Here is a 57,671-nt window from a genome sequence, read left to right on the forward strand (position 1 = left end):
GCTCTGTAGCTCTGTAGCTCTGTAGCTCTGTAGCTCTGTAGCTCTGTAGCTCTGTAGCTCTGTAGCTCTGTAGCTCTGTAGCTCTTATAAAAACTTAAATAAAAATGATTTCTCCTGATTTTGGATACTCTATGGCTGTTCTCCAGCTTAGGCTTCTGAAGCATAATTTGATTTGAAAATATTTGGATTGATTAAATTTTTAAAAATAGTTCAAGCCTACTTAAAATGATGAAATTTTATTTCACTATTTTTATATACCCTAATACTTAAGATAAAAATAAAAGTTATTTTGTTCTTAAATTTTGAATCCTGTTAAATTAAGAATAGTAATGTATCTTATATTTACTTAAATAATGGTGATATGAGTCACACTTTAACTGTATTAGGTGTCTTTTTAAAAACTATGCCAGTGAATAGATATAAATTACATATCAATTAATTATTTTATAATATTATATTCCAAATGTTTTTATTTTGGTGTATTTTAAAATATATATAAATATCAGCAACTTGTATGTTTTTTTTGGTTTTTGAGGAATATACATCTTTTATTTGCAAATTTAATTTTAAAAAATTTTAACTATTACATTATTTAAAATAATTAATGTGATTTATATCACGTGAAAATTAATAAATTCTTGATAATTTTAAATTAATAATTGTTTTTAAAGAAAAAATATTGTATCAAATAGATATAAACTATTTTATAAATAGGTATATAAAATGAAAAATAATATTTTTAAACTTCTAGTTATGATGGTGCTTTCCACTTCCCCATTATTTTGTTATGCAAATAACACAATAATGATAAGAGGAAATATTGTTGAAGATACGTGTTCAAGAGAACATAGCGAGATAGAATGTACAGAGGTAAATAATTTAAATATTAAACTTGATAGTGAATATTTAAATAAAGATAGTCTTTTTAAATTAGCTCAACATACTGAGAAAATGGATACTAGCATTGAAAGCATAGGTTCCAATCATAAGGTTGTGCTTATCAATTATCACTAACATATAACTAAAGTATTTGGGCTTATTTCAATCATAAGTTTAAATCAAAAGAGCAATTTGACGAGTTCATCACGACTTTTGATGAATTAATAAGAAAATTGCTCTTTTTTCATCAAAAATGCCCATTTGTATATTTTTTCTGTATACATTTATATAATTTATTCTATATAATTGTATTCTAAGAATTTAAGCTTATTTTTTCACATAAATGGTTTAATTTTAGTCTATTTACATCGTGTTCTTATGTAACTAGCTCATCTCTTTAGCTTCTCTTTTTCTGAAACAAAAAAATTATTTATAAACAGCTATATAGGCTGTTTACAGTAGCTTTTAACTACAAAACAATAGTGTGAACCAATTGCTACTATGAAAAAATAATGTGATCTAGTTTGCATTTTGTTTGAAATGTGTTTAGGATTGTTACATTACTTTTCAAGATGTCAAACACTGGAAAAGTAAGGAATTAAACTTTTATCCAGACTTTTGAGAAAACACTATGAAAAAACTTGCTTTGATCGCTGCTCTTTCGGTTGTAGGGATTGCGAATGCTCAAGCTGCTGATGGTACAATTACAATTAATGGTTTAGTTACAGACAAAACTTGTGACATCGTTACCCCTGCTGGTAAAGACTTCACAGTTACTCTTCCAACTGTTTCTAAACAAACTTTAGCTGTTGCTGGGGATGTTGCTGGTCGTACTCCTTTCCAAATCAACTTAGCTAACTGTTCACAAGGTAAAGTAGCTACTTACTTCGAACCTGGTGCAACTGTTGACTTCAATACTGGTCGTTTACTTAACCAAGACGCTACTGGTGCTAAAAACGTTAACGTTCAACTTTTAGGTAGCAACAACAATTTCATCCCAGTACTTGCTGCGGGTGCAAACGGTGCTCAAGCTAACTCTCAATGGGTTGACGTAGCTGAAGGCGCAAGTGCTGACCTTAACTACTATGCTGAATACTATGCAACTGGCGCTTCTACTGCTGGTAAAGTAACTACTTCTGTTCAATACACAATTATCTATCAATAATTAATTGATAGCGGGGTTTCTGTGTCCGCATGGAAACCCTGTTTTGTGTAACACTTTCCTGAATCTTTCTTGGTTGAGAACTCGAAAAATGAAATTGAACAGTTATAATTTTTTGTTAGGTTTGGCATTTGCTTCGACAGTAGTCGCACCTGCTACTCAAGCAGAAATTGTAATTCATGGCACCCGTGTAATCTATCCCTCGGATGCTCGCGAAGTTACGCTACAAGTTAGCAATAACGGTTCAAAGCCAGCACTTGTCCAAGCTTGGATTGATGAAGGTGACCCAAAGAGTACACCGGACCAATCAAAAGTTCCTTTTATGATTGCTCCTCCAATTTCTCGTGTTGAAGCAACGAAAAGTCAGACGCTTCGTATTACCGCTTTGCCCAATGCTTTTCAATTAAATCAGAAGCAAGAAACGGTTTTGTGGTTGAATATTTTGGATATCCCACCAAGACCTACTTCAAAAAGTGAAGATACGACACCTGATAACTTCTTACAACTTGCAATTCGTTCACGTATTAAATTCTTCTATCGTCCTTCATCGATTAAAGAAGATGCGAATTTAGCATCAGATAAGCTTCAATGGGTTAAATCTGGTCAAAGTTTAACGGTAAAAAATCCTACCCCTTTTCATATCACGATGACTTCTGTTTACCAAAAGGCAGGTGATAAAAAAGTTGATTTATTACCTCAAGGGCTAATGATTAAGCCTTTTTCTGAAGCGTCAGTTCAACTTAAGAATGGCAACCTTCAAGATATGAGTTTTATTAATGTCAATGACTACGGTGGTCGCGTTGAGCACCCAATAAAACTCCAGTAATCAGATTTATCTTTTTAATAAATTTAAGCACCTATATGTGTAGGCGGACTTAGCTATGCCAAAAAAAAGGCAAGAATCTTATAAATTATTAAAACGCCATATTTGTTACTACTTGGCTTCTGGTGTTGTCACAATGACAATGCCTGTATTCGTGCATGCTGAAGAAACAACTACGAGTGCTCCAGTAGAGGCTGAATTTGATTCTGCTTTTTTAATTGGAGATGCTCAAAAAGTTGATATTTCTCGCTTTAAATATGGTAACCCTGTTTTACCGGGTGAATACAACGTTGATCTATATGTAAATGGTCAATGGTTTGGTAAACGTCGTATGGTCTTTAAAGCATTAGACCCTAATAAAAATGCAGAAACGTGTTTTACAGGTATGAACCTGCTTGAGTACGGCGTTAAACAAGACGTTTTGTCTAAGCACACTACCCTTCAAAAAGAAAATAATAGTTGTTATAAAATTGAAGAGTGGGTTGAAAATGCATTTTATGAATTTGATACCTCTCGTTTACGTGTAGATATTTCTATTCCGCAAGTCGCTTTGCAAAAAAATGCGCAAGGCTATGTTGACCCAAGTGTATGGGATCGCGGTATTAATGCCAGTTTTCTATCTTATAGTGGTAGTGCATATAAGACATTTAATCAGTCTGGTGACCGAAGCGAAACAACAAACGCATTTATGGGTGTTACAGCTGGTTTAAATATTGCTGGTTGGCAATTACGTCATAATGGCCAGTGGCAGTGGCAAGATACACCTGCTGAAAATCAATCTAAATCAGACTATCAAGAAACAAGTACATACTTACAAAGAGCCTTCCCTAAGTACCGTGGTGTTTTAACGCTAGGTGATAGTTTTACCAACGGCGAAGTATTTGATTCTATTGGTTATCGCGGTATCGATTTCTCAAGTGATGACCGCATGCTACCAAATAGTATGTTGGGCTACGCCCCTCGTATTCGTGGTAATGCAAAAACTAATGCAAAAGTTGAAGTTCGTCAACAAGGCCAACTTATCTATCAAACAACTGTTGCACCAGGTAACTTTGAGATTAATGACCTTTACCCTACTGGTTTTGGTGGGGAAATTGAAGTTTCTATTATTGAAGCAAATGGCCAAGTACAAAAATTTTCGGTTCCATATGCTTCAGTTGTACAGATGCTCCGTCCAGGCGTAAACCGTTATTCTTTAACTGTAGGTCAGTTCCGAGATCAGGATATTGACCTTAACCCTTGGATAATTCAAGGTAAATACCAACAAGGTATTAACAACTACCTAACAGGCTATACGGGCATACAAGCTACAGAAAATTATGCTGCTGTATTGTTGGGTGCTGCGTTTGCTACACCAATTGGCGCTGTTGCGTTAGATGTTACCCATTCAGAAGCTGACTTTGAAAAACAGTCTTCACAATCTGGGCAAAGTTTCCGTTTAAGTTATAGTAAGTTAATCTCTCCGACTAACACAAACTTAACTCTTGCTGCATATCGTTACTCAACAGAAAATTTCTATAAATTACGTGATGCACTGCTTATTCGCGATTTAGAAGAAAAAGGTGTAAATACCTATGCTGCTGCGGGCCATCAGCGTAGCGAATTCCAAATTACTTTGAACCAAGGTCTTCCTGAAGGTTGGGGTAACTTCTATGTAGTAGGTTCTTGGGTTGATTATTGGAATCGTAGTGAAAGTACTAAACAGTACCAAATTGGTTATAGCAATAACTACCATGGTTTAACTTATGGTTTATCTGCAATTAACCGTAAGGTTGAGTATGGTTCAAATGATGCGTCGCATGATACTGAATATTTAATGACGCTTTCATTCCCAATTAACTTCAAGAAGAACTCAGTCAACGTCAACGTTACTGCTTCTGAAGACAGTCGTACTGTTGGTGCCAGCGGAATGGTGGGTGATCGCTTTAGTTACGGCGCTTCCGTGTCACATCAAGACTATGCAAATCCATCATTTAACGCAAATGGCCGTTACCGTACTAACTATGCTACTGTTGGTGGTTCTTATAGTATTGCTGACTCTTACCAACAAGCAATGGTTAGCTTAAGTGGTAGTGTGGTTGCACATTCAGATGGTATTTTATTTGGACCTGAGCAAGGTCAAACGATGGTACTTGTGCATGCACCTGATGCAGCTGGAGCAAAAGTTAATAATACCGTTGGTTTAAGTGTGAATAAGGCTGGTTATGCGGTTATTCCATATGTAACGCCTTACCGCCTTAATGACATTACTCTTGACCCACAAGAGATGTCGAGCCAAGTAGAACTTGAAGAAACAAGTCAACGTATCGCACCTTTTGCTGGCGCAATTGCTAAAGTAGATTTTGCGACTAAAACTGGTTATGCGGTTTACATTAATAGTAAAACTGCTGATGGCAACAGTTTGCCATTTGCAGCTCAAGTCTTTAACCAAAAAGATGAAGCTGTAGGTATTGTTGCACAAGGTAGTATGATTTACTTACGTACCCCACTTGCTCAAGATCGTCTCTATGTAAAATGGGGCGATGAAAGCAATGAGCGTTGTTCGGTTGAGTACAACATCAGTAATCAGTTGCAAAATAAGCAACAAAGCATGGTAATGACTGAGGCTGTCTGCAAATGAAAAAATTACTCTTAAATAGTGGTGCTTTAGTTGTATTAGGTTTTTGTATTAATACAGGGGCCGAAGCAGCATGTACAACTAGCCTCGGTTTCAGAACGATTGATGTTGCGATGCAAGTTGGACGAGTTGTAGTTCGACCGAGTGACCCTGTAGGTAAAGTTTTGGTTAAATCACTTTTTGAGATCAGACCAGATCCTTATACTACATATACCTGTAGCACCTCGGATATGTTGACGGCAAAGTTATTACAAAGTTATCCACTTAGCATACTTGGTGATAGCATCTATTCAACTAATATTTCAGGAATAGGTATCCGACTCTATCGAGAAGCGTTTAATGCTGGAAATTTTTCTGGCTATTACCCTTATACTCGTCGTGTCCCATCAACCAACTTTCGTCTTGCAGAAGGCTATTTTGTTGTAGAAATTGTAAAAACAGCTGAAAATACTGGATCTGGAACTTTAGTCCCTGGTGTTTATAGTAGTTATTATGCTGGAAACCGAAGTGATCGTCCTTTTTTAACCAGTACGGTAAATGCTAATGCAATTACTATTGCCTCTTCATCTTGTGAATGGCGTGGCGCTATTAACAAGCAGGTACAGCTACCAACAGTTACAAAAGCTGGGTTTAAAGGTGTTGGTTCAACTCAAGGAGACCAATCCTTTGAACTCAATATTCTATGTAATGGTGGTATAAATCCAACTGGTTATGAAGAGAAAAACCTCATCAGCTTGAGTTTTGATTATCAACAAGATGGCACTAATACCCAAGTTTTAAAAAATCTTGAACCAAATGCAACTAAAGCAAATGGTGTTGGGGTTCAACTTGTATGGAATTATCAAAATAAGAATCAAGTTATTGGCCTAGGTAATAAACTAGAACTGGGAACTGTGAAATCAAATCAAACCATTCAATATGATGTTCCTTTAACAGCTCGTTACTATCAAACTGCAGCAAATGTTACGCCTGGTAAGGTCCGTGCTATGGCTACTGTAACGATTCAATATGATTAATCATATTGAATCGTTATTAAGTGGAATAAAATTCAAAATCATAAATATTAATAATAAATTTTACTTTATCACTACTTTCTAAAAACTTAATACTTAACTTAATAGGAATATTTATGAAAAAAATAGGTATAGTTGCTGTTAGTGCAATTACATTATGCTGGGCCATGTATGAAGTATCTTCTGATAATACCAATACAGTAACGCATAGCGAGTCAAGCCAAAAAGTAGCATCTAAAAAATTTTCATCAACTGCAAAGGATGAAAAATTAACGTCTCAAACCCTTTTGGCAAAAACAAATTCCCTTAATTCTGCCCCAGTCTGCCAATACAATTTTGATGTGACTCAGGAAGATCTCGATCTATGGAATAATGAACATCCTGATTTTCCTATGAAAATATTCCCATTGATAACTGGTCAAAAATTTGGTTTTAAAGTAGAACCTACGCCAGAAAGTCAGTATGGCTACGTAGATTATGTAGCTACAAGTAAAGTAGATAGTCTGAATTCGGTTAATGAAATTGGTGATTTAACAATACCTCACACAGGTATTATTGCATTTGAAATGGAACTTAAAATTCCAACATCAACTCTTGGGAGTTCATCACTTGGAAATTCTACTTATTACTCCTCTAGCATTGGATTTAGTGGCGTAACAAATAATGGTTATACAATTAGATCCAACTATTGGTTTGATATGGGGGGGTATGATCCAGATTTTGGCGAGAATCCTGCTAGATTAAACTATTATGTAGCTTATCGACTTAGTGATAATAGTGGGCCTAACAATCCATATTATAAAGGTCAAAACATGACAAATAATTCAAATGAACACCAAAGATTAGGGATGTATATTAATCAGAATACTAAGCAGGTTGGCTTTATTGTAAATGGTGTTGATCAGGGGTATCAATCTACTTTACCTGCTCCACTAGAGAATATACGTTTTTCTGTCTCAAGTAGTATAGGAATATATTCTAATCAATTATTTGGACAAGAGTTGTCTAATGAACTCATTACTGACCGTAATGCATTACAGTTTAACTATCCTCAGGGCACAACAGATATGTGTGGTAATGCTATTTAAGATATAAAACTATAAGTGGTAAAAAAGGGCTGAATCACAGCCCTTTTTTTTATTTCGTTTAGAAATGAATGACTGTACGGATTGATTTACCTTCATGCATTAAATCAAAAGCAGTATTAATGTCTTGTAAAGGCATAGTATGAGTCACAAAAGGTTCAAGCTGAATCTCACCTTTCATCGCATCTTCGACCATTTTAGGAAGTTGTGAGCGCCCTTTTACTCCACCAAACGCAGTACCTAACCATTTACGGCCTGTAACTAACTGGAATGGACGAGTCGAAATTTCTTGACCTGCACCGGCAACACCAATAATAACGGATTGTCCCCAACCACGATGTGCACACTCTAGAGCCGAACGCATAACATTGACGTTACCAATACATTCAAATGAATGATCTACGCCCCAACCTGTCATTTCTACAATGACTTGCTGAATTGGTTTATCGTAATCTTTAGGATTTAAGAAATCTGTAGCACCAAACTGCTTAGCAAGTTCAAACTTATCTGGGTTTGTATCTACGACAATAATGCGTCCTGCTTTTGCTTGACGTGCACCTTGTACAACTGCTAAACCAATACCGCCTAGACCAAATACGGCAACCGAATCACCTTCTTGAACTTTTGCTGTGTTGTGCACGGCGCCAATACCGGTAGTCACACCACATCCAAGTAAACAAACTTGTTCGTGATTGGCTTCAGGATTGATTTTAGCTAAAGAGACTTCTGCAACTACCGTATATTCACTAAAGGTTGAACACCCCATGTAGTGATAAATCGGTTCACCATTATATGAAAAACGTGTGGTTCCATCCGGCATTACACCTTTACCTTGAGTCGCACGTACTGCAACGCACAAGTTAGTTTTCCCGGATTTACAGAATAAGCATTCTTTACATTCAGCCGTATAAAGCGGAATCACGTGATCACCCGGTTGAACACTTGTTACGCCCTCACCCACTTCAACTACAACACCTGCTCCTTCATGTCCCAAGATGGCAGGGAAAACACCTTCTGGGTCATCGCCAGATAATGTAAAAGCATCGGTATGACAAACGCCTGTATGGGTAATTTTTATTAAAACTTCACCCGCTTGAGGTGGTGCAACATCAACTTCAACAATTTCTAAAGGTTTTCCTGGGGCAAAGGCGACAGCTGCACGAGATTTCATCTTTGGGTTTCCTTTAAATCATTCGGTATTTATAGTCGAGCAAAATAGATTATGTAACAGTAATACAAGAGCTTAATTTTGCTTAAATTAAAATTGGCTTTCATGACAATCCATCACAGCATAGCCAGTCATGTACCTCTAAGCAAGCCTACATTTAAAAAAGAAGAAAACCCCTTACTTAAAGAGGTTTCTTATTAAATCACTTATCTTATAAATGGTTTATGTTTACTTAGAGGTAAATATCCGGTGGATATGGTGTGTTATCACTAATTGGCGAGTAAAGTGTATTTTCAACGAAGAAGCCATTTGGGGCTTGGGTCGTATCAATTGTAATTGAATCGAACATGACTTGCGGATAGGCCCAAATAAACTGCTTCATGAGGCCAAGAGATACGTTATTTTTCATATCGCCAAAAATCCTCTGCCAAATTGGCGTCCGATAAGGTTTGTTTTTATCGAATCCATAGATATAGGCAATAGACGCATCTGGCACAAATCCAGATAAATAAGCAACTTTATTTGCCGGATAACCTAAATCTTGAGTTGGTATCTGAGAAACAGCTTGATGAGCTAAATCTAATTTAGCTTCTAAAAGCCAGTCATAGGCTTCAGTCATGATGTAATCAAAATTTGGATAGGAGTAGTGCTGGCTTGGATAGTTGATATAGGTTGCTAGGGTTTGTATTGGAGAACGAATGGATGGGAAAAATATTAAAGGACACACTTGAGCATTTGCATATTTAGCTTTAATGGCTGCTCGAATATTTTGACAGGTCTGTCCTAACTTATTTCTTAACCAAGTTTTAAACTCATCATACGGCGTACCTGTTTTATTCATAGCCTCATAGATTGTGCCTAGGTCTGGCGCATATAGTCCTGTATCGGCATTAAAGGCTAATTTTGTTGGATAGTCATACACACAAGGTAGATTCGTGTCCGTGTTATACCACCACCAAGGTTCACCAATTTGCATGTTAACATTACAGCCGCCAGCAACCATTGTATCTGCGAACTCAATAAAAACTTTGTGCAAATAAGCCAAAGCATTTTGATCACTTAAGCTAAAAAAATAACTCGGTGGTTGGTAGCCTGTTTTACCTAAATTGCTATTCCAGTCACGCTGTGCCCAAAATTCATTTGCTGCAAGTGAATACATTTCAAAGCTGACCCCAAAGATGGGCTGCATACTGGCGTTATGTAAAGCCTGAGCATATTTCTCATGCCATTTACGAGTACATGAGTTAACGACCGCCTCACCTGTCACCATCGTATCTGGTATTTGCCATTTATTAATGTCAGTTTTCCAAGTCATTTCAGGATAATGCGACATTCCACAATAATGGTTCACCAAACCTTTATATCCCAAAGCTACCATATTGTTGACTAGGCGCTGGGGGTTTAAATCATAGTGGTCATCATAACTTGTACAGATGCCATAATTGTGCTGAGGGACAACTACACGACTCAAATTTAACTTTGCATTTGTTCCAGTCACAACTGAATTGGTCACACGAATGTAGCCATCTTTTGGCTGGCTTAAAGGTGTGGCGGATTGGCTATTGTAGTCACTGGTAAATCCCGAAAATGAAATTCGCTGAATATTGGTTACCGGAAAGCTATCTGTAGCAGAAAAACCTGCTTTTACTGTGTCCCAGTTAATACGGATATGTGCTGTTCGCGATGAAGGATTATTTGCGTAATTAAATAGAACAATATATGCAATTTTATCTATACCATTATCTTTATAGTACACCGTTAAAGTCGGTGTTAAACTCGGATTATTTAGCACTGGCATAGAAGCCGATAGTTCAATATCGAAATCCCAAACCACCCCTGCATAGCTATACTTGGTTTCATACGCTAAAAATTTATGGTCTTTAGTGTCAGAAGAATCCCAACTAATTCCTACCAAGTCATTTGCCATACGTGATCTAAAAGATGCCTCAAATCCATTCCCATAATTTGTAATGGCAAAAGACATGGTTTGCGGACCGTCTATTCTCCAGTAAATAGGACTAAACCGATCAATAAGTGTATTTTGAGTGATTGGATGAGGTGATGAATTAGAATTATTTTGCACATTTTGTCGATTAGTTATCATGTCTACATTCTCTTAATGCATTAAGAGGTTTTATCTTAAATAATAATTTTTATTGCATTGTTCAGATAAGTAACAATGGAGTTTAATTTATTTACAGTGATTATTTTTTATAAAGTTCAAAATGATTTTAAACAAGAAAACTTAATATTACCTAAAATATTTTTTGTACCGAGGAGATAACAAATGGCAAATTTTATACAGCCTATAAACTTTAAGGTTTTGTATGTATTTACTCCTCTTGTATTTGTATTAACAGGTTGCAGTGAAAATTTACACTCTCAAACACCCTTATCAGTGAAGACTTCTTCAGAGAATATTGCTTATCCAGAGATTGATCCGATTTTAGGAGAAAAGTTACAACCGAATGAGGAACTCATCGCCCACAATATAGCCCAAGTGATTGAAAAGGCGATCCGTGAACAATATAGGGATGGAAATGCTTTACGTGATGCACATCCTAAAGCGCATGGATGTGTGCGAGCTGAATTTCATGTCTCAAAAAATATACCCACTCAATTGGCCAAAGGGATGTTTATTCCAGATCAAACTTATCAAGCATGGATTCGCTTTTCAAATGCCTCAAATGATGCCTCTAATGCGGACATTAATAAAGATGCGCGTGGTATAGCAATAAAAATTTTAGGTGTATCTGGACAAAAAATTTTAGAAAGTGAAAAGCAAGCAACCACACAAGATTTTATTATGATTAATCATCCGGTCTTCTTTGCCAATGATGCTAAACGATATCTTTCTTTCATGAATGATGTGAATAGCCACAATATCATCAGAAAACTTCATATTCCGATTGCCCTAGGTTTTAAAGGAACCATGAATGCACTCGGAGCACGTAATTCGCAAATCGCCAACCCATTATATGCACGGTATTGGTCTATGGTTCCCTATCAGCTAGGGCTGGGTAATGATCGAAAAGCAGTTAAATATTCAGTTCGTGCCTGTTCAATGCCACCAAACAATCTACCTAAAAATCCTAACCATAATTATTTAAGAGAAGCTTTAAAGAACACTCTACAAAGTACAGATGCTTGTATGGAATTTTTTATTCAGCCACGGACCTCAAGCCAAATGTTAGTAGAAGATTCAATGACAGAGTGGGATGAGAAAGCAGCTCCTTTTTATCAAGTGGCAACTATCCATATCCCAAAGCAAGACTTTGATACAGCTGAACAAAATAAGTTTTGTGAAAATCTATCTTTTACGCCGTGGCACGCCTTACCAGAACATAGACCATTAGGTGCAATAAATAGAATGCGTAAAGTCATTTATGAAAATATCAGCAGAGTTCGGCATGATATGAATTCAGCACCTAGACAAGAACCTTAAATACATTATCCATTAATGCCCTTGCTTGTATCTATAGTGATGCGATCAATGAAATCTGCCAACCATAAAATAAACTCATCTTCATTTTTATGTCGTGGAATCAAGCTCATGTCTAATCTAATGGGTAATTCATTTTTAACGCTAATTACAGTGCCTTCAAAATTCACAAAGTTATATAAAAATTTTAATTCTGTACCTGCAATAGCTTTTTTGATTTCTAGAATAAGATTGTTTAAGTTCTTTAGATGATTGTTTGAATATTTATTTTTAATATTTTTATTAATTTTTTCTGCTAAAAGTAAATATTTTGGCATTTCTACCTCCTTATTAATTATTTATAAGTATAAGTTCAAAGTTATAAAAATAAGTTTTTAATTTTTATTAAATTGTTTCTAGTTTTTTAATTTTAATTCATAAGTTGTGCCTAGTATAACTATTTATTTTTTTAAAATGTGATTTAGTTTGTTTTTTATTCTGATTAAATTAGTAGGTTTTTAATATTGACTAAAATACTCGGATTTTAAATTTATATTAAATAGGCTCAATATATTTAATCTATTAAGCCTATTTAATTTTTAATATTTACTTAAGACTAAAAAATACTTTTTAAAATCTTAAGTAAGTTTCTGGAAAATTTTCATTTTATGAATTTTTCCACATTTCCTGCATTCTCTAATTTCATTATGAGTAATATCAAATTCATATTCCCAGACATGAATACAGAAAATTTGTCTAAGATTGTGGAGCATAGACACCTCCTTATAAAAAACCGACTCAGCAGTAAGTTCTTTATCAATGTACTTAGCTTATTTTGATGAGTTTTCCTCTTTAGCTTTATCCTCCTTGTGTTTACAGCAATAACCGAAAACAGCACCAGCGCCAAAGAAAAACATAGCTTTAAACATACTTATCTCCAAAAGATAGTTAAGTAAATTTAAAACTAACATTGAAGGATGTATCTGTTTTTAGGCCAATGAGTCTGTTTCTGTGCATTATGCAAACTTTTGTGAAAAGATATAACAATATATTTTTTAGTAACAAGACAAACAAAATTAAAAAACCGCCCCAGTAGGCGGTTGCTGAATTTACAGCGACATATAGAAGTGTAGTGGACGATCACTTCTATATTTTTTATGTACTTATTTTTCTTCTTTTATAATTTTATTAAAATCATCTGATTTGAAATAATTGATAATCATTTCTCCATCATCTCGAGACGAAGTAGAAGTTGATACTTTAGATAGTTCGTCATAATTAAACTTAAAGTCTGGAGGTATAAATTTTGAGATTGGTGGAAGCTTTGTCTCTCCTCCTGTTGTAATTCTTTCAATAAAACCTGCGAGCCAAAGTATATATTCATCTTTATTTTTATATTTCGGCATAAGGCTCATGTCTAACTTTATGGCACACTCCTCTAAAGGCTTAGTTAGGCATTCCTCAAAATCTATAAAATTATATTTAAGTTTAAATTTGGTGCCTTTAATTTCATTACGAATTGCACCTACTAGTTGATTTAAGTTTTCTGCCGAGCTTTCTGAAAATAAATTTTTGTCCTCAATCTTTTTATACACATTCTCAGCGATGATTAAATATTGTGGCATCTCTATTTTCTCCCTTTTATTGTTAAGCTACTCACTCAGCCTTTTAAGGAAGTATGATAGATATCATGTTTTCTAATGTAATTGTTGTGCTGCCAATTGTAATTAATGTGTTTTTGTGAAACTTGCAAGCATAACCATCCGAAAAAAATAAATTTAATGCAAACTAAGTCTCATTTTTTGGATAGGAATTTACTTTAATCAAAAAGTATTTTTAGTTCATTTAAAGTGGGAAGTTGATTATAGGACTCATCAGCCGCTATTGTGTTTGCCCAATTGGTTTTTGAAACCATACAAAAATTAAGTTTCTTTAGCACAACAATATCTTGATCTAACAACCCTAATGGAATCCACATAAAGTCGGTACTGCCCACTAAGTTTGGTACTGGCGATCCGCATTTGCTGCAAAATGAAGAAGTGAAGCCGGTTTCTTTTTTATAGGTGCGGACAAGTTCTAAACCTGATAACCATTCAAATCTATTCTTACTCACTAACGTTGCTGCGTTTGATCCCGTTCCGGTTTGTTTACGGCAGAGACTACAGTGGCAATGATAAACCGTGTTTATTTCATTGCGAATAGAAAATTTGACTTCATTGCATAGACAAGAACCCACATGGCTCATCTCGAGTATCCTTTTTAAAATAATGTTGAATATAGCATTAGGCTTAAAAAGGGTTAAATTTAACTTTATATTTTTAAATAGATATGTTTTCGTAGAATTACCTATAAATATAAGAAATTGCTAGAGTTGAGACTTGGCAGAGTGTATTTATAACGTTTAATATGAATTTTGACATATAAATTGAATATAAAAATGCTGTGATGGATTTATCTTGGATGCGACTTAAAAGCTTACATGATTAATCAATTGTATCAGCAATATAGCCGTATGGCATTAAATGCTTGGGGCTTTACAAATACACCTTCGTATAACGGTACATACGACCCTGATGAGAATGATACAGTGACGAATAGCTTTAATTGGTTGAATGATGAGCAAGCTACGGAAAAAACTAAACAAGGTTTAACTGCTTTTGTCGCATTAGATGATGCCTTTATCAGTATCGCTTCTCGTATGTACCTCATTAGAAATGCAAAAGAAAAGATCGATTTACAATACTATATCTGGACCAATGATTTTGTTGGAAACTTAATGCTGCATGAGTTGCTAACGGCGGCAGATCGTGGCGTAAAAATCCGTTTACTCATCGATGATCAAAACGGAATAAAGCTCGATGGTGTTCTCCGGAGTCTTCTGCACCACCCTAACTTTGAAATTCGATTATTTAACCCATATAAATTTAGATATTTAAGAATCTTGGACTATATTTTTCGGTTCAAAAAAGTAAACCATCGCATGCATAATAAGTTAATTATTGCAGATGATATGATTGCTGTAACAGGCGGTAGAAATATCAGCAGTGAATATTTTGATGCAAGTAGTAAGTTTCAATTTACAGATTTAGATATTTTATTTTATGGCCATACAGTACAGCATGCTCAAGTCGTATTTAATGATTTTTGGCAAAATGATTTAAGTCAAAATGCTACCGAGCTCATAGGTACATGTGCTGTCCACCACTTGCAAACACTCAGGCAGCACTATCATGATCTACTTCACGAAAGTGAAAATCATATTCAAACTGAAGATAAGCTTTCCGATGCACAAACTTATTTAAAAGAGCTCCTACAAAATTATCCAATTCAATGGTCAAAAGCATATTTCGTTGCAGATTCACCTAAAAAAATCTTAGGGTTAGCCTCTAAGGAAGAGATGCTTTATGGGCAAGTCATAAAGATTATGGGTGAACCAGAGCAGCATATCGAATTAGCTTCTGCTTATTTTGTGCCGACTCAGCAAGGAACTTATTATTTAAAACAGCTAAAAGTACAAGGGGTTAAAGTCAGGGTTTTAACCAATTCTTTTGCTGCAAATGATGTAGCGATTGTGCATGCTTTTTATAGTCAATATCGAGTTGAAATGCTCAAAAATGGCGTAGAGCTATTTGAGTTTAAGCCATTTTTAGAACGTAGACGCCGAACATGGTATGAAGTAGTGACTGGAAGTGTAATCCCTGCAAAAGGTAAAAATAAATCGAGCTTACATGCCAAATTTTTTGACGTAGACGGTAAAGTTTTTATTGGTTCATTTAATTTTGATCCACGTTCAACTTACTTAAATACTGAGGTTGGTCTTGTGATTGAGTCGAGTCAATTACAAGCTCAAGTCTCAGTCATGCTTGATCAACATTTACCTCAAGTCGCCTACCAGCTTAAGTTAAATAATGAAGGAAAGATTATTTGGTTAGATTATCAGTCGGATGGAAAAATTATTGAATATGACAAAGACCCAGATACGAGTCTTTTTCAACGTACCATGGTTAAAGCAGTTTCATATTTACCAATTGAATGGATGATGTAAAAGCGTTTTAGCTTTAATTATAAAATCCCAATTTCTTTAAAGAATTTTCGATAAGCCTCTGCTTTCTTTTCTAGTGCCAATGGATAAGCTCTAGAAGACGATGGTAGACGGTATAAATTAATGTTACGTCCTGCAAAGTAAGTCGAGGTAGACATTCCTATAAGCGGTTTTTCAGTGTGTTCCGGTAAAACAGAGATTAAGGTATCAGTCGCTTTATCGCCAGTGGTCATAATGGTGTGACATAAAGGAATCTGCTGAAGCAAAACAGCAAGGTCTGTAGGCGTTACGATTTCAAGAAACTTATCTGCAGCATTCCCCTTCAACCTTTTAATTTGGTAAGCCGTATCAAAGATTGCAATGCCAGTTTCAATCAAGAAGTTACGGATACGTTCTTCATTAAAATTTTTTTGGCTATCACTTAAAAAGTAAGTTTTGTCTTGGAAAAAGATCAAACCAAAAATACGCCACATGTCATTTTGGAAATTTGGATAGTAAAAGTCCATCTTCCATTTATTACGTGGTGGTGGAAAACTGCCTAACATGAGTAAACGGGCATTTTCAGGTAAAAATGGTTCAAGTGGATGTGTTTCTATCTCAATTATCATAAAAAATCAGTAGTTACTTAAAAATCTTATAAATAAATTAACCTATTTTCTAGTTAATCACGAGTCATGAAATGCAATTTCTCTTCATTAAAGCGTTAAAGGATGTCACAAAAGTAAGCATTGTTGAAGAATACTTATTTTAAAAATATTTTTTTCTTAAGTAAGTGCATTGAGGCGAAACATATTTATACTTCACCTCAATCACTTAGAAATATCAAAAATATACTAACAGAAAAACTATTAAGAATTAAGGACTTTAAAAACTTTACCTGTTCTTGGATGAGCAAAAGTATTATCTTGGTCTAAATTGATGACTTTATCCGAAATCACAATTTTAGAAAGTGGTAACCAATTCTGCTCTTGTTCAGCTTGGACAAAGTTTTTTTCATAAATATTTTCATAAATTTGTTCAACAACGATTTCCATTCCACACATACTTTTAGCATTCACTTCTTTTAAAATATGGCGCTTTGACATTGTAGTCTCCATTTTTTTATTATCCGCATCGCTCATAATAAAGACTCCACTGATACAATATGTAAATTTTAATAATGAAAGTGTTTTTTTTGTTTTAATCATATTTTCGTAATAATTAAATGAATAGTTGAGTAATTATTTAATTTAAAGATTATTTTTAAGTTAAACTATGATAAGTAAATATTGCTGATAAATTTTTAATTTTAATAAAAATTGAAGGGTTCATTAACTGAACCCTTTTTTATTTAATTCTAAACTTGTACTGCGTTATCAAGCGAACTATCGTCTTTATTGTTAGCAGTATCTTTACTCATCATTGTGTCAGTATCGCTATCTGTGTTAAAGCTCTTACTGTTTTTTTGCTTCTTCTTGTACATACACATGCCAATCGCAATACCTGTTCCCAACACTATAATTGATTTCAACATTTTGCACCTCTTTGATTAACGGAGTAACTTTTGAGCAATTAGCTTAAATTAATAGCACAAAATTTGTTATTTAAAGGCTTTCATTTGCTCCGCTTTTGTAAGGTGTTTATTTTTTATGTTAATTGAATAGTAAAATATTCTGAAAAAATAAATTTTGATACAAAGCAAAAAGCCTATTCTAAAAAAGAACAGGCTTTTTACTGTATTTCAGGATTAAGCAGTATTATGAATTGCTTTAAGCAATCTTATTATCTTTAAATACAATACAACTGTATTTAATGCTGAACTTTTAGTCAAGATGGAATTGAGGGATTTTACTAATAATTAGTAATTATTGCGATGAATGTCACTTTATTTGCTTAAGATAAGAAAAAACCCACTTCTACTTCTCATGAAGAAATGGGTGATGTGAAAACCACAAAAGACCTGAAATACCAAATGTTCTTACATTCAGTAAGGTTAAGTTTAGTGAATATACCGAATGGTTGACAATTAAACTATTTGTATTTTTTTTAGTCATTTCGGCCAATAAAAACAGTGAATGATTTTACAGATTAATTCTGTTTAGTCATTCATTTCATTATTGTCCAAAAATTCTATGAAGTACCCGCATCCAATTATTCATACATATATTTTTAATTAGCATTTTAGAGTAACCACGCTGTTGCATACCTTCAATTAAACGATGTAGGCCAGTTACATCTTCAAGTTCAGTACCAATAAGTGCACCATCAAAATCCGATCCAAAACCTACGTGTTCTTCGCCTAAATGATCCATTAAATATTCTAGATGTTCCAAAATTACATCTATGGATGTATCCGCATTGCGTTGCCCATCCGACCGTAAAAAAGCGACATCGAAGTTTACCCCAACCATACCTTTACTTTCCCGAATTGCTTTGAGCTGTGGGTCAGTTAAATTACGTGCTTGAGGACATAAAGTATGTGCATTAGAGTGCGTTGCTACAATTGGCTGCTGCAATATATCTACAGTATTCCAAAAAGCTTTCTCATTCATATGAGAAACATCAATCACCATTTTTTTATCTGCGCAGCGTTTTATAAAATCTTTGCCATCACTCGTGAGACCTGCTCCTGTGTCGGGTGAGTGAGGAAACTTAGCATTTAAACCATGCCCAAAACGACTAGGTCTATTCCAGAGTGGGCCAATACTACGCAGGCCTCTTTCATAAAATACATCGAGTAAATCAGGGTTATGTTGTAAAGCCTCTGCACCTTCCATATGCAACATAATTGCTAGCTTTTGCTCTGCTAGGCAATCCTGAATACTTTGAACTGATGTGCAAATTTTAATATTTTTAGAATGCTGAGCGAGTTGCTGAGCTAAATCGAGTTGTTCCAAGCAAATTTGTTCAATTTGCTGTTGGGTAAAATCAGAAGCATTTTGATCAAATAGTTTATTGGCATGATGCTGTTGAACATAGCTATATGGAGGTAAAAAAATCGCAAATATTCCCCCCATAAAACCAGCTTGTTGACAGCGTTTTAGATCAAGGTGACCCTCTAGGCGTTCATGAATAAAAGCATGTACAGGATCTGAATGATCACTTAGCCATAAACGTGTTAGAGCATCATTATGCCCATCGAAAACTGGAATATGGCTAGGCTTCATAAGTATTCCTATTACTTGCTATATGTCTGTAATCGTGTGGACTGGAATATTTTGTGTGGCGCTTAAAGACTTAGAGTTTCGACTATTACGGAAAACTAACTGTTGTAGAGGTGCAGCCAACTGACTTTCTGCGCGTGCTTGTTCAATCATTTGATGATACGGCGATTTTCCGCATACAGGATCGGCATTAGCCGCGTCTCCAGTCAACATATAGGCCTGACATCGACATCCACCAAAATCACGATCTTTATCTGGGCAACTACGGCACCCTTCTGGCATCCACGCATCGCCACGGAAATGATTAAACCCCGTTGATTTGTACCAGATATCTGACAATTTATGTTCACGTACGTTTGGAAAGGAAATTGGTAATTGTCGTGCTGCATGGCAAGGCAGTGCCATACCATCTGGAGCAACTGTAAAAAAGATTTTACCCCAGCCATTCATACAGGCTTTTGGTCGTTCTTCATAATAATCAGGCACTACAAAAATGAGTTTGCAAGGATGATTTTGCGCTTTTAATTTTTCTCGATATTCATTGGTAATCCGTTCCGCACGGGTCAGTTGCTCTTGGGTTGGTAATAAACCTTGGCGGTTTAAAAAAGCCCAACCGTAAAACTGACAAATTGCTAACTCAACTGTATCTGCATTAAGTTCTAGGCAAAGTTCAATGATTTGTTCTATCTGGTCAATGTTATGTCGATGAATAACAAAGTTAAGCACCATTGGGTAATCATACTTCTTAACTAGTCGGCACATTTCATACTTTTGTTCAAAAGCATGCTTTGAACCTGCTAAGGCATCATTTACCACTGGGTCACTCGCTTGGAAGCTCACTTGAATGTGATCTAAGCCCGCTTGCTTTAAATCAGCAATGCGTTGTTCGGTAAGGCCCATACCCGAGGTAATTAAGTTGGTATAAAAGCCTTGTTGATGAGCATGTGCAACGAGTTGTTCTAAGTCCTGACGTACCAGCGGTTCACCGCCAGAAAAACCAAGTTGAACAGCACCCATCTGACGTGCTTGATCAAAAACATCGAACCACTCTTGGGTGGTCAGTTCATTTTTATGCTGAGCGTAGTCTAATGGGTTTGAGCAATATGGGCATTGTAGCGGACAACGATACGTGAGTTCCGCTAATAACCATAAAGGTAGGCCAACACCTTCTGTCATACTAAATCAATCCAGTGTTGTTGCTTTGCGACTAGCATGTAATCCACTACATCCTGATCAATTTCAGCAATATCACCAAATTTTTGCTTTAACTGAGCAATAATTGCAGAAACATTTTGCTGCCCATCAATATATTGTCCGATTGCCCCTGCACTTTCGTTTAACTTGATCATGCCTTCAGGATATAAAATCACAAAACCATTTTGAGCTGGCTCGAACTGAAAACGGTAACCTTGTCGCCATGTCGGCACAAGGTTTAAATCAAACTGCTCTTTATTCATTTAAATAGTCCTTTGTGCCAAACCCGTTTACTTGTCACACTGTGATACGGTGCTTCATTGTGAACATATGCCAAAGTTAAAGCATCTAAAATGCTCCATAAAATATCCAGCTTAAACTGCAATATTTCAAGCATTCGTTCTTGTTGCTCAAAAGTTGTAAATGAATCAAGCGTAATTGTTAAACCATGTTCAACATCACGGCGCGCCTGACTTAAACGAGAACGGAAATATTCATAGCCTTTATCATCAATCCATGGGTAGTGCTGTGGCCATGAATCAAGACGTGATTGATGAATTTGTGGGGCAAAAAGTTCAGTTAACGAGCTGCTTGCTGCCTCACGCCATGAGGCACGGCGTGCGAAATTTACATAGGCATCTACTGCAAAACGGACACCAGGTAATACCAGTTCTTCAGAAATAACTTGTTCACGACTCAAGCCCACAGCTTCGGCTAAGCATAACCATGCTTCTCGACCACCGCCATCAGGATATTCACCATCTTGATCGATCATGCGTTGAATCCATTCTTGACGGACTCGTTGGTCAGGGCAATTTGCCATAATGGCCGCATCTTTAAGCGGAATATTAATTTGATAGTAATATCGGTTTGCCACCCAAGCTTGAATTTGCTGTTGAGTTGCTCGGCCTTCATACATCATCACGTGAAATGGATGATAGATATGATAATACTGGCCTTTTTCGATAATGGCTTGTTTGAATTGTTCAGTCGTTAAAGCTTCAGGTGTTTGAGTCATGTTTCACCTTAGAGTTCAATCTGCATGCCATCATAGGCAACCTCTACACCATTTGCTTTAAGCTCAGCAAACTGGCTAGAGTTTTCATTTAAAATTGGATTGGTGTTGTTAATATGAATCAGCACTTTTTTAGGTGTGGTTAGCTGATTTAAATAAGACAGTGAACCACCTTCGCCACTAATATATAAATGCCCCATTTCACGGCCAGTTTTTGTTCCGACGCCTGTCTGTTGCATTTCATCATCTGTCCAAAGCGTACCATCAATCATGACGCAGTCTGAACTCTGCATAATCTGCATGATTTGATCGTCAATTTTTCCAAGACCCGGCGCATAGAACAACTGCTTTTGTGTTTTATGATCTTTGATAATTAAAGCAATATTGTCGCCGTCATGTGGGTCATGTCGATGCGGTGAATATGGTGGTGCAGCACTTTTAATAATTAAAGGTAAAAATTCTAAATTTTCGAAACCATCAACTTTAAAGGCTTGCTTAGGATTAATCTCATGGTATTGAAAACCACCATTCCAGTGTTTGAGCATATTAAAAACAGGAAAGCCGCTCGTTAAATCTTGGTGAACCATTTCTGTACACCATACATTCATTGGGCAACCTTCACGTAAGGTTAAAAGCCCAGTGGTATGGTCTAGCTGACTGTCCATTAAAATTACGCTCGTTATTCCTGTATCACGCAATTTACGTGCTGGTTGAGCTGCTTTAAATTCGAAAAGTTGCTGCCGAATATCAGGTGATGCATTTAATAAAACCCAGTCTGTCCCGTTTTCAGAAACAGCAATTGATGATTGAGTACGGGCTTTGGCTTGGATTGTACCTGTGCGCACACCATGACAATTCGGGCAATTACAATTCCACTGCGGGAACCCGCCTCCAGCAGCTGAACCTAAAACATAAATATACATAAAATTAATATCTTATTAGAAAGAGATAAGCCCTAGAGCAAGACTAGGGCTTATAACATATTTGGATGAAACTGATTAACGTGCTTCGAAGTACATTGTAACTTCAAAACCAATGCGTAAATCAGTAAAAGCTGGTTTAGTCCATTGCATAAATTATCTCCGGTTCATATTAATCTTGTGAAATGAATCACTTGATTAAGATTTTAAGGCAATTAAAAATTTATTTTAAATAATAAAAGTAGTTTTGTAGATAATCTCTAGACAATATATTGTTCGATAATTGTGTTTTTTGTCCAAATTTTAGCAATCTTATTATTTTGGGAAAATTATTTTATTAATATTTATAGTTTTTTTAAAGAAATTATATTTAATTTTATTAACTATAAAGATTATCTCAATATTTATTATATCTTTGATAATTATGTGAAAATTTTAATGGAAAAATTATGTATTTAATATTTAACATATTTTTTAAATAATGCTATTTTTTATTAAGTATGCTAATTGTCCAAATTTTATTCTCTTTTAGGTTATATTCATTTTTCATCAAATATTCATACTAAAAACGTATTTTTTATGCGTCTTAATTGATCAAATGATAAAAAATGAAAAATTTAACAACACTATTTAAAGTAACAGCACTTTCTCTAGCAATAGCTGTATTGGCGGGATGTAATGACGATGATGATAACGACACAGCACTACCTGCCCAAAGAAGCAATCAGACTGTAAATATTTTAGCTTTTAATGACTTTCACGGAAATCTTGAACCCCCAAAGCGTTATGTTGAGGCACCAAATTCAAATGATGCTACTCAAATTGTTCGTATTCCTGTGGGTGGGGTAAGTTACTTTGCCGATGCCATTAAAAAACTTAAAGCAGAAAATCCAAATAATGCAGTAGTTTCGGCAGGCGATTTAATTAGTGCTTCACCTCTAACCTCTTCTTTATTTTTAGATGAACCGACCATTGAAGTCATGAATGATATTCAAATTGACTTTAATGCTGTAGGTAACCATGAATTTGACCGTGGTACAGATGAATTACGCCGTTTAAAGAACGGCGGATGTCAGCAATATACCAGCACTGCCCCATGCCAAATTAATAAAAACTTTAGTGGTGCAAAATTTGATTTCCTTGCTGCCAACGTAGCAATGAAAAGTGATGCCAGCAAAACAATCTTTCCTACTTATAAAGTCAAAACTTATGGTGGAATTCCAGTCGCGTTTATTGGTTTAACCCTTAAAGCGACCCCAAGTATTGTTTCTGCTGCTGGTATTAAAGACGTTGAATTCCGTGATGAAGCAGATACGGTAAACGCTTTGATTCCTGAGTTACGAAAACAAGGAATTGAAGCCATTGTCGTAGTTGTGCATGAGGGCGCGGCGCCAAGTACGAAGTTTAATGAAAAAACATGTGATGGCTTAAGCGGCCCAATTTTAGGAATTTTAGATAAGCTTAATCCGGCAGTTGATATTGTTGTTTCAGGCCATACACACCAATCTTATATTTGTGACTATTCTACAAAAAATCCGGCGAAACCGTTCTTACTTACTTCGGCTGGACAGTATGGCACACTCATTACTGACATCAAGGTTGAGCTAGATGGTAAAACTGGGGATGTGATTAAAAAGGATGCTAAACAAGTTCCTATACAAAGTGAAGCCTATACGTCTGGTACAACCACTGTAAGCCTTACAGACCTCTATCAAAAATTTAATAAAACCCCAAGCATTGAAGCTATTTTAGATAAGTACCGCCAAGCGGTGACCACTATTTCAAGCCGTGTGGTTGGAACTGCAACAGCAGTAGTAAGTCGTACTCAAGTTGAAAGTGGGGAAAGTCCGCTCGGTATTATGATTGCCGATGCTCAACAAGCGGCTGCATTAAAGGCAAGTAACCAAGGCTCTGATTTTACCTTAATGAATCCAGGTGGTGTACGTGCTGATCTGCTCATCAATAGCAGTAACCAGATTACCTTTGGTGATGTTTTTGCAGTTCAACCTTTTGGTAACTCTATTGTGACTTTGAGCTTAACTGGCAAACAGATTAGAGATGTAATTGAGCAGCAATGGTCTGGTGCAAATGCAAACTCTCCTCGAATTTTACAACCATCTAAAGAATTAAGTTATCAATATGCGGCAAATGCGGCTGTTTCACCAAGAGCAAGTAACATCATGGTTGCTGGTTCACCATTGGTTGACACTAAGTTATACCGCGTGACGGTAAATAGCTTCTTGGCAGATGGTGGTGACAACTTCACCGTATTAAAAGAAGGCCAAAACCGTGTAGGTGGTGGTCAAGATATTGATGCTCTTGAAAGCTATATTGCGGAAAACTCAAAGAATTCACCTCTAATTATTCCAGCGACTACTCGAATTAAAGTCATCAAATAGTAAATTTAATAAAAAAAGGACAGTTTAGGCTGTCCTTTTTTCTATCTAAACTTTTTATTCTGTATAGAGATTAAGTTCAATACTACTGATATTAGTTCCTGTATTCGCAAAAATAACATCTATGACCTCATGCAGTAGCTCTTTCACTTTTTCATGTTCATAGCTAGTTGCTTCTGCGGTTTTTAGACAAATCAAGTTGCAGCTCATTTTATCTTTTCTGATCTTATAAATACTTTTACTTTTTCCTAAGAACACCCTTTTGATGAGTTTACGATTTTCAAATTCAGATAAGATTCGATAAATTGTTCCAAGCGTAATTTTATGTTCATTTTTAATTTGTGCATAAATACTTACTGCACTTAAGCCTTGTGGATTTTGATTTAAAATTTCAAAAACCTGAATTCTCGATTTTTTTATTGGTAGTCCATTTAATAATGATTTTGAAGTTGCCGTCATGATTAATTAGCCTTAATGTTGAGAAGTATAGAAATTTTTAAAATTATTTTGTCTATACTTACTTGGAAATTATGGATATTTGTACGTTAAAAAGCAAAGCCTATTCCCCTATGAATAGACTTTGCCCTTCGTTTTACCTTAGAAACTATAAGTCGCTTTTACAAAATAATTACGGCCATAAAGTTTGGTATTAAAGGTTTTATTTTTATCTTCCAGATCAACGTCGGTCAGGTTTTTCACACCATAGTCCAATGTTAAGCGTGGTGAAAGTGGTGAAGTAAATGTCACGTCATAAGTGGTATAAGCTGGTAACTCTTTAGTTGCAGAGTACATTTGCTTACCAACGTAGCTTACCCCTGCATTTACACGAAAGTCTTCAACGGGTGCCCAAGAAATTGAACCATTAGCCAGCCATTCTGGTCGTTCAGTTAAATCTTGACCTGTCGTTTTATTTTTTGCATCAAGATAAGTGGCATTTGCCTTAACACCTAAATTATCTGTGAAATCATAACCACCTGTAAGTTCAACACCTTTAAGCTCTGCACGACTTACATTAGTCCAGATTTTTCTAAAATCACCCACTAAACGCGGGTCTCCATTACTTAATGTAATGGCTTCGATCAGGTTCTTCACATCATTTTGGAAAACGGTAACACCAGCATTCCAGTTTGGACGGGTTACAATTAAGGATGCTTCATAGTTGGTGCTTTCTTCTGGTTCTAAGTCAGGATTACCTCGAATGTGACAACTACCACCACATGAAATCATTGAGTAATTGATGTCTAACTGTGCAGGAGCCGGAACTTTATAAGCTTGGCCTACACCACCTTTTAGCACAACACCTTCCGCGAGTTCATAGGACAAATAGGCTTTACCAGTCGATTTACCATCGAAGTCATCAAAGTCGTCGTAACGGCCGCCTAAAGTTAAAGTCAGTGCATCATTAATATGGGTATCGTTTTGAACAAATACACCGTAGCTCTTCTGCTGGTTTTTTCCAGTGCCGATATAGCTCACAACGTCTGTAATTTTTTGGTCTTTATAATCAAAACCTGCTGTGGTGTTATTCATCAGCCAATCAAAGTTAGCAAAGGCACGACCAATTAAATTTTCTTGCTTATATTGACGGTTTTGTGGCGCGTCATATTCGCTATCGTAGTCAGAAATTTTAGCTGTTTCTTTACCAATGTAAGCTTCTGTTTTACCCCAACCCCATTTTCCACGGTGAGCAATTCCCACATTGGTTCGTTTCATTTCTGATTCTTGAATTGAAGTTGCCGCATCTTGGGTCAGTGGGCGTTTATCGTTGTTATAACCCAAATCTAGGTCTAAAGTTTGTTGGTCATTAATATTCCAACTTAATGTACCGTTTACGTTTTTAGTATCTTTTTCTACAAAGTAAGCCCCATCTGGATCTGGTTTGCCATTTCGGTACCATGCATCACGGTTATAGGCATCTCCTGCCAAAGTAAAACTTAGATTGTCGGTTAAACCGCCGTATAAGTTAAATCCGTAACGGAATTGCTCTTTACCATTTCCGCGGTCTGCTCGATTATATTGGCCAAAGACCGAACCATGCAGCTGCCCATCTTCGGCTTTCTTGGTAATAATATTGATAACTCCGCCCATGGCATCTGCTCCATAGAGCGACGACATTGGTCCTCGAATGACTTCAACACGTTCAATACTATTTAAAGGGATTGCACTCCAGTCAAAGTCATTACCTCGCCACATAGCACCATTAGATGACATGCGCTTACCGTTAAGTAGGATAAGTGTGTAGTTTCCCGATGTATTTAGCATTCCCCGTATAACGATTTTATCTTGTCCGCTGTTGTAGTTATAAACCCCAGCTTGTTTTTGTAAAACATCAGCAAGACTGAGCGCCGCACTACGTTCAATCTCTTCACTCGTGATCACACTAATGGATGCAGGTGCTTTATCTACATCTTGTTCTTTTAATGCAGCGGAAACCACAATCGTTTTAAGTTTTTGAACTGATTCATTATTACTCGGCTGTTCACTATCTGTATTTGCTTGAACTGCAAACGGAAGCAGTGTTGAGATGGCGACCACCAGCGCCTTTTTAGTTAACGTCATTTCTCGGCCCTTATTCTGGATAATAATTACCATATGATAATTGTTATCATTTATGATGTGCCGAGCATCATATACTCATGACTTTTTCTGTTCAAGATAAAAATAATTATTAGTTATATAATGATAATCATTATTGTTTGTGGTTTAAAAAAGCGTTAACATGACACTTTCGTGTGCCTAAAAACCTATTTAAAACAATCTTAAAGTAGACATAACAATGCTCTCTCGATTTTTTATCTACCACCCTATCTTTGTTTCTGTCATTGCAATTAATATTCTTATTTTTGGTTTTTTTGCCACTTTAGCCATGCCGGTCGAACGCTATCCAAACCTTGCACCACCCGGTGTCACTGTTGTCGCGAACTACCGTGGTGCAGCTGCTGACACTGTAGAAGAAAGTGTGACCCAAATTTTAGAACAACAAATAAAGGGTCTGGATAATTTGCTGTACTTTACATCCCATAGTGAATCGTCCGGAACGAGCAGCATTGATATTCATTTTAAAATTGGCACAGATATCGATAAAGCACAGCTCCAAGTACAAAACCGAATTAATGGTGCTTTAAACCGTTTACCTGAGGAAGTTCAAAGACAAGGCGTAAACATATGGAAAACCACTGGCGATATGCTGCTGATTGTGGGGCTATATGATGAAACTGGTAAAACCAGCAATATTGATTTGTCTGATTATATGGTGAATCACTTTGAACAACCTTTAAGTCAATTACAAGGGATTGGTGAAGTTGATGTTTTTGGTTCAAGTTATGCCATGCGCATTTGGTTAAACCCAAATCAGCTTAGAAATTACCAACTTGTGCCGAGTGATATTGAAAAGGCCCTCGAAGATTATAATACCCAAATTGCTGCTGGTTCGATTGGTGCAATGCCCTCTGCTTCTGATCAAAATATTTATGCAAAAGTAAAAGCAGGTTCGCGCTTAAAAACAATTGATGACTTTAAATCGGTGGTGGTTAAAGCAAATGTTGACGGTAGTCTTGTTTATTTAAAAGATGTCGCGAGAGTCGAGTTAGGCGCAGAAAATTACGAAAGTATTAATACACTTAATGGCTATCCGTCGGCAGGTTTAGGAATTTCTTTAAGCCCCGATGCCAATGCAATCGAGACTTCTGCTCTTATTAAAGAAAAAATGGCTCAGCTTAGCCAACATTTACCAGCGGGATATAAAGTTGTTTATCCACGAGACAATACGCCATTTATCGAAGAATCTATTAAGCAGGTCATGATCACTTTGCTTGAAGCAATCGTACTTGTCGTTATTGTGATGTATCTCTTTTTGCAAAATTGGCGTGCAACTCTTATTCCAACCATTACCGTTCCGATCGTCATTAGTGGCACATTTGTAGTGTTATATCTCTTTGGGTTGAGCATTAACACGCTTACGCTATTTGCACTGGTTTTAGCAATTGGATTATTGGTTGATGACACGATTGTAGTCGTGGAAAATGTTGAGCGGCTTATGCACGAACAACAGCTAAGTGTACGTGAAGCTTGTTTAATGTCGATGCAAGAGATTAGCGGCGCATTGGTAGGTATTACGCTGGTTTTAACCGCGGTATTTATCCCAATGGCTTTTTTTAGTGGTTCGACCGGTATGATTTACCGTCAGTTTTCTATTACATTAGCGGCAGCTATGTTGTTATCGCTATTTGTAGCCATGACCATTACGCCAGCAATGTGCGCAGTTCTATTAAAAAAACAGTATAAAAAACCAAAATGGGGACAAATGCTTGAGCTTGCTCTTGAAAAAGTCAGATCAGCTTTTAGTTTTTTATCGGTTCGCTTAACTCAATTTAAAGTATTTTCCAGTCTATTGGTTGTGGGTATAGCGGTTATTTTATTTATGATTTACCGCAGTTTGCCTACAAGCTTTATTCCAAATGAAGATCAAGGACTGCTGGCTGTGCCTTATAGTTTGCATAACAGTGCTTCAATGAGCCAGACGGAAGAAGTTGGAAGACTCGTCAATAATTATTTTTTTGAACATGAAAGCAAAAATATTAATACCGTACTGGTCGTAAATGGACAAAACTTTTCAGGGAGCGGTCCAAATTTGGGTATGGCCTTTGTTTCACTCAAACATTGGAATGAGCGTAAAGGAGAAACTAATACTGCAAGTGCTATTCGTGAACGTGCCCAAGCATATTTACAAAAGAACTTACCCGCTAAAGTCATGGTAGGAATGCCGCCAAGTGTATCTGGTTTAGGTCAGTCTGATGCTTTAGAACTTTGGCTTAGAGATGTAAATGGTCAAGGGCGCGATGAATTAATTAAACAATATAAAGCCTTAGAAAAAGAATCTCAGAAATATTCGGCCTTTGAAAATCTAAGCCCTCTTGTGAGTGAAGATAAAGCCGAAGTATTTATTCAACTCGACCAAAATAAAGCCAAAATGTTAGGAATTGACCAACAAGCAATTCGTTCAACCCTTTCGACGGCTTGGGGTGGAAACTATGTGGGCGATTTTGTTGAACGAGGTCGAATTAAGAGAATCATTATGCAAGGCGATGCAGAATTCCGTTCTAAACCCGAAGATTTAGCATATTGGCATGTGCGAAATAACTCAGGTGGTATGCTTTCTCTCGCCCATTTTGCGCAAAGTCAGTGGACAGGTGGCCCAGAAGCTCTTACCCGATTTATGGGACTAGCTGCCATTCAACTGGAAGCCAATGTAAGTCCAGGCTTTAGCTCAGGTCAGGCAATGCAACAGTTAAGTGATATGGTCAGTAAACAATCTGGTATAGATGTCGCATGGAGCGGTCTTTCTTTACAAGAGCAACAATCTAGCCGCCAAGCAATTTATTTATATCTTATTTCTATTTTGTTTATTTTCTTATGTTTGGCTGCCTTGTATGAAAGCTGGAAAGTTCCTTTTATTATTTTACTAGGGCTTCCCTTAGGCATTACAGGCACTATTATTTTTGCTTGGATTTTTAAGTTACCTAACGATGTTTACTTTCAAATTGCTCTATTAACAGGTATTGGCTTATCTTGTAAAAATGCGATTCTCATTGTTGAGTTTGCGACTCAAGCACTCAAACAAGGAAAAAGTAAAATCAATGCAGCAAGTGAGGCTTTGAAACTGCGTTTACGTCCGATTTTGATGACATCTCTTGCCTTTGGTGCGGGTGTAGTTCCTTTAATTTTTGCAACTGGTGCAGGCGCTGCGAGTAGATATGAAATTGGAATGAGCGTATTCGGTAGTGTTGTGTTTGGTACATTACTGGTACCGCTATTTACTGTGTTCTTCTTTGTTGTGGTTCATAGTTTACCGAGTTTTCAGTGGTCAATGATCAAACTATGGTTGAGCCGAACTTTGAGGTTTAACAGCCGTATAAAAAAGGATAATACCTCCTTTTAAAGATTAAAATAAAAAATGGCAGATATTATCTGCCATTTTTTATTCTTTAAATTTAAGCGACTAGCTTATCAATCCAAACTTCTAAGGTTGGTTGTTCAGCCAAATCTTCAAAACTCACCTGTGCGCCGTAAGCTTGCCATTTACCCACTAATGTCATGAGTCGTACCGAATCAAGCCCAAGCATGAGCAAATCATCATTTAACTGAATGTCTGATGCAGGAATCTGAAGCTGTTCGCTCACCGCCAAAACAATACCTTCTTGAGTGAGGGGTGATGCCGCTTGTTCAAGCGCCCAAGCTCGTGTGACCTGTTGAGTTGTCATCACTTGCCCACAACGTGTACTTGTGTATTTTAAAGCCATATCGTGTTCTTCACGGCTAAAATCAGCGAGCGCATCTCCACATAAAAATGGCTGGATATTTAGCATAAAGGCTTCCGCTGCACTCATAAGACAGCCAATATGAGCATAAACACCACAAATGATGAGCTGGTCACGGTTTGACTCACGCATGAGTTGTTCAAGTGGAGAAAACTTAAATGCGCTATAACGCCATTTTGTTAAGACAGTATCATTTTTTTGAGGAGAAATTTCAGGCAAAATTTGAGTGATTTTTGGATCATCTTTTAGGCCTATTCCCCAAAAGTCAGTTAATAACTGGCGATGTTCCGGTGTTTGGTTACCAGGCTGTGCAGTGTAGACCACAGGGATATTAAACTTACGCGCAGTTTCAATCAGTTCTTTGGTATTTTTAATAAGTTCTGGAATAGGCGCTTGAGTTTGATCATAAAAATCTAAAAAATATTGCTGCATATCATGTACTAATAAAACAGCGCGATTGGTATGCAACTGCCAAGATGTTTTATTCGCCGTAAATTCGTGGGCTTGTGGCATGCTGTAACTAGCAATTTTAGGAATACTCATCAAATTTTTCCTTTTTTATCTTTAAGCAAGAACATTGGTGTTAGTTTCAAGTTGTTGACGTAATCTTTTTTTGTCGATTTTTCCAAAGGCTGTATATGGAAATTGCTCGATAAATTCGACCCGATCGGGAATTTTGTAGGTAGCAAGTCCATAGTCTTTCAGATGTTGACGAACTGACATTGCAAGGCGAATTTGGCTTGGGTCATCACTTTGTGCTTGCCATGCAATAAATGCACAGCTTTTTTCCCCCATAATCTCATCAGGCATAGCAACTAGTGCTGCCAAACGGATTTGTGGGTGAGTTAATAAAGCTTGTTCAACCTCTTCAGTCGCAATTTTTTCACCAGCGCGATTGATTTGTTCTTTTGAACGGCCTTCTACCACAATGCAACCATCTTCGCGTATACGCACTAAATCGCCTGTTCGATAAAAACCATCTGGTGTAAAAGAACGTGCATTGTGCTCTGGTGCTTGATAATAGCCGCGAATGGTATAAGGCCCACGAGTCAGCAAATGCCCTACCTCTCCAGCGTCTACTGGCTGATCGTTATCATCCAGCACCAAGATTTCATCATCTTGTGAGATTTTTAAACCTTGGGTATGAACGATTTGCTCTTTCGGCATCCCAAAACGGGTGTAGTTCACCAGTCCTTCAGCCATACCAAAGACTTGTTGTAGATTGACTTGAAATTCATCAATTAGGCGTGAGGCAACGGCATCGGGTAAACGTGCTCCTCCGACTTGCAAACAACGTAAAGTCGATAATATTGAATCTTGTTCTTTCGCTGCTTTATCCATCCAAGGTCGAACCAAAGCAGGAACTAAACAGGCATCGGTTACGGCGTGTTTCTTGATTAATGAAAAAGCAGTTTCAGGGCTTGGATCAGTTCCTAAAACCACAGCTCCGCCCGAATAAAAAATGCCTAAAGAACCAGCCGAACTCATTGAAAAGTTATGTGCCGCGGGTAAAACCATGAGTAAGCGCGATGACTGATTGAGACGGCAGATTTTTGCGCTTTCGCGTACGCTATATAAGTAGTCGTCATGGGTACGTGGAATCAGTTTAGGAACACCAGTACTTCCACCTGAAAGTTGTAAGAAAGCAACCAGATCTGCCGTAGTTGGCGAGATCGCCTCATCTGAAATATGGGTTTCTTTTAATAGATCTTGAATGGCTATAAATTTGCCGGTATTTCCAAGGACAAATACATGTTGTAAGCAAGGAGCAGTTTGCTGAAGCTTTTCGGCAAGTTCTCGGTAGTCAAATTTTTGTGCTCCAAAATCAGCACAGAAATAAGCTTTTGCTTGAGTTTGTTTAAAAAAACTGCTGAGTTCTGCATAGCGATGTGCAGGTAAAGACATCACAGGTAAAGCACCAAGCCGAATCAGTGCAAAAAATAAAATATAGAACTGATAGTGATTCGGCATCTGTACAACCGCTTTATCACCCGCTCTTAGTCCATGTTGATATAAGTGGCTGGTACAGTAATCAACTAAATGATCAAACTGAGCGTAACTGACGGCTTTATCCCCATCATATACAGCAATATTTTCTGGGTATTTTTGAGCACTTTCACGCAAGAAATCACTCAAGTTTTGCCCAAGCCAATAACCTTTTTTACGGTAAATCTCAGCAAACTCTGCTGGATATGGCACGGCGCCATCCAGATAAACCTGTGTTGTCATGTGTTTGGTCCTTGTAGTGGCAAATGATTGGGTGAAATCTGGAATCCATCCAGTACAGTACGAAATTTAGCGGCAGTTTCAGCATGTTCAGCTTGCGGACTAGAAGCTTCCACAATCCCTGCACCAGCAAATAAACGGGCAATATTTTGATAAATTCGGGCACAGCGAACAGTCACCGACCATTCACCATTACCTTGTTCATCTGCCCAGCCCATAGTTCCTGCAAATAATTCACGGTTAAATGGTTCAAGTTGTTGAATTAATTCTTTAGCAATTGGACTAGGCTCTCCACAAATTGCTGGTGTTGGGTGTAAGCGTTCAATTAAGTCAAAAACATGAGTATCGGCTTTCTTAAGTTCGCCGCTGATATGGGATGCCAAGTGCCAGAGGCGTTTGGTACGAATGAGGGATGGTTGTTTTGGTACTTGTAATTGCTTGCAAAAAGGTGTGAGCTCATCGGCAATCATTTCGATGACGAGTGCATGTTCACGTTGATCTTTTTGTGAAGCCAGTAATACTCTGGCGTTATTTTGGTCTAGGGTTGGATCGTCATCACGAGCCAATGTACCAGCAACCGGTTTACTCCAGATTTTTGTATTTTGCTTTGCAATTAAGAGTTCGGGGCTTGCACCGACAAACCATCCTTCACTTTGAGGATCTCTTGCCACTGCATAGTTATAGCCTTCGGGATTATGCTTAGCTAAGTTATAAAATAAGTCTGAGACAGGAATATTTTGTTCAAATTCAAGTTGTAAAATACGAGCAAGTACGGCTTTATCGAGTTTTTTTGCTTGCATTTGCTGAACTAAATATTCAACTTGCTGTTGGTAATGTTCACCTAAAGGGAAATAATCCGCCTTTTCTAAAGATAAAAAACTAAAATCAATATCAGATTGTGCATAGAGTACTTTCTGATAGATTTTTGCATTTTGCATGAGCATTAAATTGACATCGGCTGCCGAGCAAAATGGTAGTCCCCCCATAATTTTGACGTCTTTATAACCGTCATTTATTGCATGCTGTAATTGAGTTCGCGCTTCATCTAACCAATCTTTTAAAAGGCTATTTTTAGCGACCTGAATATCTCGTAATTTTTGATGGCTATTGATGGTGTATTCTGGCGTGGTAAAAATAAAACCTGCGTCATTTCCACAATTTAAAATTTCTTGCGCTAGTGCAACGCGGCTTTCAGTAAAATTTTCTCGTTGGATAAAATACGGATGCTGTGCCGACATCTCGCAACTCCTTATCAGTTATTTTGTTGTAATGAATGGATGTTTAAACGCCTAAAGTGGCTCCTCCATCAACCACAATTTCTTGCATGGTAATTTGTGCGGCCTGATCAGAAAGTAAAAAACTCACCGTATTGGCAATATCTTCAGGTTGGGCTAATTTCCTTAAGGGAATGCCTGTACGGTATTGGCTTAAATCTCCATCGATTACCGCAGGCGGAGGCGAATTATCTGTCCAAAGCTGCTGCTGCATTTGAGTTAGCGTAGAGCCTGGTGAAACAATATTAAGCCTGACTTGATGAGGTGCAATTTCAAGCGCAAGATTACGGCAGTAATGGCTCAATGCAGCTTTTGTAGTTGCGTACATGCCAAGTTGTATACGTGGCATCCGTGAACTATTTGAGCTAATCGTGACAATACTTCCCTGCTTTTTTTCACAAAAATGCTTGGCCAGTTGTTGACTAATCGCAATAGGTGCCATGACATTTACTGCGAAAAGTGTTTGCCAGTCTTCTGTTTTTGCTTCAAGCATAGAACGCATAATCAAAACGCCCGCCGCATTCACTAAACCCGTCACGCTATATTTGTTTAAAATATTGTTAATGAGTTTTGCTGTTGTTTCTTGATCAGTAATATCTTGCTGAAAGCCTTGCCAACGTGAAATTTCACGTTCTTGTAGCTTTTGAGTAATTTCCCATTGTTCTGGGTTTTCCTGTCGGTCGATGCCGATGACTTGATACCCTTGCTGCAATAATTTTTTTGCAATAGCAGCTCCAATACCTCTTGCAGCACCTGTGACTACGATGGTAGAGCTCATGTTTTACTCCAGTTTGACTCGAATATTAAATTGCGCCACATAATTGCAAATAATTATCATTATTATCAAGTGCGATAAATATCAAACATAAGATTACAATCTAAATCAAGTTATTTATTAACCATAAATCTAACTTAAATTATTGTTTTTAATTAATATTATTAAAACGCATCTTTTTTTATTGATTATAATGATAATTGTTTTCATTTACTAATGAGAATCATTCTGATAATTTGACCGCGCTTTCTTGTCGAGATGGACTCAAAATGAAGCCATTTTCTCAACCCTTACATTCCCTATTTCAACAGCTCAATGTTGGGAGTGAAGTCTGGTGGAATACCGTAAAAAAACTAGGCAGCCCGTTAGTCACCCTACAAAAAAATAAAGCGCTATGTACCTTTATTTGGCGTAGTTCTGAACTCAAAGAAAGCCTTTTTGTTTATATCGATATCTATTCACAAAGCCCTTCTATCTATCAAAAGTGGAATCTTTTTAGCCGTGTAGCTGGGACAGATGTGTACTTTTTTGAAATAGAGTTGCCTCTAGCTTGGGCTGGTAGTTATGTGGTCGTGATATCTAGTGAGGAGGCCCCAGACACAGATTGTGCAGCAACACGACGCGCATGGTGGCAAACCCAGCTTAAACAGAATGCTCAAATTGATCCATTCAATCAACATCGGTTTTACACGGGACATCTGGCTCGATATATCAATCAAATTCAACTTGAAAACACGAAATCTTTAATAGCCGATTGCCCGATTACAAAGACATTTCAATGGTCAAGTCGCTTATGCCAGCAGGACTATTTAGTCGACGTTTTTATTAGTCATCAATCAACTCAAGAAGACTTGCCACTCATCATTTTGCTTGATGGCCAAATCTGGAGCCGAGAGCTTCCGATTATTCCCGATCTTCAGCATTTAACTGTTTCAGATAAGATTCGCCCAGCAGTTTATGTTTTTGTTCATAGTTTAAATAGTCAACAACGCCAACAAGATTATGGTTGTCATGATGCATTTAGTCAGGCGTTGGTTTATGAACTTATTGAAACGCTTCTAAAAGAATATTCCTTTATTTCTAAAACAGACATTACCTTATGTGGTCAAAGTTTAGGTGGATTATGCGCTTTACATAGCGCCTTGTTGTTCCCGAGCATTTTTACTTCTCTGATTTTACAGTCTGGATCTTATTGGTGGTCAGATTTTTCGAACAGTACGTTAGGTCAAAAATACAAAGGGAATATTTTAGAACTGCTTCAAAACCTATCTCATCCATTATCAAAAACAACTCGAATTTATATCAGTGCCGGCACGTATGAAACCGATATGGGAGACGATGCCCTACAGCTTTATCAACAATTGCAATCATTCAATCAAGTGAGCTTTCACAGTTTTTCAGGCGGACATGATGCCGTGAACTGGCGTACCGACTTGCTTAAGGCATTGCAAAAAATTCTTTCACTATAACCATTTGTTTCATCAAGGATAACAATATCATGAGCAACTTACAGGAAAACTATATTAATCCTTTCGATAATGAAAGTTTGTCTTTTCAGGTTTTAAAAAATCAACAAGGTGAGTTCAGTTTATGGCCTGCTCAACATCAGGTGCCGTCGGGGTGGGATGTTCAGCATGGACCAGATACGCGGGCTTCGTGTATTGCATATGTGGAAAAGCACTGGGTTGCGATTAACCCCTTTCAACAAGCGTAAAGGAGTATTGGCATGAATCAGGCATTAAACAATGAATTTACTCCGGACCTTTCACAACCCGCTCGTTTTGAATTGACCTCTACTCAGCTCGGCATTTTCCTTGCCGATCATTTAAGTTCAATTGAAGATTTATATACTATTGCGCATTGTTTGGAACTACCAAAAACTGTCGACATCCCCACATTTAAAAAAGCAATTCAAATCGGCTTAAATGAAGCCGACACGGTCATTGCTTCATATTCATCTGACCCGTCTCAACCCTTTATTGAGCTTAATAATCAAGTTCAGTTTCAAATCGAAGAATTTGATTTTTGTCATTTAACGCCCAAAAAAGCTCAACAACGCTTATGGGACTGGATGCCATCAGATCGTCAATGTGCTAAATCACTTAAAGCTGGTGAAACTCAACTGTTCCGTCAGGTGCTATTTACGACACATGACAAAGTGTATTGGTATCAACGTTATCACCACATCATGCTTGATGGCTTTAGCATGATTAACTTAACCAAACGTATTGTTGAGCTATATCAACAATTACAAGAAGGAAAAGATCTTTCGGTTTCCCCGTTCATTGGCGTCAATGATGTTATTTCAGAACGTCAGGCTTATGAAAATAGTCATCAATTTAAAATAGACCAAACTTTCTGGAAAGCTTATTGTGAAGATTTACCGAGTCCAATTAGTTTAAGTACTCATCATTTAGCGGCAAAAACTACAGCAACATTTGTTAAGCATCAGCTGCGTTTTTCGCAAGGAATTTTAGAGCAAATTCAGGCTTTAGCTGCGCAAACCAAGTTGGCTTTGAATGACATGATGATGTCATTGTCATTACATTATATTTACAAAATGACCGATAAAGCCGAGTTGGTTAACGGTATTCCATTTATGCGCCGTTTAGGTTCAAAAGCGATTCGCTCAACCTTACCTACGGTAAATGTTCTACCTGTGAAGTTTAAAGTTGCTGAAAAAGACAGTTGGGTGAGCTTGGCTCAACACGTACAAGAGCAATTACGAGAAATTCGTCCGCATCAAAAATACGATGCAGAACAAATTTTAAGAGATTTAAATAGTATCGATATTCATGAACGAATGTACGGCCCTATTTTAAATTATAAAGCTTTTGATCAAGACTTGGTTTTAGACGGTGAAAAGGTCAAAACACACCATATTTCTACAGGACCAATTGATGATTTTGAGTTTTCTTTTATTGTTCAAGATCATGAATTGATTATCGAACTACGTGCAGATTCGCAGCGTTATACACAAGATGAGCTATTTAACCACGGTCAACGCTTAACGTTATTGCTCGAACAAGCCTTGATTCGTCCAGAACAGCCATGTAGCAATTTTAATATTACAACACCACAAGAGCTTACCGCCCTGACCCAAAGTGGTATTGGTCCGCGTGTTAGTCATCCTGAACAATATAATAATGTTTTAGATATTTTTTATGAGCAAGTGAAAAAATATCCTGAACGTACCGCCATTGTGAGTGGTGAACGTCCAAACCTTCAGCATCTCAGTTTTGCTGAGCTTGCAGTAAAAGTGAATCAACTGACTCGTTTTTTACAAGAAAATGGGGCCAAAAAGCAAACTGTGATTGCGGGAGCTATTCCTCGTTCGATTGACTCAGTTGTGGTGATGTTATCTGTACTCAATTCTGGTGCGAGTTTCTTACCTCTCGATTTAGATTATCCAATCGATCGTATGCAAATGATGTGTGAAGATGCAAATCCATTATTTGTATTAACGACACAAGCTCTTGCACAGCAACTACCACAAAATATTCAGCAGTTACATCTTGATCAGGAAGGCATTCAAACACAAATTCGAAAGCAAGATGCGAGTGATATTCCTGCCGAAAATCGTAAATTTGATTTCCAAGATGTTGCATATGTAATTTTTACCTCAGGAAGTACGGGTCGCCCTAAAGGAGTAATGAACACACATGGTTCTTTACTCAACCTCATTTTGTCGCATAAACCAACCATTTACTGGCCTGTATTAGAAGCGGTAAATGAGCGTTTCCCTGACCGTCCGTTACGTGCAGCGCATACCCACTCTTTCTCGTTTGATTCATCTTGGTTGCAAGTTTTCTGGATGTTATGGGGCCAAGAGCTACATATTTTTGATGAAAACATGCGTCGTGATGCATTTGGCTTAGTGCAAGAAATTCAACAACGACAAATCGATACACTGGATTTACCGCCATCTTTTTGTGCGCAAATGATGACAAACGGCTTATTTCTTGAAAATCAGCATCATCCAAGTCTTATTTTGATTGGTGGTGAAGCTGCACCTCTAGCCTTATGGCAACAGCTCAATGCTCAGCCAGCGCTTTTTGCTCATAACTTATATGGCCCAACAGAATATACAGTTGATACTTTCCGGGCAGAGTTAAAACAGACCGCTCGCCCTGTCATTGGTAACCCTATTGGTAATACACAGGCCTATGTATTAGATCGTCATTTACAACGATGCCCGACTGGCGTCATTGGTGAGCTGTATATTTCTGGCTTTGGGATCGCCAATGGTTATTTAGGTCGCGCTGACTTAAGTGCTGCCCGCTTTGTAGCGAATCCATTTGAACATGGACAGCGCATGTACCGTACGGGTGATTTAGTCCGCTGGAATAGTGCGGGTAAACTTGAGTTTATGGGGCGCTGTGATGACCAGATTAAAATTCGTGGTTATCGAGTCGAGATTGGTGAAGTTGAAAATGCACTTTCGATTTTAACCAATGTTGAAAGCGCAGTCGTGATTGCAGAACCGATTAATAACAGTCATCGTTTACTTGGTTACTGTGTAGTCAAAGACATTGAACTTGATGAAAAAACCAGTGAACAATTAAGTCAGCAATATTTAAGTCAGTTACGTCAAAACTTACCTGAATATATGGTGCCTTCTGCCCTAACTGTTATGTCTGAGTTTCCACGAAATGTAAGTGGTAAAGTCGATAAAAAAGCATTGCCGAAACCTCAAATTCGTACCCATAGCCGAATGGCTGAAACGCCTGAACAACAGCTTTTATGCCAAATTACTGCATCTGTTCTTAAGCTTGACGCTATTGGGATTGATGACGACTTCTTTATGACAGGTGGCGATAGTATTTCGGCTATTATGCTTTGTACTCAATTGCGCCAACGTGGTTACGGCGTAAGACCAAGTGATGTATTCCAATTTAAAACAGTCGCCGCTATAGCACCGCAACTTACCCGTTTAGATGAGCAACAAGCGGCCGTTTCAAAACCGTTATTTTCAGCGGACCTAGAACAAAAAGTTCAAGAAAAATATGGAAAAAACAGCACGATTTTGCCTTTGCTTCCTTTGCAAAAAGGCATGTTGTTCTTATCTCAAGTAGAAAATCAATCAAATTATAATGCCTTTACTCGGCTTAGTTTAAATGGAGAAATTGATCCGGTACGCCTACAGCAAGCATTGATTACCGTATTAAAACGTCATCCTCAATTAGGTGGACATTTTGATAGCGAATTAGCTGAAGAACCTGTTTTTATCTATTCATTACACCCTACTCAAGCTTGGCCAGTTCAGTTTTGCTCAGTCACTCGCGATCTGCTTGAGCAAACTATTCAAGAGGCATTACAGCAACCGATTCACCTTGACCAACCCTATGGCTTAATTCGGGCAACCTTAATTCAACATGCTCCTGAACAATCCGAATTATTGATTATGGTGCATCATCTTTTAACAGATGGTTGGTCAACTCCACTGTTTTTACAAGACTTTATTAAAGCCTATCAGCAAACGAACCAACCACTGCCAGTGCTTGAACATAGTTATGAAACGGTGATTAAAGCTTTATCTGGGCGTGATCATGAAACGTCAAAAGCGATATGGCAACGTGATTTAGCTGATTTACAACCACTTATTTTATTTAATCAACCACAGCAAGCTGTACAGGAAACTTCCTATCGTTTAAGTGCCGAGTTGGGTGCAAAACTTCAACATAAATTACGCCAACAAGGCATCACGCTCAATGTCTTCATGCAAATGATTTGGGCAATGACTTTAAATATTTATGCTCATCGTGAAGATATTGTGTTTGGTACTCCTGTTTCGGGGCGTTCGGCACCTATCAATGGTTTAGAGCAGCAGATTGGATTGTTTTTAAATACGATTCCGGTGCGTGTAAAACTCAACATGCAACAAACACTTTGGGAACAATTGCCTCAGTTACAGCAATTGCATGTTGAACATTTAGAACATGATGGTTTAGGACTAAGTACAATTCAGCAATTGATAGCTCAGGGCAATCTTTTCGATAGTTTGTTAGTCGTAGAAAACTACCCAGATAACCAGTATTTACAGCAAAAACTTGGTGATGCTGCTATTTCCAAACTTACAAATCGCGGTTATAGCCATTACCCGCTTGCTTTGTTGGTTATTCCTGATCATCAAATTGAGTTATTGCTCGAACAGCGTGGTGTAATTGATCAGCCAGAACATTTCTTAGAGCGAATGGTTCAATTGATTGAAATTGCACTAAATGAACCAGAGACGTCTCTAAGTCATTATCGCTTACAGCTGGCTGAAGAACACGATTTAGTCCAGAAAACAAATCAAACTCAATACTATGTTCGCCAAAGCACGTTACAGCAATTACTCAGAGAACAAGCTCGAATTACGCCTGAACAAACGGCGTTATCTGATGAAAATCATCAGCTCAGTTTCAGTGAAGTGCGTTTGCAAGTTTGTGCATTAGCACAGCAATTGCAAAGAACGGGCGTACAGGCGGGAGATATTGTTGCGGTTGCCCTCCCAAGATCAGTCAAATTGAGTATTGCGATTTTAGCGGTGATTGAAGCAGGTGCAGCTTATTTACCTATTGATTTACAACATCCGTCTGAACGCATCAAATTTATGTTGCAAGATGCTAAATCTAAACTTGTGATTGGTGAACAAAAAGATTTAGCAGCTATTGTTCACCCATCAATAGCTACCTTTGCTTTTAATGAATTATTTGATGAAACCAAGGTTGATTTAAGTAGCTATAAAACGACAGTTATTACCCCACAGCACCCGGCATATTTAATCTATACATCGGGTACAACAGGCCAGCCAAAAGGTGTCATGGTTTCTCACCAAGCCATTGTGAACCGTATTTTATGGATGCAATCAGAGTATCCGCTGTCAGCCAACGATACGATTTTGCAAAAAACACCATGTACTTTTGATGTTTCGGTATGGGAGTTTTTCTGGTCATATTTAGTAGGTGCACGACTAGTGATGGCACCTATAGATGCACACCGTGACCCATTGGCATTATTAAGTCTCATTCAAAAATATCAGGTAACCACACTACATTTTGTACCGTCAATGTTGGCTGTTTTTGAAAATGCTGCCACCGAAATTTTGTCATCTGCTCAGCGTCAAAGTTTACCAATTCGCCGAGTGTTCTGTAGTGGTGAGGCATTACCAACGGCTTTAGCAAAATCATTTACCGAGCACTTTAGCTGTGAGCTACATAACTTATATGGCCCAACAGAAGCGGCCGTAGATGTGAGTTATATGGATGCAACACTAGGTTTACACCCTGAAGAAAGTAGCGTCGCAATTGGTTATCCAGTCTGGAATACCCAGCTTTATATTTTAGATCAATACTTACGCCCTGTTCCTATTGGAGTGGACGGTGAGCTTTATTTAGCTGGTCATCAACTTGCCATGGGTTATTTGCATCGAGCAGACTTAACCGCATCACGTTTTGTGGCAAATCCATTTACAGCAGGTCAACGCATGTATCGCACCGGTGATATTGCCCGTTGGCATGCAGACGGTAGTATCCAATATATAGGCCGTGCTGATGATCAGCTAAAAATACGAGGTCAACGTATAGAACTGGGTGAAATTGAACAGCAATTACGCTTAATCAGCGGTCTAGATGTGGTGATACACCCGATTCCTTCTGAACAAAATAAAGCTGATGTTCAATTGGTCGCTTACTTGCAAACAACTGCACCTGTGGACATCGACCAGTTAAAGAAACAATTGGCGAAACAGCTTCCTGCGTATATGGTGCCGACACACTATATGTTGGTCGAGCAATTCCCATTAAGTCATAATGGTAAGTTGGACCGTAAAGCACTACCGCAACCACAGCTTGATCTTTCAAATATAGAAAAACAGTACGCCACTAGTGCTTTTGAGCATGAACTGACACGTATATTCCAGCAAGTTTTAAACACCGATCAAAATATTGGTGTAAACGAAGATTTCTTTGCTATTGGTGGACATTCCATTTTGGTGATGAAGCTTGCAATTGAAATCCGAAAAGTATTCAAGCGGACCATTCCAATTGGCCAGTTGATGAGTCATGTCACGATTCAACGTTTAGCAGCTTTACTGCTTACACAAGAACGTTTAGCAGAAGTTGAACAAACTGGCATGCAGCCTATTTTACCAATCCGTTCTGGTTCTGGGCATCCATTGTTCTGTTTCTACCCGGGTTCTGGTTCGGCATGGCAATATACAGTGCTGAATCGTTATCTACACTCTGAATTACCCATTATTGGGTTGCAGTCTCCTCGACCAGATGGCCTATTGGCAAATAGCACTGATATGGACGAACTGGTTGAAAAACAACTTGAGATTATTCGCTGCCAACAACCAACAGGACCTTATACGTTACTAGGTTATTCACTTGGCGGTACAGTGGCTTATGCGGTTGCAGCGAAGTTAACTGAACAAGGTGAAAAAGTTGATTTTCTCGGCTTATTAGACACTTACCCTGCTGAAATTCATCAATGGTTAGATTTATCGGCAGAGGAAATGAATGCTGAAGCTGAACAAGAACAGCTTCAATTCTTCAATGATATTTTAGCTGATGCAGATATGGCTTTAAGTGAAGAAACCCGCCGTTTACAAGAAGATATTTTCGCGAACTACCGTGATGCCGTCCGTTTATTAAAACCGTATAAAATGCCGTACTTTGATGGTGAACTACACTTAGTTGTCGCTGAAAAAGACTTGCTGCCGTATATCCAACCAGAACAACAATGGTCACCTTTAGTTAAAAAACTCAATATTGTTCGACTGAGTGAAGCGGACCATACCGATATATTGTCTCCGCAGCAGCTTGAAACACTTGGCCCGATTTTAAACCGCATGATTTGTCAGGCGCGCGGTTTAGAGGAGAACACGCCATGAGCTTCAAATCTATATTGACCGACTTTAGTCTTTTAAAACGCAATGCTCATTTCCGACATGTATTTATTGCCCGCACATTGTCATTGTTAACCATTGGTATGTTAGTCGTGGCTATTCCAAAACAAGTCTATGACATTACGGGTAGTTCATTAAATGTTGCCGTTGCAATGGCTTTTGAAGGCATTGCCATGTTTATTGGTTTATTGCTTGGTGGTTTGCTGTCAGATCGCAAAGACCGAAAATGGCTAATTTTATTGGCACGTGGTGTATGTGGCTTAGGCTTTGCTGGCCTCGCCATCAACGCCATGTTTGAGCATCCTTCGCTTTATGCCATTTACTTTCTTTCAGCATGGGATGGTTTCTTTGGTGCACTCGGTGTAACCGCAATGATGGCGATCATGCCTGTGATTGTAGGGCGGGAAAATATTGTACAAGCCCGTGCAATCAGTATGGTATCCGTACGTCTTGCAACCGTTATTTCACCTGCAATCGGCGGTATATTAATTGCTGCTAGCGGTGTTGCAACCGTGTATTGGGTCTCAACCGTAGGTACTTTACTTACTGTATTTTTATTGATGGGACTACCTGCGCTTAAACCACAACACGCATCAAATGGCGAGAGCCCTCTTCGCCAATTAGTTCAAGGTTTTAAATTCGTCTTTAAAAATAAAGTAGTCGGTAGCACGATTTTAATTGGCACATTGCTTAGTTTTAGCAGTGCTATTCGAATTATTTTTCCACAAATGGCAGATGAAATTTTTCACGGCGGTGCATTCGAACTCGGGCTTATGTATACGGCAGTGCCTTTAGGCTCGACTTTAGGAGCTTTACTCAGTGGCTGGACAACACGTTTACTCAGACCCGGCTTGATCATGCTCTATACATGTTTAGGTGTTTTTAGCTGCTTGATTATGATTGGACTTTCACCGTGGTTGATCGTGACTTTGCCCATTTTATGTGTATTTGGATATTTGATGTCGATTGCCAACTTGCTTCAATACAGCATTGTGCAAGGGCATACACCTGATGAATATTTAGGGCGTATTAATTCAATCTGGCTTGCACAAGATGCATTAGGCGATTCGATTGCCACCACAACTTTAGGTCTTTTAACTCGGTTCTTACCAATATCCGGAAGTATCCTCTTCTTTGGCATATTAAGCTTTGCAGTCGGTTTTATGTTCTTATTCAACTCTCAAGATATGCGGGAAACAGGATTCCAAGATCCTAAGTTACAAGAAAATTAATCTCTAAATAAAAAAGAAGGCAATTCGTTGCCTTCTTTTGCTTTAAGCAAAATGACGTGCCTGAAAAACCCAAGTCATAATATGGTCTTGTTCTATGGTCCAGCCACCGTCATAGTATTCTAAGAGTTGATAGCGCTGCTGAATTTCCGGCAAAAAAGTTAGCGTTAATGTTTGATTTTCAAAATTAATATCGACTATAGATGCTTCTAAAAAATCAATATATTGCTTTGCAGTGGGATAAACCGCTTTATATAAGCTTTCTTTCATAGAGAAAATTAAACTCACATAACGGGCAAAATCAAAAAACTCAGCCGCTTTATTTTTCCATAAATCAAACTCAGATGGTGTTAAAACAAGATGTGCACTTTCTTGAGCAAATTCTGAGGTCACCCAGTGTTCAATATCAATTCCCAAATAATTCGCGTTGTTAGATAACGCAACAATTAACTTATTTTGTGAATGACTAATACTCCCCAAAACATGGGATGGCCAGATGGGTAAATGTTCGTGCATCGAGGTTATTGACTGATCTAAACCAAAATGATGACTTAAAACAGCCTGAGCCAATACTCTCCCACAAAGGTATTCTTGTTGACGTTTTGGATGTGCTTGAGCAATTTTTAGGGGATGCTCTAATTGCTGGTCTATATGCAAATGATGCGTTTTTGATAAATCTAGACCATAACAAAATAGCTCGGATGTAAAAAAAACAGGGTGCGAAATTTCATAAATTGATTTACTGAGTGGTTCAGGAATGTATAGATAATGACTCACTGGATTCGGCTTCAAAATAAATATTTTTAATGAGTTATCTTCTATCTTAACTTACATACTGCAAATCTATAAATAATTATATTTATCATTTGATAATAGTTATTATTTACCTATACTATTGGGTAAATTTTGACTTTAATTTACTTATAAACATCGATTATGAAACTTATAGGACTTTTTTTGACCCTGTTGGGAGCGGTCAGTATCTATTGTAGTCATAGCAACCAGAATCTGTTTTCTCAACATCTTCCTACTCTCTTTAAGTATTTGGGTCTAGTGCTATTAGGCATTGGATTTATTGCACTCTTTGCAAGCTTACCAAAAGTTGTTGCCGCTTTTTGTTGGTTCATGCTCATCATTTTTGCGTGGTCGTTTCTCCCTTTTATGGCGCTTTTTAAACGGAAACTGGTTTCATGAAAGCTAAAATTCAGTCTCCGATCCAGCCAGACTGGTGGAGTAAAACTTTTGCTGGTGGTGTTTTTGGTCTAAGTCTTTCTATCGCGATTGGTAATTTGATTGTTTTATTAGGCCAACCTTATATAGCCATGGATTTATTGGTGCAATTGGGGATGTGGAGCGTTCCGTGGTGTTGGATGCCTATTATGTTTGGCAGTTATTTTTTTACGACTGGGCGAAAAGCGCTTATCTATTTATTGACTGCCAATGCCCTAGCGTATAGCTGTATTTTTGTATTACGGGGTTAAACATGAAAGTACGTTCAGACATCATGAAATTAGCAAAAAGCATGCATACTTGGGTGGGTGTATGTGCTGGGATTTTGCTTTTTATCTGTTTCTTTGCTGGTGGGCTCAGCATGTTTCAGCACCACATTAGTAAGTGGGCTACGCCAACACAGCAAGTTTTACCGAAAGTCTCACCCGACCAATATAATGAACTCATTCAAAAAGTACAGACTGCCTATCCTGCTGCGCAAAAGGACTTCACACTAAATTTATCGTCCAATGAATTTCACTATGCGCCCATTACGTGGAGCGAACATGAACGTGGAGATGGCTTTAATACTGCTCAGACTACGTGGATGGCAAGCTTAGATGATAAAGGTCAGTTAATTGTTGCCCAAGAAAACTTATCTAAAGCAGGCTGGCTGATCGAACAATTGCATGAAACAGCAGGCATACCGGGCATGGCAGGCCATCACGGATTAGGCCTCTATGTGATGGGCGTGGTTTCAATTTTATATTTTCTTGCCCTGCTTTCAGGAGTGATCATACTTTTACCAACCTTGGTAAAGGATTATTTTGTTATTCGCCCTGGTAAAAATAAAAAGCGCTTTTGGTTAGATGCGCATAACGTGATTGGAATTACCAGCTTACCGTTCCATATCATTATTAGTATTAGCGTTATTGTCTTTGCTTTTCATGACTTTTTTTATGATGCTATTGGACAACTTGCACTCAAAGGACAGCCCGTTTTCCAGCGTTCTCCCCCTGCACTTATTCAACCAAAACAAACACAAATCGATGTTCAGCAAATATTAGCTCAAGCCAAAAAAGTAGCGCCTGAATATTCAGTCGACTATATCCAGTTCAGTGGTCTAGATAAACCCGAAAAAGCCAATGCACGTATTGCCCTCTATAGTTCAGATCAGATGTTGCGCGGTGCGAATCATGACTTTATGCGTATGAACCCATATGCAGTTGAGCATTTTAATCACAAAGGCATCAACACACAGACTGATGCCGGTAATAAGCTAATCAACGCTATGTTCAGCTTACATTTTGGAAGTTTTGGTGGTACGGGCGTACGTTGGATTTATTTTGTGTTAGGTGTCGGTGGCGCTTTCTTATTTTATACGGGCAACATTCTTTGGGTTGAAACTCGTGCACGTAAGCAAAAGCGTGCTGAAGATCCTGTTCCTGTTCAACGTAAAGATGTAGTGTTCCTTGCAAACTTAACGATAGGTGCATGTTTAGGGTGTGTTTTAGCAGTCGTGGGTACAATGTTGGCCAGTCGTTGGCTTTTCGCAGCGCTTAACATTGAAAGCATGAATCACCTCTTTATGTATGGTTATTATGCGATATTCCTACTGAGTTTGATTTATACCTTTGTGATTGGCTATGCAAAAGCTCTACCACAACTGCTGTTAACCTTGGTTTTAGGGTTATTTGCGATTCCGCTTACGTCCCTTTTAGCTTACTTCATTCCTCAAAGTGGCTTATGGGTACATAGCGGAGAAATATTAGTGGTTGATTTCTTAGCTATTATTTTTGCTTTCGCTTTCTGGCGTTTTTATCAACAAGCCCAAGATCGCCTAAAATCTGCTCCAACTGGCAGTTTATGGGCTAGCTAACAACCATGAATTAACCAGACTGAAATAATGTGTGGAATATGAAAAATTATAAAATCCACATTGTTTCGGTCAGTTGTTTAATTTCTTGAATATCATGACTCACATAAATCATCGGAATTTTTATTTCCTCTTTTACTTTCTGAAAAAAAGGAATAATTTCAGCTTTATGATTCGCATCTAGTGCTGATAAAGGCTCATCAAGCAGTAACAGTTTAGGTGAATATAACAATGCTCGTCCTAGGGCTACGCGCTGTTTTTCCCCTCCAGAGAGTTTGATGGGCATACGTTGTAATAATTGCCCTAACTTTAATAACTCAATAATATAATCTGCTTCAAAGTGACGTTCTTGTTGAGAAAGATGCTTAAGACCAAATAATAAGTTTTGCTTTACCGTTTTATGCGGAAAAAGCTGAGCATCTTGAAAAACCAATCCAACATGACGCTTTTGCGTACTCAAATTAATTTTTTGATCTGAATCAAACCACGTTTGATCCTGTATTTTAATGAGCCCGCTACGTGGAGTATTCAGCCCTGCAATGGCATGTAGAATTGATGTTTTACCTGACCCAGAGGCACCAAATAGCCCAATAACAGAAACATCCGACTGGAAACTAGGTTCAATATGAAATTGACCCATTTGTAGCTCAAAACGGCATTCAATCAACATAATCTCACCGTCCTAAACGCTTCTTTTGATAACGATGAAACCACTGTGCAAACCATAACGCTAAAAAAGCCACGCTTAGCGACAAAACAATAAGCCTCTGAATAGCGGTCTCGGTATCGGGTTGTTGCATTAGGCTATACATGGCTAGAGGCAAAGTTCGTGTTTCATTTGAAATATTACCCACAAAGGTAATGGTAGCCCCAAACTCACCTAAACTGCGGCAAAAACATAAAATAGCGCCAATTAAAATTCCACTGCTGGCCAGAGGCAAAGTGACATGAAAAAAAGCCCCTAAAGATGAGGCACCTAATGTCTTTGCTGCCATTTCTAAACGCTGATCGACCAGTTCAATTGCTAGACGAATAGATTGAACCAATAGCGGGAAACCCATCACTGCAGAAGCAAGAACGGCGCCTTTCCAGTTAAATGCAAAATCAATTCCAAGCGGTGCCAAATATTGCCCAATAACGCCGCGGCTCCCAAAAATTTGTAAAAGCAAATAACCAGGAACCACTGGCGGTAACACTAAAGGTAAAAATACCAATGTTTCAATGAATGACTTACCCCAAAACTCTTTACGCGCCAAAAACCATCCTACACAAATCGCAGGAATAATACTGACCACAAGGCAACTTGCTGCAACCTTACAAGAAAGTTGCAGAACGCTGAGCTCTTCTGGGGTTAAAGAAAACATCATGGTTTAACTGGAACCAACACGCTAAAACCATATTTTCTAAATACGGCTTTAGCTTGGTTGCTTTGTAAAAATTGATAGAACTTTGTTGAGTTCGGATTCTTTTTAATTATCCCTATAGGGTAAGTAATTGGCGGATGCATATTTTCTGGAAATACGCCAGCTACTTTTACGTCTTTACTAATCGCTGCATCAGTTGCATAGACAATCCCAACCTGACATTCACCACGCGCAACAAAATTTAGTGCTGCTCGAACATCTTCTGTTTCAACTAACTTTGGCTCAATACGGCTCCACCAACCTAAATTGGTAAAAGCTTGTTTAGCATATTTGCCTACAGGCACACTTTTAGTATCCCCTGTACAAATCTTTCCGGTAAACACTTTGCTTGGATCGGTGATTTTATCTAGTTTTACGTTTAGTGACTGCCCTTTTGGAGTAATTAGAACCAAACGATTGCCTAATAAATTTATACGGTCATTAGCAGCTACTCGTTTTTTGTTTTGTAGATAATCCATCCACTGTAAATCTGCTGAAATAAAAATATCTGCGGGTGCTCCAGCTTCAATTTGTTTCGCTAATGTCGATGAGCCTGCATATGAAGTTTTGACTTCTATATTATTTTGTTTTTCATAAATTTTTTCTAAATCATTAATTGCATTGGTTAAGCTGGCTGCTGCATAAACAGTAACTGATTCAGCCTTAGCGGAAACATTAAACATCAATCCTATGCTGAGCACCGAACAAGCTAAAGCTAATTTTTTTATCTTTCTAGCACTTACCATTATGTCTTACCATGTTGTCGTTTTTTGCAGCGATATATACCCAAGAATATAGCGCCATACAAAAATTATGAAAAGCATAATTCGTCAAATATAGATGATCGGAATGAAGGTAAATAGCGCAATTTGTATTTAAAACTTCATTTTGGTGCATTCGGTAGTGAGGCTAACCATTTAAGAGCACTATATAAAACTTATTTTCTTTTAAACTTTAGTGAATAATTTAATTGGTTTTATGGTCATCCCTATGCCAAAAATCACATAGAGATAACCATAAAGATCAGTCGTTTATGCCAGCTACTTTTTTAGATACGCAATAAAAAACGCCTATTCCAGACCATCTTTTACGATCGTGCAGAATAGATGCCATTGTCTGTGTAACTGAAAATTGCAGCAGTGCTTTTTCAGCGTGCAATTTATATTAAGCAAAAGCTATACCACATTAAAAAATTGAGTCGCTATGAAAGTTTTCATTTAGCATTTTAAATAGCTACTCATGATTTGATAATCATGTTCTAAAGCTTGTCGAGCATTAATTTCCATTTGCCGATAATGCTGTAAGACTTTCTGGCCCAAAGCTGTAACGGCTGCTCCACCACCATGTGTTCCGCCCGTTTGAGTTTCAACTAAAGCCGTTTGAAAGCACTGATTCATTGTATCGACCAATTGCCATGCACGGCGGTAGCTCATATTCATAGATTTTGCAGCTTGTGAGATCGACCCCGTTCTTTCAATTGCTTCAAGTAAGTCTGCCTTACCCGGACCAAATGCAATATTCTGCTCTAAAAGAATTCTAATTTGTAATTTTAAGTTTTTTTCTTTCATGGGCTTAGTTCACAAAATTTCATTTTATGCTCATTAATATTATAAGGAACTTTAATAGGTTAAAACACATACAAATTTAAATCGCTACTCTTTCATAAAAAGAGTTCATTTAAAAAATCAAATCTGCACAAAGTGGATAAAGATCTGGAAAAAACGGATAGAGGCCGTGGCTTAATCGCGGTTCAATCAGTTAAAAGCTGAATGAATGGAGGATTGAGCAAATGACCTCATCTAATTTAAAACAATGGAATGATTTTATAGATGGATGTATCGACTTCCGTCCTAACGATGGCGTGTTTCGTATTGCACGTAATATGTTTACCGAGCCTGAACTATTTGACTTGGAAATGGAACTTATTTTTGAAAAGGTTTGGATTTATGCATGTCACGAAAGTGAAATTCCAAACAATCATGATTTCCTAACAGTCCAAATTGGTCGTCAGCCGATTATTGTAAGCCGTGATGGTAAAGGCGAATTACACGCGATGGTCAATGCTTGTGAACATCGTGGCGCAACCTTAACACGGGTTGCTAAAGGCAATCAGTCTACATTTACTTGTCCATTCCACGCATGGTGCTATAAGTCAGATGGCCGTTTGGTTAAAGTCAAAGCCCCAAGCGAATATTGTGAAGATTTTGATAAATCAAGCCGTGGCTTAAAACAAGGCCGTATTGCCAGCTATCGTGGATTTGTATTTGTAAGCCTTGATACTCAAGCAACAGATTCTCTAGAAGACTTTTTGGGCGATGCCAAACTGTTCCTTGATTTAATGGTCAACCAGTCGCCAACAGGTGAACTCGAAGTACTACAAGGCAAGTCATCTTATACCTTTGCGGGTAACTGGAAGCTACAAAATGAAAATGGCTTAGATGGCTATCATGTGAGCACTGTTCACTATAACTATGTATCTACAGTCCAACACCGTCAACAAGTAAATGCATCAAAAGGTGAAGAACTCGATACGCTTGACTATAGCAAGTTAGGTGCGGGTGACTCAGAAACTGACGATGGCTGGTTCAGCTTCAAAAATGGTCATAGTGTTTTATTCAGTGATATGCCGAATCCGACAGTTCGTCCGGGCTACAGCACGGTTATGCCATATATGGTCGAAAAATATGGGGACAAATATGCTGAATGGGCAATGCATCGTTTAAGAAATTTGAACTTGTACCCTAGCCTATTCTTTATGGACCAGATTAGTTCACAGCTTCGTATTGTTCGTCCAGTGGCATGGAATAAAACCGAAGTCATTAGTCAGTGTATTGGTGTTAAAGGTGAATCTGCGGAAGCACGCCGTAACCGTATTCGCCAGTTCGAAGATTTCTTTAATGTATCGGGTCTTGGTACGCCGGATGATCTAGTTGAATTCCGTGAACAACAAAAAGGTTTTCAGGCACGCCTTGAACGTTGGAGCGATATTTCTCGCGGTTGTCAGTCTTGGGAATATGGCGCGACCAAAAACTCACAAGACTTAGGCATTCAACCTGTCATTACTGGCCGTGAGTTTACCCATGAAGGACTCTATGTAAACCAACATGGACATTGGCAACGCCTAATGCTCGACGGCTTAAACAAAAAAGCATTGAAAATGCAAGATATTACTTTTGAAAACAATGCCGTAATGGATGAGGTGTAACCATGTCACAAGAACTACATTTTGCTGTATCTCAGTTTTTGTACAAAAAGGCAGAGCTTTGCGATGCTTATGACTGGGATGCCTATCTAGACCTTTACGATGAAGATAGTGAATATCATATTCCACAGTGGATTGATGACCATAACTATGTTCAAGATCCAAATCAGGGTTTGTCATACATTTATTATGCAGACCGTACAGGGCTTGAAGATCGTGTATTCCGTATTCGTACCGGAAAAGCGGCATCTGCAACACCATTACCACGTACTTTGCACAGCATAAACAACATTCGAGTTAAAACACTGGATGATGGATTAATTGAAGCAAAAGTTGCATGGCAAACGCTTTATAACCGTCAAGGCTTAGAAGGCTGTTTTTACGGACACGCGACTTATCTTTTACGTCAAACCGCAGATGGTTTCCGTATTCGTCGTCAACACAGCATTTTGCTGAACGACAAAATTGATTCCGTTTTAGACTTCTATCACGTTTAAGGGGAATGAAAATGGGACATTCAGTTGCACTTAACTTTGCCGATGGCAAAACCTTTTTCATTTCGGTAAATAACGACGAATTGCTGCTTGATGCAGCAGTTCGCCAAGGAATTAACCTGCCGCTAGACTGCCGTGAAGGTGTTTGTGGTACCTGTCAGGGACAGTGTGAAACTGGTCTTTATGAACAAGAATATGTTGATGAAGATGCATTAAGTGAACGTGATTTGGCTGAGCGAAAAATGTTAGCTTGCCAGACGCGTGTAAAATCAGATGCAGCTTTTTATTTTGATCATGATTCTGCTATCTGTAACGCTGGTGATACTTTAAAAATTGAAACCAAAGTGACTGCGGTTGAGCTGGTTTCTGAAACGACAGCAATCTTACATCTTGATGCAAGCAGTCATGCTGCACAACTTCAGTTTTTGCCGGGTCAATATGCTCGTTTGCAAATTCCCGATACTGAAGACTGGCGCTCTTATTCTTTTGCCAATAGACCAAACGCAACCAATCAATTGCAATTCTTAATTCGTCTGTTGCCAGACGGTGTCATGAGTAATTACTTGCGTGATCGCTGTCAGGTTGGACAACCCCTATTCATTGAAGCACCGCTTGGTAGTTTCTATTTGCGCGAAGTAGAACGACCACTGGTTTTTGTTGCAGGTGGAACAGGATTATCAGCTTTCTTAGGAATGCTAGATAACTTGGTTGATCAACCAAACTCACCTGCAGTTCAGTTGTACTACGGTGTAAATAGTGAAACAGACTTATGTGAACAACAGCGTTTACACGCCTACGCAGAACAGTTACCAAACTTTAGTTATCACCTAATTGTGACTAAAGCAACTGATGCTTGGCAAGGCAAAGCAGGCTATATCCATGAGCACTTAAATAAAGATCAACTGGCTGAACAAGCTTTTGATATGTATTTATGTGGCCCACCGCCTATGATTGAAGCCGTAAAAAATTGGTTAGATGAGCAATCTTTGCAAAACTATCGTATCTACAGCGAGAAGTTTTTACAGAGCAATACATCACGTTAAAAGTATAAATAGCTTAAAAACCACTCAAACATGGGATGATTCAATATACTCTTATAAGGGTATATTGAATTTTTGCATAAAAATTAAAAGTTAATATATATCAATAATATAAAACAATAAATTCCGACAAAATAAAATTGACCAGCTCACTCGGATTTGCTATAAATTTTGATAGATCTTAAGGAATAAGATCATGATGAGATTAACTTATAGCACCTTTTATATCCCCCTATTCTATTTCTCAAATGTATTAAATTGATGGACAAAATCTGACTTAAAATTTGAGAAAATCATATTAATTAGCGGTTAAATTGGTCTGTATTTTGCTTATATCTCATTGTAATTTGCGAGTAACTTAATTTTTTAAGTGCCGTATTTACTTGCTGTGCAGCGAAGTTTTAAGGCTTTTGTAATACAAGTAAATACAGGAGTGAGCCAAAAGGGATATATATGAACCAAGCCAACTCCCCAGAACTCAGTGGGCGTCATTTTCAAAATGAGTCTATCTTTACCAATCATAATCTGGTGTTTGATCATCACGATTTAAGTGAAACTTGCCGAAATGTAGGGCAGATTTTTAAACCGCATGATCTTAAAATCTCTCAGCAGAAGCGAGATTTCAGTGCAACCATGCACCATGTTAAAACAGGTGCATTGTCTATTAGTCGTTTGGAATATGGTGCGGACGTCATTATTGAACCAGATCATCTGGATAACTTTTACTTAATTCAAATTCCAACTCAAGGCTATGCAGAAATCGAGTTTGGTTCACAAAGGTTTATTTCTTATTCTCAAGTTGCATCTCTTATTTCTCCTCAGCAATCGTTACGTATGCGCTGGCACGCGAACTCACCGCAGCTCATTTTAAAAGTTTCAAAAGATGATTTTACTTACCATTGCCGTCAACACATTGCCGATTCAGAGAACAACTTACTCGTTTTCGACCCAAAATTAGACTTTTCTACACAAAGTGGAGCCTATTTTTTACAGTTGGTTAGAACCTTGATGGATGCTTTGGCATGCGAGCAACACCCGCTTCATCATCCTTTAGCCTTTAAACAATTTGAGTCAAATTTGTTTAATGCCCTCATTTATGGGCAACCCAATAACGCATTACATAAAATAGATCAGCATAAAGAAAAAACAGTATCTCCTTATTTCGTGAAGCGCACAGAAGCCTACATAAAAGAACATTTACATGAGCCGCTTAATGTCGAGATTTTAGCTGAACATGCAGGCGTGAGCGTGAGAACACTATTTACTGGTTTTAAAAATTACTTGGGGACAACCCCAATGTCTTATCTAAAGGAATTACGCTTTGAACAAGCTCATTTAGAACTCATGCATAATGAAAATCTATCGGTCACAGACGTTGCATTTAAATGGGGATTTACTCATTTAGGCCGTTTTTCTCAAGAGTATAAACGCCGTTATGGCGAATTACCTTCTTCTACCCGCCGATCTGGTCACAGTGAAGGCTCAGGCTTAATTACTTCAATTTTTTCTTAAAACAAATAGAGAAAAGCCTTTTATATCGATGAATATAAAAGGCTTTTTTATGACTTAGAAATGATGGACATAACGAACTTGCAGTCGTGTTCCCTCTGGGCGGTTTTCAGCATCTTGCTCAAAATAAGCATTTGCAACTAAATGGTCATTTTTAGAAAAACTATACATCGCACCGGGGCCAATAGCCCACACTTGTTCACGTCGGCCTTTGACTTTTTCACCATCTACTTCAGTATCTGTCACTTGTTTTAGCCAATAGCCATTTAGTCCTAAGCGGAACTGTTCGGTAATGGCATAGTCTGTTGCAAAGTTTGCATGAATTGCTTGCCCAGCTTGCATATCATTTGCTCCAGCAAAAGCAGAGCTTGGGTCATGATTTTTAAAGTTATAGAGATAATGGATGCGTGTTGAAGCGGTCCATTTGGGATTAAACCAATATGTGGCAGCCCAATAAGGATCAAATGAAACAGCGTTATTACCTGGATTAATATCTTTTTGTTGATCGTATTCGCCAGTAGGTAAATTCACCTGAAACTCAAAACGATGTACAAACCTCGGTCCTTGTGCGCCCATGACTGGATCGAATTGAATAAACGGTCCAATCATAATGTCCCCAAAGCCACTTTGGGCCTTAATGGCAGCATTATTCAAGCCATCATCCATGTCCATTTTGCTGACAAAAGGAATTAAAAAATTCATACCTAGACTGGCTTTATCTTTTACTCGGACATTCGATAAATAACTAATCTGTTCAACCAATACTTGATAATTTAAATCTGTTTTAGGTAAACCGAGTTTTTGTCCATTGGCATCGACTAGTTTATTGCTATCGTAATTTTGAAAATAGGTTTGAGCATACCAGCCAGGCCCAGCGGGTAATCCGCCATCGAGAAAGCTGGTCATGCCTAAATTTACGGTCGGTAAATCATAGGCATGTGTAACCAATGGCAAACCCAACAATGTCCCTGCTAAAAATCCATGTTTAATTAAAGTGCTTTTCATCTTCTTATTTCCTATAAAAAATCACGACCGGATTGATCGTGATTGTGGTGAATTAACCTGCTAATTCTGGATGCTCAGCGGCAATCCGATACTTTCCTGCATGGAATACCAATGGTTCACCTTGGCGTTGTTGGTATTGTTCAATTTGGCCAATAAAAATCAGGTGATCTCCCCCTTCATACTGATTTACATTGCGGCAAACCAAGGTTGCGAGTGCATCGGTCAAAATTGGAACACCTGCCTTGCATTGCTGATGGGCAACGCCGGCAAACTTGTCTTCAGCACCTCGAGCGAAATGCCCCGAAAGCTGGTGATGCTCCTGCGCCAACATATGAATGGCA

At 37.9% G+C, this 57,671-nt stretch carries 47 protein-coding genes and 1 pseudogene (1 of these 48 running past the window's edge); 20 read left to right on the forward strand and 28 right to left on the reverse strand.

All coding sequences use genetic code 11. From position 1 onward, the window contains the following. The first annotated feature begins 723 nt into the window (after positions 1-723). The 6 genes from KTI78_RS05390 (at position 724) to KTI78_RS05415 (ending at position 7,582) form a co-directional block, all read left to right on the forward strand. Positions 724-1,014, forward strand: coding sequence for a hypothetical protein (locus KTI78_RS05390; RefSeq protein ID WP_224991896.1), 291 nt, complete (start codon positions 724-726; stop codon positions 1,012-1,014). 496 nt (positions 1,015-1,510) lie between these two features. After that, positions 1,511-2,044 carry a fimbrial protein gene (locus KTI78_RS05395; RefSeq protein ID WP_000731819.1) on the forward strand — a complete coding sequence of 178 codons (534 nt, stop codon included), beginning with the start codon at positions 1,511-1,513 and terminating at the stop codon, positions 2,042-2,044. Between the two features lie 88 nt (positions 2,045-2,132). Further along, entirely contained in the window at positions 2,133-2,867 is a 735-nt protein-coding gene (locus KTI78_RS05400) for a molecular chaperone (protein WP_262445451.1), read from the forward strand. A 55-nt stretch (positions 2,868-2,922) separates the two neighbouring features. Then, positions 2,923-5,484: a fimbria/pilus outer membrane usher protein gene (locus KTI78_RS05405; RefSeq protein WP_262445453.1), complete on the forward strand. Its 2,562-nt coding sequence runs from the start codon at positions 2,923-2,925 to the stop codon at positions 5,482-5,484. Further along, a complete protein-coding gene (locus KTI78_RS05410) occupies positions 5,481-6,497 on the forward strand; it encodes a fimbrial protein (protein WP_262445454.1) in 1,017 nt (338 codons plus the stop codon). Before KTI78_RS05405 ends, KTI78_RS05410 begins: the two co-directional genes overlap by 4 nt. A 113-nt stretch (positions 6,498-6,610) precedes the next feature. Next, positions 6,611-7,582, forward strand: coding sequence for a DUF4882 family protein (locus KTI78_RS05415; protein ID WP_224991892.1), 972 nt, complete (start codon positions 6,611-6,613; stop codon positions 7,580-7,582). A gap of 58 nt (positions 7,583-7,640) precedes the next feature. Here the strand turns inward: KTI78_RS05415 and KTI78_RS05420 are convergent, their stop codons facing one another. Next, positions 7,641-8,750 (reverse strand): S-(hydroxymethyl)glutathione dehydrogenase/class III alcohol dehydrogenase, encoded by a 1,110-nt coding sequence (locus tag KTI78_RS05420; RefSeq protein ID WP_016141033.1) that lies wholly within the window; start codon positions 8,748-8,750, stop codon positions 7,641-7,643. A gap of 229 nt (positions 8,751-8,979) precedes the next feature. After that, positions 8,980-10,851 carry a phage capsid protein gene (locus tag KTI78_RS05425; RefSeq protein WP_262445455.1) on the reverse strand — a complete coding sequence of 624 codons (1,872 nt, stop codon included), beginning with the start codon at positions 10,849-10,851 and terminating at the stop codon, positions 8,980-8,982. Positions 10,852-11,034: 183 nt separating this feature from the next. On the opposite strand from KTI78_RS05425, the gene KTI78_RS05430 reads away from it, so the two are divergent. Continuing rightward, entirely contained in the window at positions 11,035-12,192 is a 1,158-nt protein-coding gene (locus KTI78_RS05430; protein ID WP_262445456.1) for a catalase family protein, read from the forward strand. A 5-nt stretch (positions 12,193-12,197) separates the two neighbouring features. Here the strand turns inward: KTI78_RS05430 and KTI78_RS05435 are convergent, their stop codons facing one another. The 3 genes from KTI78_RS05435 to KTI78_RS05445 all read right to left on the reverse strand — a co-directional run bounded on the left by KTI78_RS05435 (position 12,198) and on the right by KTI78_RS05445 (position 14,422). Further along, positions 12,198-12,506 carry a hypothetical protein gene (locus KTI78_RS05435; protein WP_239967710.1) on the reverse strand — a complete coding sequence of 103 codons (309 nt, stop codon included), beginning with the start codon at positions 12,504-12,506 and terminating at the stop codon, positions 12,198-12,200. Positions 12,507-13,331: 825 nt separating this feature from the next. Further along, on the reverse strand, positions 13,332-13,793 hold the full coding sequence (locus tag KTI78_RS05440) for a hypothetical protein (protein ID WP_262445457.1): 462 nt from the start codon (positions 13,791-13,793) through the stop codon (positions 13,332-13,334). A gap of 194 nt (positions 13,794-13,987) precedes the next feature. Beyond that, positions 13,988-14,422: a GFA family protein gene (locus tag KTI78_RS05445; protein WP_262445616.1), complete on the reverse strand. Its 435-nt coding sequence runs from the start codon at positions 14,420-14,422 to the stop codon at positions 13,988-13,990. A 225-nt stretch (positions 14,423-14,647) separates the two neighbouring features. Between KTI78_RS05445 and KTI78_RS05450 the strand changes: the two genes are divergently transcribed. Next, complete coding sequence (locus KTI78_RS05450; RefSeq protein ID WP_262445458.1) at positions 14,648-16,213, forward strand: phospholipase D family protein; 1,566 nt, start codon at positions 14,648-14,650, stop codon at positions 16,211-16,213. A 17-nt stretch (positions 16,214-16,230) separates the two neighbouring features. On the opposite strand, the gene KTI78_RS05455 is transcribed toward KTI78_RS05450, so the two are convergent. The 9 genes from KTI78_RS05455 to pqqA all read right to left on the reverse strand — a co-directional run bounded on the left by KTI78_RS05455 (position 16,231) and on the right by pqqA (position 22,635). Next, positions 16,231-16,818, reverse strand: coding sequence for a uracil-DNA glycosylase family protein (locus tag KTI78_RS05455; RefSeq protein WP_262445459.1), 588 nt, complete (start codon positions 16,816-16,818; stop codon positions 16,231-16,233). Between the two features lie 240 nt (positions 16,819-17,058). Then, positions 17,059-17,295, reverse strand: coding sequence for a hypothetical protein (locus tag KTI78_RS05460; protein ID WP_025470304.1), 237 nt, complete (start codon positions 17,293-17,295; stop codon positions 17,059-17,061). Between the two features lie 251 nt (positions 17,296-17,546). Then, a complete protein-coding gene (locus tag KTI78_RS05465; protein ID WP_262445624.1) occupies positions 17,547-17,720 on the reverse strand; it encodes a hypothetical protein in 174 nt (57 codons plus the stop codon). Positions 17,721-18,303: 583 nt separating this feature from the next. Next, positions 18,304-19,356, reverse strand: a complete 1,053-nt coding sequence (locus KTI78_RS05470) for a dipeptidase (RefSeq protein ID WP_262445460.1) — start codon at positions 19,354-19,356, stop codon at positions 18,304-18,306. Between the two features lie 18 nt (positions 19,357-19,374). After that, positions 19,375-20,529, reverse strand: coding sequence for a pyrroloquinoline quinone biosynthesis protein PqqE (gene pqqE / locus KTI78_RS05475; protein ID WP_262445461.1), 1,155 nt, complete (start codon positions 20,527-20,529; stop codon positions 19,375-19,377). Beyond that, positions 20,526-20,810: a pyrroloquinoline quinone biosynthesis peptide chaperone PqqD gene (gene pqqD / locus KTI78_RS05480; protein WP_004792407.1), complete on the reverse strand. Its 285-nt coding sequence runs from the start codon at positions 20,808-20,810 to the stop codon at positions 20,526-20,528. The genes pqqE and pqqD overlap by 4 nt, the downstream gene beginning before the upstream one ends. After that, on the reverse strand, positions 20,807-21,565 hold the full coding sequence (pqqC, locus tag KTI78_RS05485) for a pyrroloquinoline-quinone synthase PqqC (RefSeq protein ID WP_016141047.1): 759 nt from the start codon (positions 21,563-21,565) through the stop codon (positions 20,807-20,809). The genes pqqD and pqqC overlap by 4 nt, the downstream gene beginning before the upstream one ends. An 8-nt stretch (positions 21,566-21,573) precedes the next feature. After that, the gene (pqqB, locus tag KTI78_RS05490; protein WP_262445462.1) at positions 21,574-22,485 is read right to left on the reverse strand and encodes a pyrroloquinoline quinone biosynthesis protein PqqB; all 912 of its coding nucleotides are present in this window, start codon (positions 22,483-22,485) and stop codon (positions 21,574-21,576) included. Between the two features lie 75 nt (positions 22,486-22,560). Further along, positions 22,561-22,635: a pyrroloquinoline quinone precursor peptide PqqA gene (pqqA, locus tag KTI78_RS05495; protein WP_001982218.1), complete on the reverse strand. Its 75-nt coding sequence runs from the start codon at positions 22,633-22,635 to the stop codon at positions 22,561-22,563. Positions 22,636-23,090: 455 nt separating this feature from the next. On the opposite strand from pqqA, the gene KTI78_RS05500 reads away from it, so the two are divergent. Further along, entirely contained in the window at positions 23,091-24,881 is a 1,791-nt protein-coding gene (locus KTI78_RS05500; protein ID WP_262445463.1) for a bifunctional metallophosphatase/5'-nucleotidase, read from the forward strand. Positions 24,882-24,935: 54 nt separating this feature from the next. Here the strand turns inward: KTI78_RS05500 and KTI78_RS05505 are convergent, their stop codons facing one another. Both KTI78_RS05505 and KTI78_RS05510 read right to left on the reverse strand, forming a co-directional pair. Beyond that, positions 24,936-25,337, reverse strand: a complete 402-nt coding sequence (locus KTI78_RS05505; RefSeq protein ID WP_005305185.1) for a transcriptional repressor — start codon at positions 25,335-25,337, stop codon at positions 24,936-24,938. A 138-nt stretch (positions 25,338-25,475) separates the two neighbouring features. Beyond that, positions 25,476-27,437 carry a TonB-dependent receptor plug domain-containing protein gene (locus KTI78_RS05510; protein ID WP_239976391.1) on the reverse strand — a complete coding sequence of 654 codons (1,962 nt, stop codon included), beginning with the start codon at positions 27,435-27,437 and terminating at the stop codon, positions 25,476-25,478. Between the two features lie 217 nt (positions 27,438-27,654). Here KTI78_RS05510 and KTI78_RS05515 point away from each other — a divergent pair, with 217 nt between their 5' ends. Then, complete coding sequence (locus KTI78_RS05515; protein WP_262445465.1) at positions 27,655-30,816, forward strand: multidrug efflux RND transporter permease subunit; 3,162 nt, start codon at positions 27,655-27,657, stop codon at positions 30,814-30,816. A 52-nt stretch (positions 30,817-30,868) separates the two neighbouring features. On the opposite strand, the gene KTI78_RS05520 is transcribed toward KTI78_RS05515, so the two are convergent. The 5 genes and pseudogenes from KTI78_RS05520 to KTI78_RS05540 form a co-directional block, all read right to left on the reverse strand. Next, entirely contained in the window at positions 30,869-31,057 is a 189-nt protein-coding gene (locus KTI78_RS05520) for a phosphopantetheine-binding protein (protein ID WP_235823111.1), read from the reverse strand. A gap of 30 nt (positions 31,058-31,087) precedes the next feature. Beyond that, positions 31,088-31,738: pseudogene (locus tag KTI78_RS05525) on the reverse strand (isochorismatase family protein); the annotation flags it as partial. Between the two features lie 21 nt (positions 31,739-31,759). Continuing rightward, positions 31,760-33,424 carry a (2,3-dihydroxybenzoyl)adenylate synthase gene (locus tag KTI78_RS05530; protein WP_262445466.1) on the reverse strand — a complete coding sequence of 555 codons (1,665 nt, stop codon included), beginning with the start codon at positions 33,422-33,424 and terminating at the stop codon, positions 31,760-31,762. Then, positions 33,421-34,659, reverse strand: a complete 1,239-nt coding sequence (locus KTI78_RS05535; protein ID WP_262445467.1) for an isochorismate synthase MenF — start codon at positions 34,657-34,659, stop codon at positions 33,421-33,423. Before KTI78_RS05535 ends, KTI78_RS05530 begins: the two co-directional genes overlap by 4 nt. A gap of 43 nt (positions 34,660-34,702) precedes the next feature. Then, the gene (locus KTI78_RS05540) at positions 34,703-35,473 is read right to left on the reverse strand and encodes an SDR family oxidoreductase (RefSeq protein WP_004792425.1); all 771 of its coding nucleotides are present in this window, start codon (positions 35,471-35,473) and stop codon (positions 34,703-34,705) included. A gap of 266 nt (positions 35,474-35,739) precedes the next feature. On the opposite strand from KTI78_RS05540, the gene fes reads away from it, so the two are divergent. From fes to entS, 4 genes are read left to right on the forward strand one after another with little or no spacing between them, the layout of a single operon-like run. Further along, positions 35,740-36,939, forward strand: coding sequence for an enterochelin esterase (gene fes / locus KTI78_RS05545; RefSeq protein ID WP_262445468.1), 1,200 nt, complete (start codon positions 35,740-35,742; stop codon positions 36,937-36,939). A 29-nt stretch (positions 36,940-36,968) separates the two neighbouring features. Beyond that, the gene (locus KTI78_RS05550; RefSeq protein ID WP_003651732.1) at positions 36,969-37,184 is read left to right on the forward strand and encodes an MbtH family protein; all 216 of its coding nucleotides are present in this window, start codon (positions 36,969-36,971) and stop codon (positions 37,182-37,184) included. A 12-nt stretch (positions 37,185-37,196) separates the two neighbouring features. Beyond that, on the forward strand, positions 37,197-44,348 hold the full coding sequence (locus KTI78_RS05555) for a non-ribosomal peptide synthetase (protein WP_262445470.1): 7,152 nt from the start codon (positions 37,197-37,199) through the stop codon (positions 44,346-44,348). After that, entirely contained in the window at positions 44,345-45,595 is a 1,251-nt protein-coding gene (gene entS, locus KTI78_RS05560) for an enterobactin transporter EntS (RefSeq protein WP_262445471.1), read from the forward strand. Before KTI78_RS05555 ends, entS begins: the two co-directional genes overlap by 4 nt. A gap of 42 nt (positions 45,596-45,637) precedes the next feature. Here entS and KTI78_RS05565 read toward each other — a convergent pair whose 3' ends face one another. Then, the gene (locus KTI78_RS05565) at positions 45,638-46,369 is read right to left on the reverse strand and encodes a 4'-phosphopantetheinyl transferase (protein WP_262445472.1); all 732 of its coding nucleotides are present in this window, start codon (positions 46,367-46,369) and stop codon (positions 45,638-45,640) included. Positions 46,370-46,782: 413 nt separating this feature from the next. Here KTI78_RS05565 and KTI78_RS05570 point away from each other — a divergent pair, with 413 nt between their 5' ends. Both KTI78_RS05570 and KTI78_RS05575 read left to right on the forward strand, forming a co-directional pair. Continuing rightward, positions 46,783-47,073, forward strand: coding sequence for a hypothetical protein (locus tag KTI78_RS05570; RefSeq protein WP_262445473.1), 291 nt, complete (start codon positions 46,783-46,785; stop codon positions 47,071-47,073). A gap of 2 nt (positions 47,074-47,075) precedes the next feature. After that, positions 47,076-48,680, forward strand: a complete 1,605-nt coding sequence (locus KTI78_RS05575; RefSeq protein ID WP_262445474.1) for a PepSY-associated TM helix domain-containing protein — start codon at positions 47,076-47,078, stop codon at positions 48,678-48,680. 46 nt (positions 48,681-48,726) lie between these two features. Here the strand turns inward: KTI78_RS05575 and KTI78_RS05580 are convergent, their stop codons facing one another. From KTI78_RS05580 to KTI78_RS05595, 4 genes are all read right to left on the reverse strand, one after another. After that, on the reverse strand, positions 48,727-49,347 hold the full coding sequence (locus tag KTI78_RS05580) for an ATP-binding cassette domain-containing protein (RefSeq protein WP_262445475.1): 621 nt from the start codon (positions 49,345-49,347) through the stop codon (positions 48,727-48,729). A gap of 4 nt (positions 49,348-49,351) precedes the next feature. Next, on the reverse strand, positions 49,352-50,044 hold the full coding sequence (gene modB / locus KTI78_RS05585; protein ID WP_224991871.1) for a molybdate ABC transporter permease subunit: 693 nt from the start codon (positions 50,042-50,044) through the stop codon (positions 49,352-49,354). Next, on the reverse strand, positions 50,041-50,826 hold the full coding sequence (modA, locus tag KTI78_RS05590) for a molybdate ABC transporter substrate-binding protein (RefSeq protein WP_224991870.1): 786 nt from the start codon (positions 50,824-50,826) through the stop codon (positions 50,041-50,043). Before modA ends, modB begins: the two co-directional genes overlap by 4 nt. Positions 50,827-51,297: 471 nt before the next feature. Then, the gene (locus tag KTI78_RS05595; RefSeq protein ID WP_262445476.1) at positions 51,298-51,648 is read right to left on the reverse strand and encodes a winged helix-turn-helix domain-containing protein; all 351 of its coding nucleotides are present in this window, start codon (positions 51,646-51,648) and stop codon (positions 51,298-51,300) included. Positions 51,649-51,869: 221 nt separating this feature from the next. Here KTI78_RS05595 and antA point away from each other — a divergent pair, with 221 nt between their 5' ends. From antA to KTI78_RS05615, 4 genes are all read left to right on the forward strand, one after another. After that, a complete protein-coding gene (gene antA / locus KTI78_RS05600) occupies positions 51,870-53,285 on the forward strand; it encodes an anthranilate 1,2-dioxygenase large subunit (protein WP_069030634.1) in 1,416 nt (471 codons plus the stop codon). Between the two features lie 2 nt (positions 53,286-53,287). Further along, on the forward strand, positions 53,288-53,779 hold the full coding sequence (gene antB, locus KTI78_RS05605; RefSeq protein ID WP_005124059.1) for an anthranilate 1,2-dioxygenase small subunit: 492 nt from the start codon (positions 53,288-53,290) through the stop codon (positions 53,777-53,779). A gap of 5 nt (positions 53,780-53,784) precedes the next feature. Further along, complete coding sequence (gene antC / locus KTI78_RS05610; protein ID WP_262445477.1) at positions 53,785-54,819, forward strand: anthranilate 1,2-dioxygenase electron transfer component AntC; 1,035 nt, start codon at positions 53,785-53,787, stop codon at positions 54,817-54,819. 450 nt (positions 54,820-55,269) lie between these two features. After that, positions 55,270-56,328, forward strand: a complete 1,059-nt coding sequence (locus tag KTI78_RS05615) for an AraC family transcriptional regulator (RefSeq protein ID WP_086399020.1) — start codon at positions 55,270-55,272, stop codon at positions 56,326-56,328. A 54-nt stretch (positions 56,329-56,382) separates the two neighbouring features. Here KTI78_RS05615 and KTI78_RS05620 read toward each other — a convergent pair whose 3' ends face one another. Beyond that, entirely contained in the window at positions 56,383-57,330 is a 948-nt protein-coding gene (locus KTI78_RS05620) for a transporter (protein ID WP_262445479.1), read from the reverse strand. A 52-nt stretch (positions 57,331-57,382) separates the two neighbouring features. Then, positions 57,383-57,671, reverse strand: partial view of a flavin reductase family protein gene (locus KTI78_RS05625; RefSeq protein WP_262445481.1) — the 3' portion only. Its footprint extends 242 nt past the window's final position; only the last 289 of its 531 coding nucleotides appear in the window; its start codon lies beyond the right edge, outside the window; it ends in the stop codon at positions 57,383-57,385.

The organism is Acinetobacter sp. WU_MDCI_Abxe161 (genome assembly GCF_025514355.1).
In the GTDB taxonomy this organism is placed as follows: domain Bacteria; phylum Pseudomonadota; class Gammaproteobacteria; order Pseudomonadales; family Moraxellaceae; genus Acinetobacter; species Acinetobacter pittii_E.

What these genes read in the sequence shown, in the direction of transcription:
- KTI78_RS05390 (WP_224991896.1), top strand. Translation starts at nt 724, where the DNA reads ATGAAAAATAATATTTTTAAACTTCTAGTTATGATGGTGCTTTCCACT.
- KTI78_RS05395 (WP_000731819.1), top strand. Translation starts at nt 1,511, where the DNA reads ATGAAAAAACTTGCTTTGATCGCTGCTCTTTCGGTTGTAGGGATTGCG.
- KTI78_RS05400 (WP_262445451.1), top strand. Translation starts at nt 2,133, where the DNA reads ATGAAATTGAACAGTTATAATTTTTTGTTAGGTTTGGCATTTGCTTCG.
- KTI78_RS05405 (WP_262445453.1), top strand. Translation starts at nt 2,923, where the DNA reads ATGCCAAAAAAAAGGCAAGAATCTTATAAATTATTAAAACGCCATATT.
- KTI78_RS05410 (WP_262445454.1), top strand. Translation starts at nt 5,481, where the DNA reads ATGAAAAAATTACTCTTAAATAGTGGTGCTTTAGTTGTATTAGGTTTT.
- KTI78_RS05415 (WP_224991892.1), top strand. Translation starts at nt 6,611, where the DNA reads ATGAAAAAAATAGGTATAGTTGCTGTTAGTGCAATTACATTATGCTGG.
- KTI78_RS05420 (WP_016141033.1), bottom strand. Translation starts at nt 8,750, where the DNA reads ATGAAATCTCGTGCAGCTGTCGCCTTTGCCCCAGGAAAACCTTTAGAA.
- KTI78_RS05425 (WP_262445455.1), bottom strand. Translation starts at nt 10,851, where the DNA reads ATGATAACTAATCGACAAAATGTGCAAAATAATTCTAATTCATCACCT.
- KTI78_RS05430 (WP_262445456.1), top strand. Translation starts at nt 11,035, where the DNA reads ATGGCAAATTTTATACAGCCTATAAACTTTAAGGTTTTGTATGTATTT.
- KTI78_RS05435 (WP_239967710.1), bottom strand. Translation starts at nt 12,506, where the DNA reads ATGCCAAAATATTTACTTTTAGCAGAAAAAATTAATAAAAATATTAAA.
- KTI78_RS05440 (WP_262445457.1), bottom strand. Translation starts at nt 13,793, where the DNA reads ATGCCACAATATTTAATCATCGCTGAGAATGTGTATAAAAAGATTGAG.
- KTI78_RS05450 (WP_262445458.1), top strand. Translation starts at nt 14,648, where the DNA reads ATGATTAATCAATTGTATCAGCAATATAGCCGTATGGCATTAAATGCT.
- KTI78_RS05455 (WP_262445459.1), bottom strand. Translation starts at nt 16,818, where the DNA reads ATGATAATTGAGATAGAAACACATCCACTTGAACCATTTTTACCTGAA.
- KTI78_RS05460 (WP_025470304.1), bottom strand. Translation starts at nt 17,295, where the DNA reads ATGTCAAAGCGCCATATTTTAAAAGAAGTGAATGCTAAAAGTATGTGT.
- KTI78_RS05470 (WP_262445460.1), bottom strand. Translation starts at nt 19,356, where the DNA reads ATGAAGCCTAGCCATATTCCAGTTTTCGATGGGCATAATGATGCTCTA.
- pqqE (WP_262445461.1), bottom strand. Translation starts at nt 20,529, where the DNA reads ATGACAGAAGGTGTTGGCCTACCTTTATGGTTATTAGCGGAACTCACG.
- pqqD (WP_004792407.1), bottom strand. Translation starts at nt 20,810, where the DNA reads ATGAATAAAGAGCAGTTTGATTTAAACCTTGTGCCGACATGGCGACAA.
- pqqC (WP_016141047.1), bottom strand. Translation starts at nt 21,565, where the DNA reads ATGACTCAAACACCTGAAGCTTTAACGACTGAACAATTCAAACAAGCC.
- pqqB (WP_262445462.1), bottom strand. Translation starts at nt 22,485, where the DNA reads ATGTATATTTATGTTTTAGGTTCAGCTGCTGGAGGCGGGTTCCCGCAG.
- KTI78_RS05500 (WP_262445463.1), top strand. Translation starts at nt 23,091, where the DNA reads ATGAAAAATTTAACAACACTATTTAAAGTAACAGCACTTTCTCTAGCA.
- KTI78_RS05505 (WP_005305185.1), bottom strand. Translation starts at nt 25,337, where the DNA reads ATGACGGCAACTTCAAAATCATTATTAAATGGACTACCAATAAAAAAA.
- KTI78_RS05510 (WP_239976391.1), bottom strand. Translation starts at nt 27,437, where the DNA reads ATGACGTTAACTAAAAAGGCGCTGGTGGTCGCCATCTCAACACTGCTT.
- KTI78_RS05515 (WP_262445465.1), top strand. Translation starts at nt 27,655, where the DNA reads ATGCTCTCTCGATTTTTTATCTACCACCCTATCTTTGTTTCTGTCATT.
- KTI78_RS05530 (WP_262445466.1), bottom strand. Translation starts at nt 33,424, where the DNA reads ATGACAACACAGGTTTATCTGGATGGCGCCGTGCCATATCCAGCAGAG.
- KTI78_RS05535 (WP_262445467.1), bottom strand. Translation starts at nt 34,659, where the DNA reads ATGTCGGCACAGCATCCGTATTTTATCCAACGAGAAAATTTTACTGAA.
- KTI78_RS05540 (WP_004792425.1), bottom strand. Translation starts at nt 35,473, where the DNA reads ATGAGCTCTACCATCGTAGTCACAGGTGCTGCAAGAGGTATTGGAGCT.
- fes (WP_262445468.1), top strand. Translation starts at nt 35,740, where the DNA reads ATGAAGCCATTTTCTCAACCCTTACATTCCCTATTTCAACAGCTCAAT.
- KTI78_RS05550 (WP_003651732.1), top strand. Translation starts at nt 36,969, where the DNA reads ATGAGCAACTTACAGGAAAACTATATTAATCCTTTCGATAATGAAAGT.
- KTI78_RS05555 (WP_262445470.1), top strand. Translation starts at nt 37,197, where the DNA reads ATGAATCAGGCATTAAACAATGAATTTACTCCGGACCTTTCACAACCC.
- entS (WP_262445471.1), top strand. Translation starts at nt 44,345, where the DNA reads ATGAGCTTCAAATCTATATTGACCGACTTTAGTCTTTTAAAACGCAAT.
- KTI78_RS05570 (WP_262445473.1), top strand. Translation starts at nt 46,783, where the DNA reads ATGAAAGCTAAAATTCAGTCTCCGATCCAGCCAGACTGGTGGAGTAAA.
- KTI78_RS05575 (WP_262445474.1), top strand. Translation starts at nt 47,076, where the DNA reads ATGAAAGTACGTTCAGACATCATGAAATTAGCAAAAAGCATGCATACT.
- KTI78_RS05580 (WP_262445475.1), bottom strand. Translation starts at nt 49,347, where the DNA reads ATGTTGATTGAATGCCGTTTTGAGCTACAAATGGGTCAATTTCATATT.
- modB (WP_224991871.1), bottom strand. Translation starts at nt 50,044, where the DNA reads ATGATGTTTTCTTTAACCCCAGAAGAGCTCAGCGTTCTGCAACTTTCT.
- modA (WP_224991870.1), bottom strand. Translation starts at nt 50,826, where the DNA reads ATGGTAAGTGCTAGAAAGATAAAAAAATTAGCTTTAGCTTGTTCGGTG.
- KTI78_RS05595 (WP_262445476.1), bottom strand. Translation starts at nt 51,648, where the DNA reads ATGAAAGAAAAAAACTTAAAATTACAAATTAGAATTCTTTTAGAGCAG.
- antA (WP_069030634.1), top strand. Translation starts at nt 51,870, where the DNA reads ATGACCTCATCTAATTTAAAACAATGGAATGATTTTATAGATGGATGT.
- antB (WP_005124059.1), top strand. Translation starts at nt 53,288, where the DNA reads ATGTCACAAGAACTACATTTTGCTGTATCTCAGTTTTTGTACAAAAAG.
- antC (WP_262445477.1), top strand. Translation starts at nt 53,785, where the DNA reads ATGAAAATGGGACATTCAGTTGCACTTAACTTTGCCGATGGCAAAACC.
- KTI78_RS05615 (WP_086399020.1), top strand. Translation starts at nt 55,270, where the DNA reads ATGAACCAAGCCAACTCCCCAGAACTCAGTGGGCGTCATTTTCAAAAT.
- KTI78_RS05620 (WP_262445479.1), bottom strand. Translation starts at nt 57,330, where the DNA reads ATGAAAAGCACTTTAATTAAACATGGATTTTTAGCAGGGACATTGTTG.